General features: G+C 68.7%; 50 protein-coding genes and 1 pseudogene (2 of these 51 cut by a window edge). 22 read left to right on the top strand and 29 right to left on the bottom strand.

Annotated elements, in window-relative coordinates; translation table 11 throughout:
* The 5 genes in view from ABIE41_RS01440 to ABIE41_RS01420 are tightly spaced (each overlapping or abutting the next) and all read left to right on the top strand, a layout consistent with a single transcriptional unit that may run on beyond the window.
* Window positions 1-764, top strand: the 3' portion of a protein-coding gene (locus ABIE41_RS01440) for a class I SAM-dependent methyltransferase (protein ID WP_192643065.1). Its footprint begins 82 nt before the window's first position; the window shows 764 of its 846 coding nt (coding positions 83-846); its start codon lies beyond the left edge, outside the window; the stop codon is at window positions 762-764.
* Window positions 761-2,314, top strand: coding sequence for an ABC transporter substrate-binding protein (locus ABIE41_RS01435; protein ID WP_192643064.1), 1,554 nt, complete (start codon window positions 761-763; stop codon window positions 2,312-2,314). Before ABIE41_RS01440 ends, ABIE41_RS01435 begins: the two co-directional genes overlap by 4 nt.
* Window positions 2,311-3,303, top strand: coding sequence for an ABC transporter permease (locus tag ABIE41_RS01430; RefSeq protein ID WP_192643063.1), 993 nt, complete (start codon window positions 2,311-2,313; stop codon window positions 3,301-3,303). The genes ABIE41_RS01435 and ABIE41_RS01430 overlap by 4 nt, the downstream gene beginning before the upstream one ends.
* Window positions 3,300-4,136, top strand: a complete 837-nt coding sequence (locus tag ABIE41_RS01425; protein WP_192643062.1) for an ABC transporter permease — start codon at window positions 3,300-3,302, stop codon at window positions 4,134-4,136. Before ABIE41_RS01430 ends, ABIE41_RS01425 begins: the two co-directional genes overlap by 4 nt.
* Window positions 4,136-5,641, top strand: a complete 1,506-nt coding sequence (locus ABIE41_RS01420) for an ABC transporter ATP-binding protein (protein ID WP_192643061.1) — start codon at window positions 4,136-4,138, stop codon at window positions 5,639-5,641. The genes ABIE41_RS01425 and ABIE41_RS01420 overlap by 1 nt, the downstream gene beginning before the upstream one ends.
* Here ABIE41_RS01420 and ABIE41_RS01415 read toward each other — a convergent pair.
* The gene (locus ABIE41_RS01415; protein ID WP_069053748.1) at window positions 5,629-5,850 is read right to left on the bottom strand and encodes a hypothetical protein; all 222 of its coding nucleotides are present in this window, start codon (window positions 5,848-5,850) and stop codon (window positions 5,629-5,631) included. The genes ABIE41_RS01420 and ABIE41_RS01415 overlap by 13 nt on opposite strands.
* 25 nt (window positions 5,851-5,875) lie before the next feature.
* Window positions 5,876-7,114 (bottom strand): MFS transporter, encoded by a 1,239-nt coding sequence (locus ABIE41_RS01410; RefSeq protein WP_192643060.1) that lies wholly within the window; start codon window positions 7,112-7,114, stop codon window positions 5,876-5,878.
* A gap of 111 nt (window positions 7,115-7,225) precedes the next feature.
* On the opposite strand from ABIE41_RS01410, the gene ABIE41_RS01405 reads away from it, so the two are divergent.
* Window positions 7,226-7,465 (top strand): hypothetical protein, encoded by a 240-nt coding sequence (locus ABIE41_RS01405; RefSeq protein ID WP_192643059.1) that lies wholly within the window; start codon window positions 7,226-7,228, stop codon window positions 7,463-7,465.
* 160 nt (window positions 7,466-7,625) lie between these two features.
* On the opposite strand, the gene ABIE41_RS01400 is transcribed toward ABIE41_RS01405, so the two are convergent.
* The 3 genes from ABIE41_RS01400 to ABIE41_RS01390 are packed head-to-tail and all read right to left on the bottom strand — an operon-like array spanning window position 7,626 to window position 11,429.
* A complete protein-coding gene (locus tag ABIE41_RS01400) occupies window positions 7,626-9,875 on the bottom strand; it encodes a xanthine dehydrogenase family protein molybdopterin-binding subunit (RefSeq protein WP_192643058.1) in 2,250 nt (749 codons plus the stop codon).
* Between the two features lie 13 nt (window positions 9,876-9,888).
* Window positions 9,889-10,914, bottom strand: a complete 1,026-nt coding sequence (locus ABIE41_RS01395) for an FAD binding domain-containing protein (protein WP_192643057.1) — start codon at window positions 10,912-10,914, stop codon at window positions 9,889-9,891.
* Window positions 10,911-11,429: a (2Fe-2S)-binding protein gene (locus ABIE41_RS01390; protein ID WP_192643056.1), complete on the bottom strand. Its 519-nt coding sequence runs from the start codon at window positions 11,427-11,429 to the stop codon at window positions 10,911-10,913. Before ABIE41_RS01390 ends, ABIE41_RS01395 begins: the two co-directional genes overlap by 4 nt.
* A 227-nt stretch (window positions 11,430-11,656) precedes the next feature.
* On the opposite strand from ABIE41_RS01390, the gene ABIE41_RS01385 reads away from it, so the two are divergent.
* A complete protein-coding gene (locus tag ABIE41_RS01385) occupies window positions 11,657-12,748 on the top strand; it encodes an alpha/beta hydrolase (RefSeq protein WP_210320951.1) in 1,092 nt (363 codons plus the stop codon).
* 92 nt (window positions 12,749-12,840) lie between these two features.
* Window positions 12,841-13,533 (top strand): alpha/beta hydrolase family protein, encoded by a 693-nt coding sequence (locus ABIE41_RS01380; RefSeq protein ID WP_192643055.1) that lies wholly within the window; start codon window positions 12,841-12,843, stop codon window positions 13,531-13,533.
* 25 nt (window positions 13,534-13,558) lie between these two features.
* Here the strand turns inward: ABIE41_RS01380 and ABIE41_RS01375 are convergent, their stop codons facing one another.
* From ABIE41_RS01375 to ABIE41_RS01360, 4 genes are all read right to left on the bottom strand, one after another.
* Window positions 13,559-14,560: an NAD(P)H-quinone oxidoreductase gene (locus tag ABIE41_RS01375; RefSeq protein ID WP_192643054.1), complete on the bottom strand. Its 1,002-nt coding sequence runs from the start codon at window positions 14,558-14,560 to the stop codon at window positions 13,559-13,561.
* Window positions 14,561-14,652: 92 nt separating this feature from the next.
* On the bottom strand, window positions 14,653-16,047 hold the full coding sequence (locus ABIE41_RS01370) for a TRAP transporter large permease (RefSeq protein WP_210320974.1): 1,395 nt from the start codon (window positions 16,045-16,047) through the stop codon (window positions 14,653-14,655).
* A 5-nt stretch (window positions 16,048-16,052) separates the two neighbouring features.
* The gene (locus ABIE41_RS01365; RefSeq protein ID WP_192643053.1) at window positions 16,053-16,628 is read right to left on the bottom strand and encodes a TRAP transporter small permease; all 576 of its coding nucleotides are present in this window, start codon (window positions 16,626-16,628) and stop codon (window positions 16,053-16,055) included.
* Between the two features lie 19 nt (window positions 16,629-16,647).
* Window positions 16,648-17,622 carry a sialic acid TRAP transporter substrate-binding protein SiaP gene (locus ABIE41_RS01360; protein ID WP_192643708.1) on the bottom strand — a complete coding sequence of 325 codons (975 nt, stop codon included), beginning with the start codon at window positions 17,620-17,622 and terminating at the stop codon, window positions 16,648-16,650.
* Window positions 17,623-17,870: 248 nt separating this feature from the next.
* Between ABIE41_RS01360 and ABIE41_RS01355 the strand changes: the two genes are divergently transcribed.
* Window positions 17,871-18,668 (top strand): HpcH/HpaI aldolase family protein, encoded by a 798-nt coding sequence (locus ABIE41_RS01355; protein WP_192643052.1) that lies wholly within the window; start codon window positions 17,871-17,873, stop codon window positions 18,666-18,668.
* 22 nt (window positions 18,669-18,690) lie between these two features.
* Here ABIE41_RS01355 and ABIE41_RS01350 read toward each other — a convergent pair whose 3' ends face one another.
* Window positions 18,691-18,930, bottom strand: coding sequence for a hypothetical protein (locus ABIE41_RS01350; protein ID WP_192643051.1), 240 nt, complete (start codon window positions 18,928-18,930; stop codon window positions 18,691-18,693).
* 184 nt (window positions 18,931-19,114) lie between these two features.
* On the opposite strand from ABIE41_RS01350, the gene minC reads away from it, so the two are divergent.
* From minC to minE, 3 genes are read left to right on the top strand one after another with little or no spacing between them, the layout of a single operon-like run.
* Window positions 19,115-19,849 carry a septum site-determining protein MinC gene (gene minC, locus ABIE41_RS01345; protein ID WP_192643050.1) on the top strand — a complete coding sequence of 245 codons (735 nt, stop codon included), beginning with the start codon at window positions 19,115-19,117 and terminating at the stop codon, window positions 19,847-19,849.
* Between the two features lie 32 nt (window positions 19,850-19,881).
* Window positions 19,882-20,697 (top strand): septum site-determining protein MinD, encoded by an 816-nt coding sequence (gene minD, locus ABIE41_RS01340; RefSeq protein WP_192643049.1) that lies wholly within the window; start codon window positions 19,882-19,884, stop codon window positions 20,695-20,697.
* Window positions 20,694-20,957 carry a cell division topological specificity factor MinE gene (minE, locus tag ABIE41_RS01335; protein WP_192643048.1) on the top strand — a complete coding sequence of 88 codons (264 nt, stop codon included), beginning with the start codon at window positions 20,694-20,696 and terminating at the stop codon, window positions 20,955-20,957. The genes minD and minE overlap by 4 nt, the downstream gene beginning before the upstream one ends.
* A gap of 37 nt (window positions 20,958-20,994) precedes the next feature.
* Here the strand turns inward: minE and ABIE41_RS01330 are convergent, their stop codons facing one another.
* From ABIE41_RS01330 to ABIE41_RS01305, 6 genes and pseudogenes are all read right to left on the bottom strand, one after another.
* Window positions 20,995-22,233, bottom strand: a complete 1,239-nt coding sequence (locus ABIE41_RS01330) for an MFS transporter (RefSeq protein ID WP_192643047.1) — start codon at window positions 22,231-22,233, stop codon at window positions 20,995-20,997.
* Window positions 22,233-23,621 (bottom strand): NAD(P)-binding domain-containing protein, encoded by a 1,389-nt coding sequence (locus ABIE41_RS01325; RefSeq protein WP_192643046.1) that lies wholly within the window; start codon window positions 23,619-23,621, stop codon window positions 22,233-22,235. The genes ABIE41_RS01330 and ABIE41_RS01325 overlap by 1 nt, the downstream gene beginning before the upstream one ends.
* A 34-nt stretch (window positions 23,622-23,655) precedes the next feature.
* The gene (locus ABIE41_RS01320; RefSeq protein ID WP_465247072.1) at window positions 23,656-23,994 is read right to left on the bottom strand and encodes an ArsR/SmtB family transcription factor; all 339 of its coding nucleotides are present in this window, start codon (window positions 23,992-23,994) and stop codon (window positions 23,656-23,658) included.
* 63 nt (window positions 23,995-24,057) lie between these two features.
* The gene (locus tag ABIE41_RS01315) at window positions 24,058-24,978 is read right to left on the bottom strand and encodes an amidohydrolase family protein (protein WP_192643045.1); all 921 of its coding nucleotides are present in this window, start codon (window positions 24,976-24,978) and stop codon (window positions 24,058-24,060) included.
* Window positions 24,975-25,883 carry an NAD(P)-dependent oxidoreductase gene (locus ABIE41_RS01310; protein WP_354193346.1) on the bottom strand — a complete coding sequence of 303 codons (909 nt, stop codon included), beginning with the start codon at window positions 25,881-25,883 and terminating at the stop codon, window positions 24,975-24,977. The genes ABIE41_RS01315 and ABIE41_RS01310 overlap by 4 nt, the downstream gene beginning before the upstream one ends.
* Before the next feature lie 27 nt (window positions 25,884-25,910).
* Window positions 25,911-27,074 (bottom strand): annotated as a pseudogene (locus tag ABIE41_RS01305) (CaiB/BaiF CoA transferase family protein); the annotation flags it as partial.
* A gap of 420 nt (window positions 27,075-27,494) precedes the next feature.
* Here ABIE41_RS01305 and ABIE41_RS01300 point away from each other — a divergent pair.
* The 4 genes from ABIE41_RS01300 to ABIE41_RS01285 all read left to right on the top strand — a co-directional run bounded on the left by ABIE41_RS01300 (window position 27,495) and on the right by ABIE41_RS01285 (window position 31,442).
* Window positions 27,495-28,370, top strand: a complete 876-nt coding sequence (locus ABIE41_RS01300; protein ID WP_192643044.1) for a DUF6551 family protein — start codon at window positions 27,495-27,497, stop codon at window positions 28,368-28,370.
* Between the two features lie 81 nt (window positions 28,371-28,451).
* Complete coding sequence (locus ABIE41_RS01295; protein ID WP_192643043.1) at window positions 28,452-29,195, top strand: Crp/Fnr family transcriptional regulator; 744 nt, start codon at window positions 28,452-28,454, stop codon at window positions 29,193-29,195.
* Between the two features lie 107 nt (window positions 29,196-29,302).
* Window positions 29,303-29,632 carry a hypothetical protein gene (locus tag ABIE41_RS01290; RefSeq protein ID WP_192643042.1) on the top strand — a complete coding sequence of 110 codons (330 nt, stop codon included), beginning with the start codon at window positions 29,303-29,305 and terminating at the stop codon, window positions 29,630-29,632.
* Window positions 29,633-29,759: 127 nt separating this feature from the next.
* On the top strand, window positions 29,760-31,442 hold the full coding sequence (locus ABIE41_RS01285; RefSeq protein ID WP_192643041.1) for a sensor histidine kinase: 1,683 nt from the start codon (window positions 29,760-29,762) through the stop codon (window positions 31,440-31,442).
* A gap of 23 nt (window positions 31,443-31,465) precedes the next feature.
* Here ABIE41_RS01285 and ABIE41_RS01280 read toward each other — a convergent pair whose 3' ends face one another.
* The 3 genes from ABIE41_RS01280 to ABIE41_RS01270 form a co-directional block, all read right to left on the bottom strand.
* Window positions 31,466-31,930, bottom strand: coding sequence for a hypothetical protein (locus tag ABIE41_RS01280; protein ID WP_192643040.1), 465 nt, complete (start codon window positions 31,928-31,930; stop codon window positions 31,466-31,468).
* 40 nt (window positions 31,931-31,970) lie between these two features.
* A complete protein-coding gene (locus ABIE41_RS01275) occupies window positions 31,971-32,474 on the bottom strand; it encodes a YciE/YciF ferroxidase family protein (RefSeq protein WP_192643039.1) in 504 nt (167 codons plus the stop codon).
* 183 nt (window positions 32,475-32,657) lie between these two features.
* The gene (locus tag ABIE41_RS01270) at window positions 32,658-33,230 is read right to left on the bottom strand and encodes an NUDIX hydrolase (protein ID WP_354191576.1); all 573 of its coding nucleotides are present in this window, start codon (window positions 33,228-33,230) and stop codon (window positions 32,658-32,660) included.
* A gap of 89 nt (window positions 33,231-33,319) precedes the next feature.
* Here ABIE41_RS01270 and ABIE41_RS01265 point away from each other — a divergent pair, with 89 nt between their 5' ends.
* Complete coding sequence (locus ABIE41_RS01265; RefSeq protein WP_192643037.1) at window positions 33,320-34,492, top strand: zinc-dependent alcohol dehydrogenase; 1,173 nt, start codon at window positions 33,320-33,322, stop codon at window positions 34,490-34,492.
* Window positions 34,493-34,510: 18 nt separating this feature from the next.
* Here ABIE41_RS01265 and ABIE41_RS01260 read toward each other — a convergent pair whose 3' ends face one another.
* Together ABIE41_RS01260 and ABIE41_RS01255 are read right to left on the bottom strand one after the other, a co-directional pair.
* The gene (locus ABIE41_RS01260) at window positions 34,511-34,810 is read right to left on the bottom strand and encodes a SemiSWEET family sugar transporter (protein WP_192643036.1); all 300 of its coding nucleotides are present in this window, start codon (window positions 34,808-34,810) and stop codon (window positions 34,511-34,513) included.
* A complete protein-coding gene (locus tag ABIE41_RS01255; RefSeq protein ID WP_192643035.1) occupies window positions 34,807-35,667 on the bottom strand; it encodes an alpha/beta fold hydrolase in 861 nt (286 codons plus the stop codon). The genes ABIE41_RS01260 and ABIE41_RS01255 overlap by 4 nt, the downstream gene beginning before the upstream one ends.
* Before the next feature lie 388 nt (window positions 35,668-36,055).
* On the opposite strand from ABIE41_RS01255, the gene ABIE41_RS01250 reads away from it, so the two are divergent.
* Complete coding sequence (locus tag ABIE41_RS01250) at window positions 36,056-36,505, top strand: SDR family oxidoreductase (RefSeq protein ID WP_465247107.1); 450 nt, start codon at window positions 36,056-36,058, stop codon at window positions 36,503-36,505.
* Here the strand turns inward: ABIE41_RS01250 and ABIE41_RS01245 are convergent.
* The 3 genes from ABIE41_RS01245 to ABIE41_RS01235 form a co-directional block, all read right to left on the bottom strand.
* Window positions 36,472-37,032 carry a CinA family protein gene (locus tag ABIE41_RS01245; RefSeq protein WP_192643034.1) on the bottom strand — a complete coding sequence of 187 codons (561 nt, stop codon included), beginning with the start codon at window positions 37,030-37,032 and terminating at the stop codon, window positions 36,472-36,474. The genes ABIE41_RS01250 and ABIE41_RS01245 overlap by 34 nt on opposite strands.
* Complete coding sequence (locus ABIE41_RS01240; RefSeq protein ID WP_354191572.1) at window positions 37,022-37,681, bottom strand: DNA-3-methyladenine glycosylase; 660 nt, start codon at window positions 37,679-37,681, stop codon at window positions 37,022-37,024. Before ABIE41_RS01240 ends, ABIE41_RS01245 begins: the two co-directional genes overlap by 11 nt.
* A 75-nt stretch (window positions 37,682-37,756) precedes the next feature.
* The gene (locus tag ABIE41_RS01235) at window positions 37,757-38,026 is read right to left on the bottom strand and encodes a hypothetical protein (RefSeq protein ID WP_192643033.1); all 270 of its coding nucleotides are present in this window, start codon (window positions 38,024-38,026) and stop codon (window positions 37,757-37,759) included.
* Between the two features lie 500 nt (window positions 38,027-38,526).
* Between ABIE41_RS01235 and ABIE41_RS01230 the strand changes: the two genes are divergently transcribed.
* Genes ABIE41_RS01230 through glgB form a run of 3 tightly spaced genes read left to right on the top strand, consistent with a single transcriptional unit; the run spans window position 38,527 to window position 46,929 of the window.
* Window positions 38,527-41,457 carry an alpha-1,4-glucan--maltose-1-phosphate maltosyltransferase gene (locus tag ABIE41_RS01230; protein WP_354191570.1) on the top strand — a complete coding sequence of 977 codons (2,931 nt, stop codon included), beginning with the start codon at window positions 38,527-38,529 and terminating at the stop codon, window positions 41,455-41,457.
* Window positions 41,454-44,738 (top strand): maltose alpha-D-glucosyltransferase, encoded by a 3,285-nt coding sequence (gene treS / locus ABIE41_RS01225; RefSeq protein ID WP_192643032.1) that lies wholly within the window; start codon window positions 41,454-41,456, stop codon window positions 44,736-44,738. The genes ABIE41_RS01230 and treS overlap by 4 nt, the downstream gene beginning before the upstream one ends.
* On the top strand, window positions 44,731-46,929 hold the full coding sequence (glgB, locus tag ABIE41_RS01220) for a 1,4-alpha-glucan branching protein GlgB (protein WP_210320949.1): 2,199 nt from the start codon (window positions 44,731-44,733) through the stop codon (window positions 46,927-46,929). The genes treS and glgB overlap by 8 nt, the downstream gene beginning before the upstream one ends.
* Before the next feature lie 38 nt (window positions 46,930-46,967).
* Here glgB and treY read toward each other — a convergent pair whose 3' ends face one another.
* The 4 genes from treY to katG form a co-directional block, all read right to left on the bottom strand.
* Window positions 46,968-49,799, bottom strand: a complete 2,832-nt coding sequence (treY, locus tag ABIE41_RS01215) for a malto-oligosyltrehalose synthase (RefSeq protein ID WP_192643031.1) — start codon at window positions 49,797-49,799, stop codon at window positions 46,968-46,970.
* A complete protein-coding gene (treZ, locus tag ABIE41_RS01210; protein WP_192643030.1) occupies window positions 49,796-51,589 on the bottom strand; it encodes a malto-oligosyltrehalose trehalohydrolase in 1,794 nt (597 codons plus the stop codon). The genes treY and treZ overlap by 4 nt, the downstream gene beginning before the upstream one ends.
* Before the next feature lie 135 nt (window positions 51,590-51,724).
* Window positions 51,725-52,087 carry a thiol-disulfide oxidoreductase DCC family protein gene (locus tag ABIE41_RS01205; protein ID WP_192643029.1) on the bottom strand — a complete coding sequence of 121 codons (363 nt, stop codon included), beginning with the start codon at window positions 52,085-52,087 and terminating at the stop codon, window positions 51,725-51,727.
* Between the two features lie 164 nt (window positions 52,088-52,251).
* Window positions 52,252-54,423, bottom strand: coding sequence for a catalase/peroxidase HPI (katG, locus tag ABIE41_RS01200; protein WP_192643028.1), 2,172 nt, complete (start codon window positions 54,421-54,423; stop codon window positions 52,252-52,254).
* 126 nt (window positions 54,424-54,549) lie between these two features.
* Between katG and ABIE41_RS01195 the strand changes: the two genes are divergently transcribed.
* On the top strand, window positions 54,550-55,482 hold the full coding sequence (locus tag ABIE41_RS01195; protein ID WP_192643027.1) for a hydrogen peroxide-inducible genes activator: 933 nt from the start codon (window positions 54,550-54,552) through the stop codon (window positions 55,480-55,482).
* A gap of 17 nt (window positions 55,483-55,499) precedes the next feature.
* On the opposite strand, the gene ABIE41_RS01190 is transcribed toward ABIE41_RS01195, so the two are convergent.
* Window positions 55,500-55,535 carry the end of an FAD-binding domain-containing protein gene (locus ABIE41_RS01190; protein ID WP_192643026.1) on the bottom strand. Its footprint extends 1,188 nt past the window's final position, so 36 of the gene's 1,224 nt are visible here — the last part of the coding sequence; the start codon falls outside the window, past its right edge; the stop codon is at window positions 55,500-55,502.

Below are 55,535 nucleotides of genomic sequence, written 5' to 3'. Positions count from 1 at the left end.
CCTACTGGTCGCGGCGCGCCGAGACCTTCGATCTCTCCTATGCCCACAGGATCCGCTCCACCGGCGAGTTCGACGCCTGGGCGCGGCTGATCGCCAGCCATGCACCGCTGCGCCCGGGCGACCGCGTGCTCGAACTTGCCTCCGGCACCGGCGAGGTCACGCGCGTGCTGCTCGGTTTCGGCTGCAGCGTCGATGCGCTCGATCTCTGCGAGCCGATGATCGATCGCGCCAGGGCGAAGCATCGGGGCTCCGCAGTGCGCTTCCATCTCGGCGATGCCGAGAACACGATGATGCCCGACGCGCGCTACGATCTGGTGATCTGCCGCAACCTTGTCTGGACGCTGGTCGATCCGCAGGCCGCGCTGGCCGATTGGCTGCGCGTGCTGAAGCCCGGCGGCGCGCTGGTCGTCATCGATGGCGATTGGGTCAACTGTTCGCGGCGGACGAGGCTGCTGCAACGCCTGTCGGGCTGGGTCGACCGGCTCGTGGCCGCGCCGCGTCTCTGGGACGAGGCAGCGCATCAGCGGATCATGCGCGGGGTCTTCTTCCGTGACGGGCTCCGGGCGCCCGCCCTCGCCGCCATGGCTTCCGCCGCCGGCTTCGACGCGGTCCGCACCGGACCCTTGACCGGGATCAGGCGCCACCAGCTGGCCGCCGCCTCCTGGAGCGAGCGGCTGCGGCTGCTCGCGACCTACGATGACACCTTCATCCTTTCGGCCCGCAAGCCGACGCCCACCTCCAAAAGGCCCGGAGCCTCCGCATGATGTCCGCCCCCCTCGACCGTCGCGCCCTGCTCTCCGGCGCGCTTGCCGGTGCCGCAGCCCTTGCCGCCCGCCCCATCGCCGTGCGCGCCGCAGGACCGGCCGAGCTGCGCGTCGCACAGCCCTGGGAATTCAAGACGCTGGACCTCGGCGAGGCCGGCTTCACCTATGCCCGCGCCGGCATCACGGAAACGCTTGTCGCCTCGCTGCCGGACGGGCGCATCGCGCCGGGCCTGGCGCAGTCCTGGAGCATCAGCGACGACGGGCTGCACTGGCGCTTCCGTCTGCGCGACGCCGTGTTCCATGACGGGACCCGGCTCGATGCCGCGACCGCCAAGGCGTCGCTCGACCGGCTGCTGCCGCAATCGCTTTATCTGAAGCGCGTCGGCATCGCCGCTGTCGAAGCCGATGGGCTGGACCTCGTGCTGAAGCTCGACAGGCCCTTCGGCCCCCTCCTGTCCTATCTGGTCGACAACTCCGCCGCCGTCCTCGCCCCCGGCGCCTTCGACGGCGAAGGCCGCGTGCGGGCGCTGATCGGCACAGGTCCGTTCAAGGTTGGCGCGGCCGAGCTGCCCCGCAGCCTGGCCCTGGTCCGGCACGAGGCCTATTGGGGCGAGAAGGCGCGCGTCGCGGCTATTCGCTACGACGCGGTCGGCAATGGCGACACCCGCACCAACATCGCCATCGCCAAGGATGCCGACATCGTCTTCAACCTGGCGGCGCAGGGCGTCGGCCGCGCGGCCTCGGCCGGCATGACGATCGAGCGCGTGATCATTCCCCGCACCCATATCCTGATGCTGAATTGCGCCAAGCCGCAATTCGCCGAAGCTGCGGCGCGCCGTGCGCTCAGCATGGCGCTGGATCGCGAGGGCATCGCGGCGGGCATCATGCGCAACAAGGCGCTGGCGGCGACCCAGTACCTGCCGCCGACGCTCGCCGACTGGCACTTCGCCGACTTGGCTCCGCTCCGGCAGGACGTGGTCGCCGCCAACGCCCTGCTCGACGCCGCCGGTTGGCCGCGCGGCGCCGACGGCATCCGCGCCAAGGGCGGCGTGCGCTTCGCCGGCACGGTCCGCACCTTCGCCAACCGGCCGGAACTGCCGGTGATCGCCACGGCGATGCAGGCGCAGCTGCGCGCCATCGGCTTCGATCTCGCCATCAGTGTCGGCGAGGCGCAGGCGATCTACGAGGCCCAGAAGGACGGCTCGCTCGAACTGGGCCTCAGCTCGCGCAATACCGTCTTCGTGCCCGATCCCATCGGCACCATTGCGCTCGACTATGCCTCCGACGTGATCGCGCCGGGCTCGACGGGCACGACGAACTGGCGCCATGACGGTTTGCGGCAGGAGGTGGCACGCTATCTTGCCGAGGCGGACGAGAAGCGCCGCGCCACCGCCCGGCGCGCCATCGCCGGTATCATCCATCAGGAGCTGCCGATCATCCCCGTGACCTGGTACGACCAGATCGTCGCCGTTCATCCGCGGGTCTCCGGTTTCGTCACGGACCCGCTCGAGCAGCGCTACTTCTTCGACAGGGTTACGATCGCGTCGTGAGCGCATCCCGGACATCGCTCTGGCCCGGCGGCGCGGCGGGCACCGTCCTGCGCATCGTCGCCTCGCGTCTGGTGCAGGCGGTGCTGACGGCGCTCGTCCTCGCCAGTCTCTGCTTCGCCTTCGTCCAGGCGTTGCCGGGGGATGCGGCCCTGCGCATTGCTGCAGCGCGCAGCGGCGACGACCGGGTCACGGCGGAATCGGTCGCGCGGATCCGCGCGCAGGAGGGGCTGGATCGGTCTGTCCTGGCGCAATATGCGAGCTGGATCGGCCAGCTCGCGCGCGGCGATCTCGGTCACTCGCTGGTGTCGCGACAGCCGGTCTGGCAGGAGCTCGCCGACCATGGCCGCTATACGCTCGGGCTCGGCGCGCTCGGCTGGCTGCTCTCCTATGCCATCGCGTTGCCGCTCGGCATCGCCTGCGGTTTCAGGCCGGGTGGCTGGCTCGACCGGGGCACCAATGCGCTGGCGGTGGCGCTCGCCTCGATGCCGAGCTTCCTCGTCGGCATCGGCCTGATCTCGCTCTTTGCGCTGACCCTGCGCTGGCTGCCGCCGGCGGGTTTTCGCACCGGCGCGCATATGGTGCTGCCGGCACTGACGCTGGCGCTGGGGCTGGCCGCCTTCTCGGTGCGGATCATCCGCAATGCGGTGGTCGAGGTCCGCGGCGCCTTCTACATGACGTTTGCGCGCATCCGCGGCCGCAGCGCCGGCTCCGCCTTTCTGCATCATGGCGTGCGCAATGCGGCGATCCCCGTCGCGACCTTCGCCGCCCTGCAATTCGCCTATGTCGTTGACGGTTTCGTCGTGGTCGAGACGCTGTTCAACTATCCGGGCCTCGGCGACCTGCTCGTCAAGTCGCTGCTGGCGCGCGACGTGCCGATGATCATGGGCGCGGGCATGGTCGTCGGCCTGATGTATGCCGCGGTCAATCTCCTCGCCGATCTCGCCTGCATCGGGCTCGATCCGCGCCGTCTCGCGGGGCATAGCGCATGACGCTCGCCCTGACGCATCCGCCCACCCGCATCCGCCGTCCGTTGGTCGCCCCCCTGCTGCTGCTCGGCGGGCTCGCGGCGCTGGTGGTGATCGGCCCGCTCGTCATCCCACACGACCCCGCCGCGCAGGACCTCGTCCGCACGCTGGACGGACCGAGCGCGCATCACTGGTTCGGCACCGATCATCTCGGCCGCGACATCGCCGCCCGCCTCGTCCATGGCGGTATGCGCTCGCTGGGCATCGCCGGCGCCTGCGTCGGCTTTGCGACCGGCGTTGGCGTCGCGCTCGGGCTGGTGGCGGCCTATGCCGGCCGCGTCGCCGACATCGTCATCATGCGCCTGGCCGACCTGATGCTCGCCTTCCCCGGCATTCTGCTGGCGCTGCTGATCTCCGGCTTCCTCGGGGGCGGCGTCCTGCCCATGCTGATCGGCATCAAGCTCGCGCTCTGGCCGCAATTCGCGCGCATGGCCCGCGCCATCGCCATCGGCGAGCTGGCACAGCCCCATGTCGAGGCGGCGCGCCTAGCCGGCTTCCCGGCCCTCACGATTCTGCGCCGGCATGTCCTGCCGCCGGTGCTGCGCCAGACCATCACGCTGGCGACGCTGGGGCTCGGCGCCGCGATCATGTCGATCTCCTCGCTCGGCTTCCTCGGGCTGGGCCTGCAGCCGCCGACGCCCGAATGGGGCGCGATGATCAGCGAACTCCTGCCCTATCTCGCAGAGGCCCCGGTGCAGATGGCCGCGCCATGCCTGGCGATCTTCCTCGCCGTGCTCGGGGCGACGCTGCTCGGCCAGGCCCTCGCCGAGCCGCCCGCCATGCCGGAGGAGATGTGATGACCGCGCCCGCACTGGCCCTTTCGGGACTGACGATCCGGGACCGGAACGGCACCGCTCTGGTCTGCGATGTCGACCTGACGCTCGAGGCCGGCTCCGTGCTGCTCCTGATCGGCGAGACCGGCAGCGGCAAAAGTTTGATCGCCCAGGCCGTGATGGGCCTCCTGCCGGCCGGCTTCTCCGCCAGCGGCAGCATCGCCATCAACGGGCATGCACCGGTCGAGGCCAGCCAGGCCGGGCTCCTGCGGCTGCTCTGGTCGCGCGAGACGCTGTTGCTGCCGCAGGAGCCACGCGCCGCGCTCGACCCGACGATGCGGATCGCGCCGCAGCTCTGGGATGCCGGTGCGCGCGACGGCACGGCGCGGCATGGCGAGGCCGGTCACGGGCTGACGACGCAGGAGGCGCTGGCCGCGGTCGACCTGCCGCCGCGCGTCTCGCGCGCCTTTCCGGCCGAGCTGTCCGGCGGCATGGCCCAGCGTGTCCTCGTCGCCTCTGCGCTGGTCGGCCGCGCGCCGCTGGTCGTCGCCGACGAGCCGACCAAGGGGCTCGATGCCGCGCGCGTCGCCCAGTCGGCATCGCTGTTGGCCTCGCTCGGCGGCGCTGGGCGCGCGCTCCTCGTGATCACACATGACGTGGCGCTTGCGCGTGCGCTCGGCGGCCAGCTGGCGGTGCTCCGCGACGGACGCATCGTCGAGCAGGGTCCGGCGGAGACCGTCTTCGCGGCTCCGGACCATCCCTATACGCGCGCCTGGCTCGCTGCCGACCCCTCGACCTGGCGGCCCTGCCTGCGCTGCTGCGACCTCGAGGCGCCGGTGCTCTCCGCGCATGGGCTGTCCTTCGGCTTCAGCCGCGCGGAGCCTCTGTTCTCCGGTGTCGACGTTCATATCCCGCCCGGCGGAATTCTCGGCCTCACGGGGCGCAGCGGCTGCGGCAAGACCACGCTCGGCAACATCCTGCTCGGTCTGCAGCCGCCATTGGCCGGCGCGGTCAACTGGCAGGGCGTCGACCCCTATCGCGACCGCGCCGGCGCGCGCCGCCTACGCCAGCGCTACCAGAAGCTTCACCAGGATCCGGCGAGCGTCTTCCTGCCGGGACGCAGCTTCGCGCGCCAGTTTGCCGATCTCGCCGAAGTCGTGCCGGATCTGGTGCTCGACGACGCGCTGCCGCCGCTGCTGGAGCGGCTGCGGCTCGACCGCAAGCTGCTCGGACGGCGCACCGGCGAGGTCTCGGGAGGCGAGGCGCAGCGCCTGGCGCTGGCGCGCATCCTGCTGCTCAAGCCGGCGCTCATCGTCGCCGACGAGCCGACCTCGCGGCTCGATCCGCTGGTCCAGCGCGAGACCATCGCGCTGCTGGCGGAGATCGTCGCCAGCGAGAGCCTCGGTCTCGTCCTCATCAGCCACGACCGGGCGCTGCTGGCGGCGACCGCCGACGAGGTGCTCGATATCGGGGCGGGCGAGGGGACGACCACGCTGCCGGGCTTCGCCCGGGGCCTTCAGGGCGCCTGATCGTAGCCGAGATAGGCGCCGAGCTTCATCATCGCCGTGTAGATCTGGCGGCCCGTCGCATCGTCCATGATCAGTGGCCTACCGTCGACGACGAGATAGATCAGGTTCTCGTCCTGCCAGTCGCTCGAGCGGCCGAACTCGATCTCCAGCGGCGCGCTGCGATCGGTCTGGTCGATGACGACGCCGTCGTAATAGGGGGTGCTGGACACGGGCGGCTCCTCTGCGGCGGCGCGGCTAGCGCTTCGTCAGTTCGATCTCGGGAATGGTCGGCCCGGGTGAGACACGCTCGCCGTCGCGGATCAATGGCGAGGGTTTACGCGTGATCCGCAGCGCGATGTAGATCGCCACCAGCGCCGACAGGCTCATCAGATAGACCAGCATTCCCCGCGCGCCCAGCACCTGCATCAGCGCCGTCGCGACCACGGGTCCGATCGCCGCGCCCGTGCCCCACAGAAACAGTAGCTGGGCCGAAAGACCCACGGCCTGCTCGCGGCCGATCCGCAGATAGGCATGCGTCACCGCCACCGTGTAGAGCGGCACGCTGCAGGCGCCGATCAGCGCGAACAGGCCGAAGAGCCAGAGCCGCGCCTGAGTCGGCTCGGTGCTCTGGATCAGCAGCAGGCTCGCGGCCGTCACCGCGACGAGGCTGACCGCGCACAGCATGATCGGCCGGCTGGCCACGCGGTCGGCGAGCAGGCTCATCGGCCATTGCATCATCAGGGCGCCGAGTTGGATGCCTGCCGTCAGCAGGATCGTGTCGCGCTGGTCGAGCCCGGTGAGGATGCCATAGGCCGGGATCACGCTCGTCAGCGGGCCGCTGACCAGCCCGACATAGAGGCAGCCGACCACCGCGGCCGGCGCCTGCCGCCAGAGCGCCCGCAGCCCGACCGAGACGACCTCGCTCGACTCGGGCCCGCGCGCACGCGTCAGCGCAACCGGGATCAGCGCGACCGAGAATACCATGCTGGCGAGGAGGAACACGTCCTGCGACTGGATCGCGAGATAGCCGACACCGAGCTGCGAGCCGATCATCGCCACCCGGTTGAGCAACTGGTAGACGCCGAAGATGCGCCCACGCTTGGCACCGCTGGCCTGTCCGCTGATCCAGCTCTCGATGCAGATGCCATGGCCGGCTGCCGCCAGCCCCATGATCAGGCGCGGCGCGCCCCACCACGGTTCGGGGAGCAGCGCGAAGCTGAGCGTCGCGGCCGCCTGCAGCGCGGCGAAGACGGCGAAGGCGCGGATATGCCCGATGCGGCGCACGAGCGAGGGCATCGCGGAGCAGCCGACGAGAAATCCCACCGAATAGGCGGAGGCGACGAGGCCGATCAGGAGGGGCGGCTGGCCGGCCACCGCCATGCGCAGGGGCACGACCGTGTTCACGATCGTCCCGGCGAGCTGCAGCAGCAGGGCGCCGGAGACGATCGCCCCGAGAGCGGCGACGGAACCCGTTGGGGGCTTCTGCGTCGTCATGGGGCGGCGCCCGGGACCGGGCGACGAAACATGAGACTGACCTTGGGAGAGCGGGCTTGTGCGGCGCAGGCGGCACCATATCTCGCGCTCTCAACGATGAAGGCCACGCCTATGCAGACCACCGATTTCCGCTTTCCTGGGGTGCTGAACTCGCAGGAACTTCTCGTCGCCGAGGCGGTGCAGGCCCGCGCCTGGGCCGTTCTGGCCGGAAAGGGCCGCTTCCGCGACGACGACCAGGTCGCGAAGGCGAAGCTCGGTGGCATCGTTGTGCGGCTGATGTCGGACGGGTCGCAGTCGATCGGGGATCTGGCCAGCGCCGCGATCGACAGCTTCGAGCGGGGGGCGCTCTGAACCGGAGCGGCGGATCGGGCTGGCGGCATGCGCGGTCTCTTCGAGGCGATGGTCCGGCCGGCGCGTGAGGCTGTGCCGGTGCGAGTCGCCGGCATAACAGCACGATGATCGCGGCCGGGCCATGGCGCCGGGCGCAAGGCCCGGCGCCCTGTGAGGCGCGTTAGCCCGCGAGGATCTTGTCGATCGTGATGGGCAGGTTGCGGATGCGCTTGCCCGTCGCATGATGAACGGCGTTGGCGATCGCCGCAGCCGTGCCGACGATGCCGATTTCGCCGAGCCCCTTCACGCCGATCGGGCTCGTCTTGTCGTCCTCCTCCTCGACGAAGATCACCTCGATGTCGTGGATGTCGGCATTCACCGGCACATGGTACTCGGCCAGCGAGTGGTTCATCACGCGCCCGAGGCGGTGATCGGTCATCCCCTCCTCATGCAGCGCCATACCGACGCCCCAGACGACGCCGCCGAGGATCTGGCTGCGCGCCGTCTTGGGGTTGAGGATGCGCCCGGCCGCCACGGCGTTGACGATGCGGGTGACCCGCAGCACGCCGAGTTCCTCGTCGATCCGCACCTCGGCGAAGACCGCCGCATGGGTGTAGGAAGAATAGCTCTTCGGCAGCATCATCCCGATCAGGCCGGGACCGGCCGATTCCGTGGCCTCGATGCGGTCCTTGCCGCCAGCGGCCAGTGCCTGCGTCAGCGGGACAGCCCGCTCCGGATCGCCGAGCAGCCGGATGCCTTCGGGCGTGAAGGCTACGTCGCCGATGCCGGCCCCTGCGAGCGGCGAGCCCTCGATCTTCGCCGCCAGCCGCAGCAGATCTTTGCGCAGGCTCAGGCAGGCCGCCGAGACGGCGCTGCCGGCGGAGGCTGCCGTCCAGGAGCCGCCCTGCACCGGTGAATCGGGCAGGGTGGAATCGCCCAGCGAAACCTCGACCGCCTCCATCGGCAGCCCCAGCGCGTCGGCGGCGATCTGGGTGAGGATCGTGTAGGTGCCGGTGCCGATATCGGAGGTGGCGCAGGCGATGGCGAGGCGCCCATCGGCGGAGAGCGTCGCCCGCGCCGAGGTCTTCATCATGTTCGCTTCCCAGACGCCGCTGGCCATGCCCCAGCCGATCAGCTCGCCCCTGTCGCGCATCGAGCCCGGCCGCGGGTCGCGCCGGCTCCAGCCGAAGCGTTCGGCGCCCTGGCGGTAGCATTCGCGCAGCTCCTTCGAGGTGAAGGGCTTGTCGTCGTTCTCGTCCCGCTCGGCATAGTTGCGCAGGCGGAGCTCCACGGGGTCGATCCCGGTCGCGACCGCCAGCTCGTCCATCGCGCTTTCCAGCGCGAAGACGCCGAGCGGTGCGCCCGGCGCGCGCATGTCGCCGGGTGAATAGATGTCGAGCTTGGCCAATTCGTAGCGCAGATCGACATTCTCGGCCGGGTAGAGCAGACCCGACCAGTTCACCACCACCTCCTGGTGGTCCTCGAACTGCGAGGTCGCCGCGATCGCGTGATGCTGGATCGAGTGGAGCTTTCCGTCCTCGGCCGCTCCCAGCGAGACGAGGTTGATCGTCTCCGGCCGGTGGACATGGCCGAACATCTGCTGGCGCGTCAGCTCGACGCGCACGGAGCGTTCGAGCGCCAGCGACGCCATGACGGCGAGGAAGAGCTGGTGCTGCGGCCGCAGGCCCGAGCCGAAGCCGCCGCCGACGAAGGGCGCCACGACCCGCACATCGTCCTTCGACAGGCCGAAGACGCTGGCGACATAGGCCTGGCTGTTCTGCACGCCCTGCGTCTTGTCGTGAATGGTAAGCTTGCCATCCGCGCCGCGGATCACGGTCGTCGCATGCGGCTCCATCGGATTGTGGAATTCGCTCGCAATCGCATACTCGCCTGCGACGCGAACCGGGGCCGTACCGAAGGCACTGGCGGCATCGCCCCTCGGCTTGGGCGGCGGGGCGATCCCCATGCGCTTCTTGGGCGGCTCGTAGCTGTCATGCCGTGCGCGGCCGAGATTGGTCTCGTGCGGCGCGCGCTCGTAGTCGACGGCGACCAGCGAGGCGGCATGACGCGCGACGTCGAAGCTCTCCGCCACCACCAGCGCGATCGGCTGGCCGCTGTACTGGATCTCGTCGCTGTAGAGCGGCCGGAAGGGCGAGCCGGGCGGGCCGACCATATCCTGGTAGCTGAAGCTGAACCAGGCTGTCTTGGGCCGGTTGTCATGGGTGAACACCCGCACGACGCCGGGGACCGCTTCCGCGGCGCGGGTGTCGATCGAGCGAATCCGGCCGCGCGGGATCGCGCTTTCGACAATGTAGCCATGGGCGAGGTCGGGCGTCGTGAACTCGGCGGCATAGGTCGCCTGGCCCGTCACCTTTGCGGGGCCGTCGACGCGGCTGCGGGGCGCGCCGACATGGAGATCGTTCTTCAGCATGATCGTGAACCCTTCACGCGATGCGCTTGTCGGTCTGCGATTGCGGCGTGCCGGCGGCCGCCTGTCGCAGGCTGCGGAGGATGGCGCGGCGGGCGAGGTCGATCTTGAAGCCGTTGTGCTCGCGACCTTCAGCGCCCGCGAGCAGGCTCGTCGCTGCCGCGGCGAAGGCTGCCTCGTCGGCTCGGCCACCGACCAGAAGGGCTTCAGCCTCTTCGCGTCGCCATGGCTTGTGCGCCACGCCGCCCAGCGCCAGCCGGGCCGAAGCGATCTGCCCGTCGCGGATGTCGAGCGCGGCCGCCACCGAGACCAGCGCGAAGGCGTAGGAGAGCCGGTCGCGCAGCTTGAGATAGCTGTGATGGGCGGCATAGGCCTCCGCCTCGGCGGGAAGGATCACGGCTTCAACGATCTCGCCGGCCTGGAGCGTGTTGTCGCGCTCCGGTGCGTCTCCCGGCAGGCGGTGATAGTCGGCAAAGGGAATGCTGCGCGCGCCATTGGGCCCCTGGATGCGGACCTCCGCCCCGAGAGCCGCCAGGCCGACGCACATGTCGGAAGGATGTGTGGCGATGCAGTGCTCGCTTGCGCCCAGGATCGCGTGGATCCGGTTGACGCCACCGATCGCGCCGCAGCCGGTGCCCGGCTCGCGTTTGTTGCATGGCGTCTTGATGTCGTAGAAGTAGTAGCAGCGCGTCCGCTGGTTCAGGTTGCCGCCCGTGGTCGCGGCATTGCGCAGCTGCGGTGTCGCCCCGGCGAGGATGGCGCTGGCGAGCAGCGGGTAGCGCTCCGCAATGCGGGCGTCCTCGGCGACAACCGTGTTGGGCACGAGCGCCCCGATCCGCAGCCCGCCATCCTCGGTTTCCGCGATGCCGTTCAGCGCCTCGATCCGGGTGATGTCGACCAGCGCGGCCGGCGTCTCGACGCGGTATTTCATCAGATCGACGAGATTGGTGCCGCCCGCGACGATCCGGGCGTCGGGGCTGGCTGCGAGTGCGCGGACCGCGTCTTCGAGGCTGTCGGCGCGGTGATAGGAATACGGGTTCATTCCGCGGCCTCCCGCACCGGCTGGCGCTGCCGGCCTGCCACGTCCTCGATCGCATCGACGATGTTGGTGTAGGCGCCGCAGCGGCAGAGATTGCCGCTCATGAACTCGCGGATTTCCTCACGGCTGGTCGCGTGCCCCTCCTCGATCAGCGCCACCGCCGAGCAGATCTGCCCCGGCGTGCAATAGCCGCACTGGAAGGCGTCATGCTCGATGAACGCCTCCTGGAGCGGGTGCAGGCGGCCATCCGCGGCCAGCCCCTCGATCGTGGTGATCGACTTGCCGTCCTGCATCACGGCGAGCTGCAGGCAGCTGTTGATGCGCCGCCCGTCGATCAGCACGGTGCAGGCACCGCACTGGCCGTGATCGCAGCCCTTCTTCGTGCCGGTCAGTTCCAGATCGTGCCGCAGCAGATCGAGCAGCGAGGTGACGGGGGAGACCTCCAGCGAACGGCGCTCCCCGTTCAGCGTGATCTCGATGGGAACGGTCTGCGTCCCGACGATGGCATGGGCGGGCAAGGGCAACTCCTGTGTCGGCGGAATGTCGGGAAGGCGCAGCCATGGCGGGCGGGCATCGCCTTGCGATGCACCCGCACTTTGTCCCGCCACAACAGGCTGTGCCCGACGGTTGTTCCACCGCGGTTTCGTGAAGACGGCCGCGGTCCGGATCGGCCGCGGCGTCGTCGTTACGGAACCTCCGCAGGCCGCCCCGGTTGGGAGTGCAAACCTCTAACAAGGATCTCTCGATGCCGATCTCTTCCTTCGTGCCGGCGAAAACCGTCTGGCTTTCGCTGATGCTCGCGACCAGCGCTCTGACACCTGCCATGGCCCAGACCGCCGCGCCGCCGGCTGCGGCCATGCAGAGCCCGTCCAAGCCCGACGCCGACATGGCCGAGGTGCTCTCCGTGCTGGCCGGCCTCGGCGGCAAGCCGATCGAGAGTCTCGAGCCGGGCGATGCCCGCGACCAGCCGACACCGACCGACGCGGTGATGAAGATCATCAAGGATAAGAAGATCGAGGCCGATCCGCATGCCGGCCTGAAGGTCTCCAACAGCCGCTTCGCCGACATGGGCAATCTGCGGCTGCGCTGGTACGTGCCGGAGAATGCGACGAAGGATTCGAACCTCCCGATCATCGTCTTCTTCCGCGGTGGCGGCTGGGTGATCGCGAGCCTCGACGTCTACGACGCCACCCCCTCGGCACTGGCCCGCAAGACCGGTGCGGCGGTGGTCTCGGTCGACTACCCGATGGCGCCGGAAAACAAGTTCCCAGCCGCGCATGAGGAGGCGATCGAGGCCTATAAATACGTGCTCAAGAACGCGCAGGGCTGGGGCTACGATCCCAACCGTATCGCGCTGGTCGGCGAGAGCGCCGGCGGCAACCTCGCCATCAACACGGCCATTGCCGCCCGCGATCAGAACCTGACGAAGCCGCTGGCGATCGTCTCGGTCTATCCGGTGGCGACGACCAGCCTCGATACGCCCTCCAAGAAGGAGCAGGCCAACGCCAAGCCGCTAAACACGCCGATGATGGCGTGGTTCGTGAAGCATGTCGTCAAGAGCGAGGCTGATACGCAGGATCCGCGTCTCAACCTCGTCGCGGCCAATCTGAAGGGCCTGCCGCCGACCACGGTGATCAACGCCGAGATCGATCCGCTGAAGTCGGACGGTGACCTGATCGTCGCCAAGCTGAAGGAAGCGGGCGTCGAGACCACGCACCAGCTCTACACCGGCGTAACGCACGAGTTCTTCGGCATGGACGCGGTCGTCGCCAAGGCCCGCGAAGCGCAGGACTTCGCCGTCGCGCAGATCCGCAAGGGTTTCGAAGCCCGCAAGTGACGAACGGCGCGCGGCCCCGCCGCGCGCTGGCATTCCGACCGCCGCCGGCTCGCGCCGCGGCGGTCACCGTCTTTTTTGTCGATGGAGCCCTCATGGATCGCCGAACCGCCTTGCTCGGTCTCACCGGAGCCCTCGTTGCCGGGGCCCCGTCTCCGGCCTCGGCTCAGGCGCCCGTGACCATCGACCGTGTCGAGGGGGCTGGCCGCGGTCGCACGCCCGCCATCCTGCTGCTCCACGGCGCCGATGGCATCACGCGGCGCGCGCAATACCAGTTCGCCGCCAATGCGCTGGCGGGACAGGGCTACACTGTCCTGTTTCCGCATTACTTCGAGGTCACCGGCGAGCAGCGCGCCTCCTTTGGTGAGATCGGCCGCAAATATCCGGTCTGGCGCAGCGGGCTTGCCTCAGTGATCGAGAGCGTCCGCAAGGACCCAACCATCGATCCCTCGCGCCTCGCCATCGTCGGGATCTCGCTGGGCGGCGCGCTCGCCTTGTCGCTCGCCGCGCGCGACAGGCGCATCGGCGCCGTCGTCAGCTATTTTGGCTTCCTGCCGGAGGATCTTGACGAGGGCAAACCGCGTGCACCGACGCTGATCCTCCATGGCTCCGCCGACCGCATCGTTCCCGTCCGCAACGCAGAACGAATCGAGGCGCTGCTGCGCGGACGCGGCGTGCCGGTCGAGACGCAGATCTATCCGGGCGAGGGCCATGGCTTCAGCCAGACCGCCCAGCTCGACGCAGCGACCCGCAGCGTCGCCTTCCTGCGCCGGTATCTCGGCGCCTGAGCGGCGCCGAGTGTCGACCGACGGCTCAGCCGCCGACGGTCAGCATGATCTTGCCGAGATGGGCGCTCGATTCCATCAGCTCGTGGCCCTGCCGCGCCTGCTCCAGCGGGAAGGTCGCATGGATGATCGGCTTCACGGCGCCGGCCTCCAGCAGCGGCCAGGTTTCCTCACGGAGCTTCGCGGCGATCTCCGCCTTGAGCGCGACCGAGCGTGGCCGCAGCGTCGAGCCGGTCAGCGTCAGCCGGCGGATCATCATCGCGGTCAGGTCGAGCTCGGCCTTGGGGCCCTGCAGGAAAGCGATCTGCACCAGCCGCCCTTCGACCGCCAGCGCTGCAATGTTGCGCTGGATATAGGGCCCGCCGACCATGTCGAGGATGACATTGACGCCCTTGCCGTCGGTCAGCCGCTTGGCCTCGGCCAGGAAATCCTGCGCGCGATAATCGATCGCCTCGTCGGCCCCCAGCGACCGGCAAAAATCGCATTTCTCGGCTGAGCCGGCCGTCGCATAGACGGTCGCGCCCGCCTGCTTCGCCAGCTGGATTGCGGTCGAGCCGATGCCGCTTGAACCACCATGAACCAGGATGGTCTCGCCTGCCCGCAGCCGCCCGCGGGTGAAGACGTTGTCGTAGACGGTGAAATAGTTCTCCGGCAGGCCAGCTGCCTCCAGCAGCGAGAGCGGCTTCGGCACCGGCAGGCAGAGCGCCTCGTCGGCGACGGCATATTCGGCATAGCCGCCGCTGATCAGCAGCGCGCAGACGGCCTCGCCGATGCGGCTCTCGGCGACGCCCGCTCCGACGGCGACGATGTGGCCGGAGACTTCCAGCCCCGGCACCGTGGTCGCGCCGGGCGGCGGCGGATAGCCACCGGCCCGCTGCAGGCAGTCCGGCCGGTTGATGCCGGCGGCAGCCACCGCGATCAGGACCTGGCCCGGACCGGGTTGCGGCACGGGGGCCGTCTCGATCTCGATCACCTCCGGCCCGCCGGGCCCGGAAAAGCGCACCTGCTTCATCGTCTGCGGCAAAGCCATCGTCGTCTCCGTGGAGCGGCACCGGGAGGCGCCTTCGCCTCAACTTGTGGCGACGACGCGGGGCCTGTTCAAGGGCCAGGCCGCCCGGACGCCTACTGCAGCACGCGCGGCAGCCAGAGGCTGATCGCCGGGATATAGGTGATCAGCGCCAGGCTCAGCAGCAGCGGAACCAGCCAGGGCAGGATCGCCATCGTCGTCCGCTGGAAGCTGAGATTGGCGACGCGGGCGAGCACGAAGAGCACGAGCCCCATCGGCGGATGCAGCAGGCCGATCATCAGGTTCAGCACCATGACGAGCCCGAAATGCACCGGATCGATGCCGAGCTTGAGCACGATCGGCAGAAGGATCGGCGTCAGGATGGTGATCGCGGCGGTGGGCTCGAGGAAGCAGCCGACGAACAGCATCAGCGCATTCGCCAGAAGCAGGAACATCGCCGGGTCCGCGGTGAAGGCCAAGACCCAGCCGGCGATCATCTCCGTGGTGCGCGAAACCGCCAGAACCCAGCCGAAGACCGAGGCCGCCGAGACAATGAAGAGCACCGTTGCGGTCAGTTCCACGGTCTCCATGGAGGCCTTGATCACCATCCGGCCGCTGAGCGTGCGGTACCAGACGGTTCCGAGGAAGATCGCCCAGACGCAGGCCGCGATCGCACCCTCGGTGGCGGTGAACAGGCCCGACGTCATGCCGCCGATCAGCAGCACGGGCGTCATCAGCGGCAGCACGGCGGCGAAACGGAAGACGCGATCGGCCGCGAGCAGCAGGGCGAAGCCGGCAATGACCGCGATGCGCGGCGAGACGCCGGCCCCGACTGCGAGCCAGATCGCCAGCGGAAAGCCGGCCACGATCGCGAGCTCGCCCAGCACGCCGAGAATCCGCGGCCAGTGGAACGGCACGTCGCCGCCCCATTTGTTGCGGTGGGCGTAGAGGCTCACCGTCGCCATCATCAGCAGGGCCATGACCATGCCGGGCACGATGCCGGCGAGGAAGAGCTTCCCGATCGAGACATTCGCCATCATCCCGTAGACGACGAAGGGGAGCGAAGGCGGGATGATCGGCCCGAGCGTCGCGGAAGCCGCGGTGATGCCGACGGCGAATTCGACGTCGTAGCCATGCTCGCGCATCGCCTTGATCTCGATGGTGCCGAGACCGGCGGCGTCCGCCACGGCCGTGCCCGACATCCCCGAGAAGATCACCGAGCCGACGACGTTGACGTGGCCGAGCCCGCCGCGCATCCAGCCGACGAGGCCGAGCGCGAAATTGTAGATCCGGTTGGTGATGCCGGCCGAGTTCATCAGGTTGCCGGCCAGAATGAAGAAGGGCACCGCCAGCAGCGGGAACGAATCCAGCCCCGCGAACATGCGGTGGATGATGACGAAGTCGGGCGCGATACCGGTCGCGAGAATGTAGATCAGCGACGAGCCCGCCATCGCGATGGCGACGGGAATCCCTGAGCCCATCAGGGCGAGGAAGAGCAGCTTGAAGGACATCGCGCTCATGAAGACGCGCCCGCTGTCTCCGGACGTTCCAGCACGCTGTAGCCGTTCACCCAGTTGCGCCGCGCGACCTGGATTGCCCGCAGCGTCATCGCCGCGAAGCTCAGCATGACCACACCATAGACCCAACCGATCGCGATCGGCGCGACCGACATGGGCTGGCCGCCGATGCGGGAGATCAGCTGCCAGGTCAGCCAGACGGCGTAGCCGAAGAAGGCGACCCGCCCGAGATCGACCAGCGTCGAGAGCGGCCGCGTGATCCAGCGCGGCAGCCAGTGGTAGAAGAAATCGACATGGATATGGCTGTTCTTGCGCACCGAGCCGACGATGCCGATGAACACCGTGCAGACCAGCAGGTAGCGCGCGATCTCCTCGGTCCAGGCGGCGGAATCGTTGAGAGCATAGCGCGTGAAGAACTGGTGGAAGACGGTCGCCCCCAGCACGCAGAACACGCCGAAGCCGAGCCACTCCTCGATCGCATAGACCGAGAGGTCGATCGCTTCGTCCTGGACCTGGAATTCGCCCTTCTCGTTGAGGACGGCGGGTTGATCGTCGAGGCGGGCAGGCGTGGTCATGACTATGTCCGCGAATGGCTTATTTCAGCGCCACCAGCGCGTCGAAATCGGCCTGGACGAAGCCGAAATCCGCCGGCTTCGAACTCGCCAGCACGGCCTTCTGGAAGGCGGCCTTGTCGACCGTATGGATCGTGCTGGTGCCGGCCTTGACGATCTCCTGGCGCAGCTTGTCGTCCTCGTCGCGGATCAGGGTGGAGGCGTGCAGGCTGCCCTCCTGCATCGCCTGGACGAAGATCGCCTTGTCCGCGTCGGAGAGCTTCTTCCAGGTGCCGCCGCCGATCACCGTGTTGAGCACGTCGATGACGTGGCCGGTGAGCATGATGTGCTTCTGCACCTCGTGGAATTTCTTCGACCAGATCGTGTTGAAGGCGTTCTCCTGCGCATCGACCACGCCGCTCTGCAGGGCCGTGTAGACCTCGGCCAGGGCGATCGGCGTCGGATTGGCCGAGAGCGCCTTGGGGAAGGCCATATAGGCGGCGGCGTCGGGCACGCGGATCTTGAGGCCCTTCATGTCGGCCGGCGTCAGGATCGGCCGGCTGGACGTGACGTGCCGCTCGGCGGCATAGGTCAGCGCGACGATGCGGTTGCCGGTCGCCTTCTCGTAGCCATCGGCGAGGCGCTTGTAGAGGTCGCTCTTCGCATAGGCCTGGACATGGTCGAAATCGCGGAAGGCGAAGGGGAAATAGGTCACGCCGAGCGGCTTGGAGACCTGCGCCTGGAAGCTCGCGGCGCTGATGATGATGTCGACCGTGCCGAGCGAGAGGCCCTGGTTGAGATCGGATTCCTTGCCGAGCGTGGCGGAGGGATAGAGCTGGATCTTGTAGCGCCCGCCGGTGCGCTGCTCGATCAGCTCGGCCGCCTTGACGGCGCCCTTGTGATGCGGCTCGGCCGGCTCGTAGACATAGGCCCATTTCAGGGTGGTCTGAGCCTGCGCCGGCAGGGCGGCAAGGCTGAGCGCTGCCGCGGCGAAAGCCGCCAGCAGGTTGCGGGGCATCGAGGCCTTCGTGGTCACCGTCATTCCCGTTTCTCCCCCTGCTGCAGGCTTGCGTCGGCGCCCCACCTGGCCGCTCGCGTCCGGTGATCGGCACAGCAAACGACATGCCAGCCGAAAGCCGCCGTTCCCCACGATAGCGCCTCAAATGCATGCAGAAGACAAGTCCGACTGTTCGCAATCTGTGCACATTGTGCACGCAGTATGCGTGTGGTAGCCGGTCGCTGGGCGACGATTGGAGACAAGCTGCCATGCGAACCACCTTGCGCCGGATATTGGCCGAAGGCCGCACGCCGATCGGGCTCGCGGCCTGCGTCGTCCGCACGGTCGAGATCGTCACGGTCACGCGCAGTTGTGGCTTCGATTTCCTGCTGGTCGACATGGAGCATGGCCCGATCGCGATCGGCGATACCGCCTCGATCAGCGTCACCGCCTTCGAGGCCGGGCTGCCCTGCCTGGTGCGCGTCGGCGGACCCTACGCGCCCGACCTGGCGCGCGTGCTCGATTGCGGCGCCGAGGGGGTGGTGGTGCCCCATGTCGAGACGGCCGAGGAGGCGCGTCTGATCGTCGAGAAATGCCGCTTCCAGCCGCTGGGAAAACGCTCGCTGCCGAGCCCACTGGCGCGGCTCGGTTTCCAGGTGCCGCCGGCCGCGGAGATGACGCAGCGGATCGAGGCGGACACCTTCATCGTGGCCATGGTCGAGAGCGCCGGCGGCGTCGCTGAGGCCGGTGCGATCGCGGCCGTCCCCGGCATCGACGCTGTCATCATCGGCGCCAACGACCTCGCCGCCGATATGGGACATCTGGGAGCGGTCGACCATCCCGAGGTCTTGGCCGCCTTCGCCTCGGTCGCCGCGGCGACGCTCGCGCAGGGCAAGATCTTCGGCGTCATCGGCGTCGGTGCGGCGCTGCTGGAATCGCATGCGCTCGCGCTCGGCGCCCGGCTGATCGTCGCCACCAACGACATCAACCTCCTGATCGACCAGGGATCCGCCGTCGCGCAGACGCTGCGCGCGAGGACCGGACAGGCCGCTCCCGCCACCCGGTGATCGCCGCTGGGCCGCGCCCGCGCTAGTCTTCCGCGGGGGCGAGCCGGCAGGTCGAGCGCGTGAAGACCTCGATCTGCGACAGCGCGGCGTCGAGCGTCGCGAAGGGGCCGTGCTTCATCGAGCGCATGCTGTCGGCGACACGCTCGCCCGGGATGATTCGGTATTCGTCGGGCGCCGCAAGCTCGACGATCCCCATGCTGCGGCCGAGCAGATCGACCAGCACCCATTGGCTGGGGCCTTTCGGGGTCACGATGATGTCCATGGTCCTGGCTCCGCAGGCACCTCGCCCGGGCGCGACGATCGCACGTTTTGGGGCGCGACGCCTCATCCTTCGAACGACCCGCGGCGCGCCGGCCACACCCCCTGGGAAAGGCCTCCGGAGGCGCATCATTTACCAGCCGTTAACCATTGGCTGAATACACCAAAGACACCGAAAATTTACCAAGATGACCGCCGTGTTAACCAAACCCAGGCCGATCCGCCTCAAGGGGCGCTCCTATCTTGCCTTGACGCTGACCCCCGAGCTGCCGCTCGAGGACTGGCTGATCCGGCTCGACGAACTGGCTGCGCTCTCGGCCGGCTTCTTCCTGCGGCGGCCCGTCGTGCTCGACATCGAGGGGCTCGAGCTGGACCGGGCGGAGCTGCGCGACCTCGTCGGCAAGCTCTCCGGTCGCGGCGTTCGCATCATGGGGATCGAAGGCGCCCGTGCCTCGATGCTGGGCTCGGACCTGCCGCCGGCCATGTCGGGCGGGCGCTCGACCGCCGATGTCGAGCCGCCGGCCGCCGAGCCGCTGCCAGAGCCGGTGGCGCTGGAAAGCGTCGTGCACTCCGATCCGGCGCCGGGCAAGCCGGTGCCGTCGATCATCGTCACGCAGCCGGTGCGCTCCGGCCAGTCGCTGTTCTTCCCGGAAGGGGACGTCACCATCGTCGGCTCGGTCGCCTCGGGCGCCGAGATCGTCGCGGGCGGCTCGATCCATGTCTACGGCACGCTGCGGGGCAGGGCGCTCGCCGGCACCATGGGCAACGCGTCGGCGCGGATCTTCTGCAGCAGGCTCGAGGCGGAGCTGCTGGCGATCGACGGCTTCTACAAGACCGCCGAGGACATGGAGCCGGAATTGCGCGGCAAGGCCGTGCAGATCTGGCTCGAAGGCGAAACATTCAAGGTCGGGTCGATCGCCTGACCACGCGACATCGGGATAATCGGGAGAGGTCTATGGGCAAGGTCATCGTGGTCACCTCGGGCAAGGGAGGCGTCGGCAAGACGACCTCGTCGGCCGCGCTGGGAGCGGCGCTCGCCAAGGGTGGCGAAAAGGTCGTGGTGGTGGATTTCGACGTCGGGCTGCGCAATCTCGACCTCGTCATGGGGGCCGAGCGCCGGGTCGTCTATGACCTCGTCAACGTCATCCAGGGCGAGGCGAAGCTGACCCAGGCGCTGATCCGCGACAAGCGCGTCGAGACCCTGTACCTGCTGCCGGCCTCTCAGACCCGCGACAAGGACAACCTCACCGCCGAGGGTGTCGAGCAGGTCATCACGGCCCTGAAGAGCGTCTTCGACTGGGTGATCTGCGACAGCCCCGCCGGCATCGAGCGCGGCGCGACACTGGCCATGCGCCATGCCGACGTCGCCATCGTCGTCACCAATCCGGAGGTCTCCTCCGTCCGCGATTCCGACCGGATCATCGGCCTGCTCGATTCCAAGACGTTGCGCGCCGAGAATGGCGAGCATATGGAAAAGCACCTGCTGCTGACCCGCTACGACCCCGTCCGGGCCGAGCGCGGCGACATGCTCAAGGTCGACGACGTGCTGGAGATCCTCTCCATCCCGCTGCTCGGCATCATCCCCGAGAGCATGGACGTGCTGCGCGCCTCCAATCTCGGCTCGCCGGTCACGCTGGCGGATGACCGCAGCGCGCCCTCCATCGCCTATTTCGAAGCCGCCCGCCGGCTCCAGGGCGAGAACCTGCCGATCATGATCCCGGGCGAGAAGCGCGGCTTCTTCGGCAAGATCTTCGGAAGGAAGGCGGCATGAACCTGCGTCGTTTCTTCTCGCGCACCCAGTCGGCGCCTGCCGCCCGGGAGCGCCTCAAGGTCCTGCTCGCGCATGAGCGCGCCGCCGTCGGCGATTCCGATCTGGTGTCGAAGCTCAGGGACGAAATCCTGCGGGCGATCTCCAAGCACATGCAGATCGATGCCGACAAGGTCAGCGTCAAGATGGAGCGCGGCGCCCAGGTCTCGACGCTGGCCGTCGACATCGAGATCCCCTTCGACGTCGTCCGCAAGGCCGCCTGACAGAGAGCCATGAAGCTGGCCGGCATCGCGATGCCGGTCAGCCTGCTTCCCGTATCCGGTCCGCCATCCGGGCCAGCAGGAAGAGCGCCAGGGCAGCGGCGCCCGACACGGCAATCAGCAGAAGCGTGCTCGGCAGCAGCCCGGCCCGCTCGACCATGACAGCGAAGGCGACCGGCGCCGCCGCACGGATCGCCAGCCCCGGCGCCGAGAGCTTGCCCAGCATCGCGCCGTAGCCGGCCGGGCCGAAGAGCCGCAGCGGCACTGTGCCCCGCACGATCGAACTCAGCCCCATGCTGACGCCATAGGCGATGGCAAAGAGCCCGGCGAGCGTCGCTGTGGTGCCGCTGACCAGCAGCAGCGCAAATCCGATCGGCATCAGCGCCGCGGAAACCCAGGCGGTCGTCGTCGGCTCCAGATTGGTGCCGAAAAGCATCTCGACCAGCCGGCCGGTCACCTGCGAAGGGCCGACCATGGCGCCGATGCCGACGGCGAGCGCCGCGCTCAGCCCCAGGCCTTGCAGCATCGTCAGCATATGCACGGACATCGCCGAGGTGACGAAGCCCTGCAGGGAGAACGCCAGCGCCAGCAGCAGGAAGGCGCGGGTTCGCGCCGAGCCGGCGAGATAGGCTTCCGGTGCATCGTTCGGCCGGGCGGCCTGCGCAGTGACAGCTTTCGGTCCACCCCGCGCGGGTAGCAGCATCAGATGGAGCGGCAGGCACAGGACGAGATAGCCGAGTGCATAGATCTGGTAGATGGCCCGCCAATCGTAGTGGGCCAGCAGCGCGGTGCTCAGCGGCCAGAACAGGGTCGAGGCGAAGCCGCCGATCAGCGTGAGCTTGCTGATCGCGCGCCGCGCACCCGCCCCTTCCGCCTGCGTCAGTGCGGTGAAGGCCGCGTCGTAGAGCACCAGCGTCGCCACCGTCTCGACCGCGATCATGGCCGCGTAGAAGCTGACCGGGTCGCGCGCCTGCGACAGGCCATAGAGCGCGGCGGCGGCCAGCACGCTGCCCAGGCTCATCATCGCGCGCGTGCCGAAGCGGTCGATCAGCTGGCCGGAAAAGGGCGCGGCGAGCCCGCCTGCGAGCAGGCCGGCGGCGAAGGCGCCATAGGTCCATTCCGGCGCCCAGCCGAAGCTCTTGGTCATCTCGGGGGCGAGCACGGCGAAGGCGTAGTAGAGCGCACCATAGCCGGCGACCTGCGTGACGCCGAGCGCCACGATCAGACCGAGATGGCCACGCGCGGTGGAGGCCGCAGGCGGGGCAGAAAGCATCGTCATCAGGCGGTCGCAAGCTCCGGGATCTTCGTGGTTCCGCCGCAGCCGCAGCCGGGCTCGCCCGCCATCTTGGCGTCGTGATCCTGCGCGCAGCACGCGGTGCTGGCGGCCGGGGCCGGCCCGCCGCAGCAGCCCGATGCAACCGCCTTGCCACCACCCGGCGTCGCGCTGCAGACGCCCGTCTCCGGCAGTACGAGCTCGACCCGCCGCGCCGCCTCATGGTCGCCCGCGAGCGCCGCAACGATGGAGCGGACCTGCTCATGGCCGGTCGCGAGCAGGAAGGTTGGGGCCCGGCCATAGGCCTTCATCCCGGCGATGTAGAAGCCGGGTTCGGGATGGGCGAGTTCGGCCGCACCATGCGGGCGCACCGTGCCGCAGGAGTGCTCGTTGGGGTCGATCAACGGCGCCAGCACCGGCGGGCATTCCAGCGCCGGGTCGAGTGCGACCCGCAATTCCCTGAGCGGGCCGAGATCGGGCCGGAAGCCTGTGGCGACGATCAGCTCGTCGACCAGGACAGCGCGGCCGTCATCGGCAATCAGCCGCAGCCCGGCGGCATCGCTGTCGATCCGGTCGAGTCGGTAGCCGGTCTCCACGGCGAGGCGCCCGCTCTCGACGAGCTGCGCGAGGCGCAGACCGAGTTCGCCGCGCGCCGACAGCTGGTCGGCGGCTCCCCCGCCATAGGCTTTCGCAACATCGGCCCCGCGATAGAGCCAGGTGACCGCCGTCGGAGCGGGGGCGTCGGGAACAGCCGCGAGCGCGGTCAGCGTACCCACAGCGCTGTGCCCTCCGCCGAGCACGGCGACCCTGCGGCCGGCATAGCGTGCGCGATCGGCGCCGAGCACATCCGGCATGCCGTAGCGGATGCGTCCGGCGTTCTGCGCCTCACCGATGGCAGGGAGACCGCCCGAGCCGGCGGGATTGGGAGCGAACCAGGTCCCGGAGGTGTCGATCACGGCGTCCGCGAAGAGCGTCGTCTCCTCGCCGTCGGTGCCGCAGCGCAGCGCGAAGGGCGCGGTCTCGCGCCCGGCGGTGCGGACCTTGTCGAAGCCGCGGCGCGAGACGGCCAGGACCTCTATGCCGAGGCGGATGCGCTCGCGCAATGCGGGTACAGCCGCCAGCGGGGCGAGGTAGCGCGAAACGAGGTCGCCGCCGGTCGGATAGGCGTCGCCGTCCGGGCGCGTCCAGCCGGCCGCCTTCAGCAGCCGCTCGGCCGCCGCATCGACATTGAAGGCCCAGGGCGAGAACATCGGCACATGCGACCATTGCCGGACGGCATGGCCGATCGCAGGCCCCTTCTCCAGCACGACCGGATCAAGCCCGCGCTCGAGCGCATGGGCGGCGGCGGCGAGGCCCACCGGTCCCGCTCCGATGATGGCGATGGTCTGGCTCATATCCGTTCCCCCTGCCCAGTGGACGCCGGCGCAGTCAGGCGGCGCTGGCGTCGGATGTTCCACAGCACTCGTCGCGGCAGCATTCCGCCACGAGGAAGTCGACGAGGCCGCTCATCACCTCGAAATTCGCGCGGCAGACGAGGGTGCGGCCCTGCCGCTCCTGGCTCACCAGCCCGGCCACGATCAGCGTCTTCAGATGAAAGGAGAGCGTCGACTGGGCGATGCCGAGCCGGCTCTGGCAGTCCCCGACCGAGAGCCCGCCATGGCCGGCGCGGACGAGGGCGCGGTAGAGCGACAGCCGGGTCGGATTGCCCAGCGCCTCCAGGCGCGACGCTGCGATGATCGTTTCCATGCCGCGAGCATGATCGACCATCTCGCGACCGTCAATCGATATTTCCGGTTTTATCGAAATGAAGTGCTGCGGCGTTTGTGTCGATCAGAACCGGTAGATCCGCCGCGCATTGTCATGGAACAGGCGGTCGCGCTCCGCCTCGGTCATCGCAGCGGTGGCAGCGAGGAAGCCCGAGAAGATCGTGTCGAAATCCCCCACGAGCCCATCGACCGGAAAATTGCTGGCGAACATCGCCCGGTCGCTGCCGAAGATCGCGATCGCGTCGCGGATCACCGGCCCGTTGGCCTCGACGGTCCAGGGCCGGCCCGGCAGGCCAATCCCCGAGATCTTCAGCGCGACGTTGGGCTGCGCGGCTGCCTGCTCCAGCGCGCGACGCCAGGCGGCGAGCGCCTCCGGGCTGCGATCGGCCGGCAGGCCCGTATGGTTGACGATGATCTGCGTCGCCGGGAAATCCCTGGCGAGGTCGGCCGCCGCATCGAGGTGCCACCAGGGCGTCTGCAGATCATAGGACAGGCCGTGGCGCGCCAGCAGGGCATAGCCCTCGCGCCAGCGCGGATCGTCCATCGAACCCGGCGCGCCGCGGCGGGCGTCCGCCGGCTTGCCGACCGCGGCGGGCTTGTGCCGGACGCCGCGCACGATCGGCACGGCCGCATGGGACGCCAGCAGGGCGCCGGTCTCCGGCGCCGCGAAATCGCACCAGGCGACGATGACGGAGGGCACGCCCTCGCGGGCCGCGACCGCCGCGACCCAGGGGCTCTCCAGCGCAGCCTTGTCGCGCGCCCATTCGGCCTCGACATAAACCGAGCCGGTAACCGGCCAGTCCTTCGTGTCGGCGCGATAGTCGGCCGGCATGTAGGTCCGGCAGATTGCCGAATAGTCCCCATAGCGGAAGGGGACGCGCTCCTCCTTCAGCCAGGGCAGGTCGTTGGCCAGGTCCCAGATGTGGTGATGCGCGTCGATCACCGCGCGCGGGCGGGCGGGCAGGGGGCTCGGTCCGGGGCTCATGGCTGGCCCTTTCCACGCGTTGCGGCGTCGTGCTCGTAGAGCTTCACCACGGCCGCCGAATCCGACATCTCGTGGCCGAGCGCGACATAGTCCTTGTAGCGCTGCACGCCCTGCTCGATGACACCGAGATCGAGCCCCAGCCCCTGCGCGAAGGCGGAGACGGCCTTCAGATCCTTCAGCAATTGCCGCGCATAGCTGGAAGGTGGCTCGAAGGCGCGCTGCTGCATCTGCGGATAGAGCCGCTGCAGCAGGCTGCTGTCGGCATGGCCGCCGGCGAGGCATTGCGGCAGCCTGGCGGCGTCGATGCCCGCGGCCTCCGCCAGCATCAGCGCTTCCGCCATGAGAACATAGCCGGTGCCGACGATCGCCTGGTTGATGACCTTGGTCGTCTGGCCGGCCCCGACCGGCCCCATCAGGGTGACGTTGCCGGCCATCTCCGCGAGAAGCGGCTTGGCCGCCTCGAAATCATCGGGGTCGCCGCCGGCCATCACCGTCATCTGGCCCGTGCGGGCGAGTTGTGGCCCGCCCGAGACCGGCGCATCGACCCAGCCCGCACCCGTGAGCGCCTTCAACTTCGCCGCGACACGGCGCGTGCCCTCGGGATCGGCGGTCGAGAAATCGATGACGAGCTTCGGAGCCGAGGCCGCTGCGGCGATTCCGTCCGGCGACAGGACGCAGCGCTCGACGGCCTCCATATGCAGCACGCACAGCATGACGATGTCGCTCGCGGCCGCGACCGCCGCGGGAGACTCCGCTGCGACGGCGCCGTGCGGCAGGACCGTCGCCAGCCGCTCGGGCTCAAGGTTCCAGACAGTCACGCTGTGGCCGAGATCGAGCAGGCGACGCACCATCGCCTCGCCCATGATGCCAATGCCGATGAAGCCGATGCGCGGGCGCGCGGTCACCGCACCGGCCGCGAGGCCCGCGGCCTCCGGCGCGAGCAGGCCGCGCGCGACCAGCTCCTGCCGGATCTCGGGGCCGTGCTGGTCGAGCAGCGGCGGCGGCAGGCGCATCTGCTGCGGCGTGGCGCTGAGCTTCACCGGGAAGCCGAGCGCCTTGAAGGCCCCTTCCACCGGGTGCGGCACCATCTGCACCATCTCGCGCGCCACCGCCTGCTCGCTGACGACGGCCTGCGCATAGTCGAGGATCGGCGCGGCCGGCACGCCGGCCTCCAGCAGCCCGTCGATCCAGGCCTGGCGCGTGCGCGAGGCGAAGGTCGGCGCCATCGCGGCGATGAGCTCGAGGCGGTTGGCGATGCGCGCGGCGTTGGTCGCGAAGCGCGCATCCGCCTGCAGGTCCTCGCGGCCGAGCACCTTGAGCAGCTTCATCCAGAGGCCCTGATTGGCGGCGCCGATCACGAACCAGCCATCGGAAGCCGCCACCGCCTGATAGGGCGCCGACATCCGGTTGGCCGATCCGATCGGCTCCGGCGTCTTGCCCGTGCCCCAGAGTTCGGTCGTTTCCCAGACGGAGAGCGCGAGCGCGGCCTCGAACAGCGAGGCATCGACGAACTGGCCCTGGCCGGACACCTGCCGCCCGATCACCGCGCTCAGCACGGCATAGGTCGTGAACAGCCCGGCCCCGAGATCGGCGACGGGGATCGAATTCTTTGCCGGCTCCATGCCCGGCAGCCCGTTCGCGCTGAGCACGCCCGAGACCGCCTGGGCGATCAGATCAAAGCCCGGTCGTTGCGACCAGGGGCCCGTCTGGCCGAAGCCCGAAATGCTGGCGAAGATCAGGCGCGGATTGAGCGCCTTCAGCGTGTCGTAATCCATGCCGAGGCGCTTGGCGACGCCGGGGCGCGCATTCTCGATCAGGATGTCGGCGGTCTTGACCAGCGCGTAGAGAACAGCCCGGTCGGCCTCTGATTTCAGGTCGAGCGCGATGCTGCGCTTGTTGCGGTTCAGCGCCAGGAAGCCGGGGCTGTCGGCGCCTTTCAGGCGAAAGCCCATCGACTGACGCGTCGAATCGCCGGTGCCCGGCGGCTCGATCTTGATCACGTCCGCGCCCATGTCGGCCAGCAACATGCAGCAGAACGGCCCGGCCATGACCTGCGAAATATCGAGCACCCGGATGCCCGCGAGCGGCAAAGCCATTCCTCTTCCTCCCTGTCCGGGCCGTGTTCGCAAAACGCACGCGTCCGCGCCGGCCTCTTCGGTCATCCGCCTGTGCGGCGTGCCTGGCGCATCATTCCGTGTCGGCGGGCGAGAAGCCATGGCGCGGCGCGCGTATGCAGTATGCACGTTTGCTATGGCGATCGCGACGCCGGGCGGCCGCGGGGTCGATGGCGGAGAAGCGTGGCAGGCCGCAATTGCAGCCGGACGTATGGGCTCGTTCAAGGCATGCGCACCGCGAGCATTGCACGCACCAGAGCGGGCTTTGTTCCCTGCGGTGGGCGGGATGGGTGCCTGCGATCAGGATGAGCCGATCATGTCACACGTTAATGTCCGGCTTTGAACGGTAACTAATCTGCCGCCGACCGCAGGCTGAACAGACATGAACGGGAGCAGCGAGCGATGTCGGCTGAAATCAAACCGATCCGCGCCCTTGAAACGGCTGCGGAATGGCCGCGCGCCGGGATCGGCCCCCGCCCCTCGACGAGGGTGCTAAAGGCGGCGGAGCTCTGCGTCGACCCGGCCTATCAGCGCGACCTGTCTTCCAAATCGGTCCGCCTGATCCGCAAGCTCGTCGAGGAGTGGGACTGGCGGCGCTTCAAGGTCCCGGTGGTCACCCGCGTGGACGATCAGTGGCACGTCATCGACGGGCAGCACACCGCGATCGCTGCCGTTACCCATGGCGGCATTGAGGAACTCGAGGTGCTCGTCGTCGAGGCGGGTGACCGCAGCGACCGGGCCGGCGCCTTCATCGGCCACAACAGGGACCGGGTGCAGATCACCAACAGCCAGCTCTTCTTTGCGGCAGCGGCGGCCGGCGACGAGGATGTGCTGACCGCGCTGCAGATTTGCGAGCGGGCTGGCGCGTGTGTGCTGCGCAACCCGTCGCCTGGCCGGCCCTTCCGCCCCGGCGAGCTGATCGCGATCGCGGCGCTGATGCAGCTCGTGAAGCGGCGAACCGCCGTCAAGGCCCGCACCGTCATCGAGACGCTGGTGCGCATCCGCGCCGCGCCGATCACCGCCGACCTGATCAAGGCGGTCGACATAGTCCTGCATGACCGCAATTACGGCGAGGTCGATCCCGAGGAGATCGTCGCGGCCTTCGAGAAATATGGCGCCGTTCTCACCGCCAAGAGCGTCGAACTGGCGCTGGCCAAGGCGATCCCGCGGGCGAGGGCGATGGGCGTCGTGCTCTACCAGCACACCCGCAAGCGCAAGCCGGCGCGACCAGCGGATGGGGCGAACGGCCATGATGCGGCCGGCGCCCTGCTGGTCTGAGGCCATGCCGTCATCCGCCGGAGCCCGACCGCACGACGAGCCGCGATGCGGCAAGAGGCCGGCGCCCGGGCGTGGATTGTGATGGCCGCCATCGGCGATGACGGGCAGCCGCTGGCCCCTTTGCTGCGCAAGCTGATCGCGCTCGGCCCCGTGATGCAGGGCGAGGCCGCGGCCGTCGAGGCGCTGCCGCTGACGTTTCGCGAGTACCGGCCCGGGCAGGAGATCGTGCGCGAGCGCGACCGGCCAAACCAGGCCTGCATCCTGCTCAGCGGCCTGTGCTGCCGCTTCAAGATCGTCGGCGACGGGGCCCGCCAGATCAACTCCTTCCATATTCCAGGCGACATGCCCGATCTCCAGAGCCTGCTGCTTCACCAGATGGACCATGGCCTGTTGACGCTGACCCGCGTGAAGGTCGCGCTCGTGCCGCATCCGACCCTTCTCCAGCTCATCGCGGGCCACCCCCGGCTCGGCCTGCTGTTCTGGCGCGACACGCTGATCGACGGCTCGATCTTCCGGGAGTGGATGTGCAGCATCGGGCGCCGCTCCGCCCGCGCGCGGGTCGCCCATCTGATCTGCGAGCTGTTCCTGCGCTATCGCAATGTCGGGCTCGTCGAGGACAGGTCGATGCCCTTCCATCTGACGCAGACCCAGATCGGCGATGCGCTCGGGCTCTCGGTGGTGCATGTCAATCGGGTCGTGAAATCACTCCGGCGCGACGGGCTGATCAGCCTTGCCAGCCGCAGGCTGACGATTGGCGACTGGGCGGCACTGGTGGACATCGGCGATTTCGACGACGCCTATCTGCACCTGACCCCCGAGAGCTGAAGCCGGCGCAAAGCGCCTCCTCTCCATTAGCCTAGGTTAATGCGGCGATGGGTCGCTCCCGCGATAGTGGAACCTTGCTGGGGGCCGCACAGGGAAAGGAGCCGGCCATGGATATCGGCGAAACGAAGACCGTGATCCTGCCTTGCTACGCCGTCGCCGATTTCGACTGGCGCGATGGGGGCCGCGGCGCGTCCTCTGACTACGAGCGTTGGCGACAGGCCGCGCAGCGTACTGTGGCGAGCCATCTCGCGGCCGGATATGCCGTCGAACTGGTCTCCGTCCGGCGTCGCGAGTTCAAGGCGTGGCTCGTCCTCAACGCCATCGAGGACAGCCTTCAGGCCCGGCTCGACTATGTCCGGGCTTCAAGAACCGCACCGCGTCGCACCGTCCGGCTGAGGGTGCGCAGCGCGGCGGGCCCGCGGAAGCTGGCCTCGTGACCAGCGCCGCTTCTTTGGTCGATAAGTCTTTGCCGCCACAGGCGGCGGATGCGACGGTGCGGGCGGATATTCAGAGGGGGCAGGCGCAAGGCGGCGGGCTTGTGATGGGTTGGCCGGAGCGTGCACGGTGAAGAAGCGCCTCTTCCTGCTGGCGACGGCGGCTCTGGCTCCCGGCGTCGCCCTGCTGGCGATCAACGAACTGACCTATCGCGCGGAGCGGGAGCGCGAGGTTCATCGGTTGGCGCAGCAGGCGAGCCGCCAGGCTGCTTTCGAACTCGAGCGCATCATCGAGGGCATGGACGGATTGCTGATCGCGGTGGCGGCCAATGCGGCCGTCTCGCGGGACGATCCCGCCGGTTGCAGCCGGGCGCTCGCGGCCGTGGCGGCGTCCGTGCCGTCGATCCGGGTGATCTCCCTGATGTCGGTCGAAGGCAGCGTCATCTGCGACAGCATGGGCTCGCCCGCCGGCCAGGACCTGTCCGACCGCAGCTATCTGCGCGACGCCCTCCTCGCCGATCGCACGGTCGTGGGCGAATACACGCAGAGCCGCATCACCGGGACTCCCGTCCTGCCGCTCGCCCGCGCAGTCCGGGACGGAAAGGGCGAAGTCCGCGCCGTGCTTGCGACCGGGATCCGGCTCGACTGGCTCGGCGAGCGCCTGCGCGAACGCGGCGTCACCCCCTCGGGCGCGCTGACGGTGGCCGACCGCAACGGCGTCATTCTCGCGCGTCATCCCGCGCCGGAGCGGTTCGTCGGCACGCGGATTCCGGAGGCCTTCCAGCACCTTGTGCGCGCGCCGCAGCCCGGCAGCCTCGATCTGGTGAGCCAGGACGGCGAGGCCCGCATCGTCGGCTACCAGCCGATCGGCGCCGCCCCGCAGGCGCTCTATGTCAGTGCGGGGCTGGCGCGGTCCCAGGCCTTTGCCGCGCTCAACCGCTCGAGCCTGATGGGAGCGATCATCGTCGGCCTCGGCGCGGTGCTGGCCTTCGCCGCAGCCTGGTTCGTCGGCAACGCCTTCGTCCGCCGCCCGATCATGAAGATCAACGAGGTGCTGACCGCCTGGCGAAACGGCGAGAGCCACCGCCGTACCGGCATGCGGGTCAGCCAGGGCGAACTCGAAAGCGTCGGCCATGCCGTCGACGACATGCTCGACGAACTCACCCGTCGCGACGAGGCGGCCACCCGTGCGCGCGAGCAGCGGGATCTGCTGACCGGCGAACTCGGGCATCGCGTCAAGAATCTGCTGACGGTGCTGCAGGCGATCGCCCGGCAGACCTTTGGAACTTATGTCGATGCCGAGCGATCGCGGATCTTCTCCGATCGAGTGGTCGCCCTGTCCTCCGCGCTCGACGTTCTCCTGTCCGACGAGCAGCGCGAGAGTTCGATCGCCGAGGTGGTCGCGACGACTCTTCGCCCGCATGTCGACCGGATGAGCCGGATCAGGACCTCGGGGCCGCCGGTCAGGCTGGAGAGCAAGACGGCGCTGGCGCTCTCGATGATCGTGCACGAGCTCTCGACCAACGCGCTGAAATACGGCGCGCTGCGGGACGAGGTCGGGATGGTCACGATCGAATGGAATCGGGATGAGGACGGGCGCGTCGAGTTCGTCTGGCAGGAGGCTGGGGGACCACCGGTGGTGCCGCCGGAGCGGCAGGGTTTCGGCAGCCGGCTGATCCGCCATGCGCTGCCCGCGGAATGCGATCCTCACATCGAGATCGATTTCCGGCCCGAGGGGGTCGTCATGCAACTCTCCTTCGACACGGGTCGCAGTGGCCTCTCCGGCCAGCAGCAGGCCGCGGCCGCCGGGTGACGGTTGGCTGAGACGACGAGGCTTCAGCCCTCGTCCTTCCGCAGCGGACTAAGGAAGGCCGGCACGCCGCTGGTCGGCAGGAACTCTTCGTTCTTCTCGGCCTTGGGCGGCTTGGTCCGCATCTCATGTTCGGATCCGGACTGGGACGGCATGCTCTTGCTGGAGGGTTGAACGATCGTGCCCGCTTCGCTGTCGATCTCCATCGGCGCATCTGCGTCGTTGGTGCGCGCGGCGAAGACGTCGTCGGTGGCTGCGGCAGCCTGCGTCGCGGCATCCTGGGATTGCAGCAGCGTTGCGACCTCTGCGGCGGCCGCCCGCAGGAAAGGCGGCAACACGCCGTCTTCCTGCAGATACCGCTCGATGTCGCCACGCGGCCGTCGCGCCGCCATGGCGAGCGCCGCCAGCCAGTCCCGGCCCGGATGGCGGCGCTGCAAAGCGAGGGCGAGCGCCGGCCCGGTGGCGGGCAGATCCTGCGCGCTGTCGGTCATGGGCTCGTCTCCGCTGTCATTGGCTTTGGGCAGAGGCGGCTCAGGCCGCCTTCTGCGACTTGGTGTTGGCGCGGGTCTGGGCGAGCTTGCTGAGCAGCTCGTCGGTCTTCTTCTCTTCCGCCAGCGTCTCGTCGAGGAGCTTGGCGGCGTCCTTCATGCCGAGCTGCATCGCCAGCGCCTTGAGCGTGCCGTAGCGGGCGATTTCGTAGTGCTCGACCGCCTGTGCCGAGGCGATCAGGCCGGCGTCGAGCGCCTCGCTGCCGGCATACTCCTCCATCACCTCCTTGCCCTCCTCGAGGATGCCGACCATCGCCTCGCAGGTCTTGCCGCGGGCGGGTGTGTCGCAGAGCTCGAAGACCTGCTCGAGGCGTTCGATCTGGCGCTCCGTCTCGTCGCGATGCGTCTCGAAGGCCTTCTTCGATTCGGGGTCCTGGGCAGCCTTCGCCATTTTCGGCAGCGCCTTCAGGATCTGCTTCTCGGCGTAATAGGTGTCCTTGAGCTGGTCGATGAAAAGGTCGTGGAGGGTCTTGGTCTTCGTGGCCATAGGGGCGGCTCCTGCTGTGGGTGTGCGCAGTCAACCGGTGGTGTCCCGCATCGTTCCGGCCATGTCGGGGTGCGCCGCGAGCGTGATGCCTGCCGCGAATGCGGTCGGACCCAGTTGCGAGCCCGTTGCTCCGGGTCAAAGCTTTGACGATCCGTTCAGCCGTCCACGCAGGCGCCCGCGTGATCAATCCCCGGGTGGCGCGACGGCCGCGAGCTTGAACCGCCCCAGCGCCGCCAGACCGAGCAGCAGGCTGGTGACATGCAGCGATTGGCCGATCAGCCCGCTGGCCAACCCATCCAGCACGGTCTGCACGGGCAGCGCCTCGACCGTCAGCCCCTCTTCGCCGGCATCGAGGCGCAGCGGCCCCGCCGCCACGACGTCCCGCGCGATGCAGACATGGACGCGGTTGTTCTGGATTGCGGGGTTGGGATGCAGCGAGGAGACAAGCGTGACGGCGCCGGCCTCATGGCCGGTCTCTTCCGCCAACTCGCGCCGGGCCGCAGTCTCCACCGCCTCGTCGCCGTCGATGACGCCGCCCGGAAGTTCGAGAAAGCTCTCGCCCGCACCGTGCCGGTACTGCCGGACCAGCAGCACTTCGTCGCGTGCGTTCAGCGCGACCACATGCACCCAATCAGGATAGGTCAGCACATAATAGGGCGCGATCGCCTGTCCCGACGGCGTCACGCAGTCATCCGCGCGCAGGTCGATCCAGCGGTCCGTGATCACGCTGCGCGAGGACAAGACGGTCCATCTCATCGGTATCCGCTCCAGCATGGCCGCGCTGCGCGGAACGCCGGCTTCCTCCGCCCGTTGGCCTCCAGAGGACCACTCGTCGGGAGGTGACCATGAGGGCGTTGTGCTGGCACGGCAAGGGCGACATCCGTTGCGACACGGTGCCCGATCCCCAATTGCAGGACGACCGCGACGTCATCATCAAGGTCACCGCCTGCGCGATCTGCGGCTCGGATCTGCATCTCTATGACGGCTACATGCCGACCATGGAGAGCGGCGACATCCTCGGCCACGAGACCATGGGGGAGGTTGTCGAGGTCGGTCGCGCCGTCACCAACCTCAAGCCGGGCGATCGCATCGTCGTGCCCTTCAACATCGCCTGCGGTGACTGCTTCTTCTGCCGCAAGCAGCTCTTCTCGCTCTGCGACCGCTCCAACCCCAACGCCAAGATGGCCGCCGCAGCGATGGGCCATTCGCCTTCGGGCCTTTTCGGCTACTCGCACATGCTCGGCGGCTATGCCGGCGGCCAGGCGGAGTATCTGCGCGTTCCCTTCGCCGATGTCGGCCACATCAAGGTACCCGAGGGGATGGACGACGAGATGGCTCTGTTCCTCTCCGACATCTTCCCGACCGGCTACATGGCCGCTGAGAATGCCGAGATCGAGCCCGGCGATACCGTCGCCGTCTGGGGGTGCGGTCCCGTCGGCCAGTTCGCCATCCAGAGCGCCTGGATGCTGGGCGCCGGTCGCGTCATCGCGATCGACAATGTGCCCGAGCGCCTCGCCATGGCCCGGCACCACGGCCGGGCGGAGGTCATCGATTTCGACGCGGTGAAGGTCTACGACCGGCTGATGGAGATGACCGGTGGTCGCGGTCCCGATCGCTGCATCGACGCCGTCGGGACCGAAGCCCATGCGGGTGGCGCGCTCGATGCCGTGGTCGACAAGGTCAAGGCCTCGCTCTTTCTCGGCACCGACCGGCCGCATGTGATGCGCGAGGCGATCATGTGCTGTCGCAAGGGCGGCACGATCTCGGTGCCGGGCGTTTATATCGGCTTCCTCGACAAGATCCCCTTCGGCGCGCTGATGAACAAGGGTCTCAGCATCCGCACCGGCCAGACCCACACCCATCGCTATCTGGCGCCGCTGCTGGAGAAGGTGGTTTCCGGGGAGCTCGACCCGTCCTTCGTCATCACCCATCGCGCCACGCTCGAGGATGGGCCGGGGCTCTACGAGACCTTCCGTGACAAGAAGGACGGCTGCATCAAGGTCGTGATGAAGCCGTGAGCGTCCGGTCCCGGGTGCTCACTCGGCGGGAGGAGCGAGCGTCTGCGCCACGCTCTCCCGCTGTTGCCTCGGCATCAGCTTCATCGCGAGGATGAAGCTGGCCAGGACCAGGCAGATGCCGTTGGTCAGGATCAGCGGCCATTCGGCCTTGACGATGCCATAGACCAGCCAGAGCGCGAAGCCGCAGCAGGTGATCGCATAGGTCGGCGTCGAGAGCGCGGACACGTCCCGGGTCCGCAGCACCCGCCAGGCCTGGGGCACGAAGCTCACCGTCGAGCAGAGCGCGGCGCCATAGCCGATCAGGGAAACCCAGTTCACGAGCGGTCTCCACTGTTCTGCACCACCCGCAGATGCGGCGCGGCGGGGCGGGCAGGCGCCGGCGCCTGCTGCTGCAGCGCGTCGAGGAAGCCGTCCAGACGGGGCAGGAAGGCATCCCGTGCCTGGAAATGCGGGAAGGCTCCCGTATCGAAGGAAGTCAGCTCCCAGTTGGGGCGCGTCATCGTCCAGCCGGCCTCGCTGAAATCACTGAACGAGCCGCGAGTGCCGTGCGCCAGCCAGACCGGCAGCTCCAGCGCCTCGTAGACATCGCGGATGTCCGGCGAGAACAGCTTTCCGGAAGCGAAAGCAAAGGCGGCATAGGCCGCACCCGGCTGATGGGCGCTCTGCCAGGCATAGTCCACCAGCCCCGGATCGGGCGGGCCGTCGAAGGTCCGCCTCAGGAAGAAGCGCACGCTCGGACGGCTGACGAGCATGGCAAACAGCCCGCTTCGCCACAGGGGCAAGGTGAAAAAACGCTCCAGCCCGGTGCGGGGACGGGCTTCGGGCATGCCGCCTCGGCGGCGTTGGGCGCCGGTTTCGAAGCCGGTCGGCGTGACGAGGGCGAGACCGGCGAAGAGCCGCGGCTCCTGCAGCGCGGCGCGTGCCAGGAACTCGCCCGAGAGCGACAGGGCGAGTGCGGCGACCCGCTGCCCGCCGCAGATTTCCTGGGCGGTTCGTGCCGCAAGCAGGATCGCCTCTACATAGCGCGCGACCGTATAGACCTCCGGCCCGCGGCTCGAGAGGCCGAAGCCCGGCAAGTCGAGCGCAAAGACCCGGCGGCGCCCCTGCATCGCCTCGGCGATCGGCTTCACCTCATAGCTCGAGGCGGCGGCGTTGATGCTGTGGATCAGCAACAAGGGTGGGCCGTCTCCGGCTTCCAGCAAGACCAGACGTCCGTCGCCCCAGGGCAGCCTGTGGCACGAGGCCGGCATCGGTAGCGGCAGTGAGGTCGGCTCGCAAGAGGCCTCCGAGGGCTGCGGTCCATCGGGATGGCCGCTGCCGGAGCGCGCCCTTGCGGGGGTGGAGGGATCCGGCATGGAGAGGTTCCTCTGGCTTGCTGGCACATCAATGAACCGCGGGCGTAGTGGTTCCCGAACCGCCGGAACTGCCTCTGCCTTTGCCGGTTGGTCCAGGAACGACCCCTAAGGTCCTGCCAAAGAAAGGTCTCCCCATGACGGACGCGATCCCGCCGCAGAGGCAAGCCCGCCAACCCGGCAGCGAAGCGCAGATGTCGCCCCGTCCGTAATTCGAGCCGCGCTTTGGCGGCACCGGCCGTCTCAGGGACAAGATCGCGCTCATCACCGGCGGCGACAGCGGCATCGGGCGTGCTGTCGCGGTCGGCATGGCGCGATCGTCAACACCACCTCGGTCACGGCCTATAAGGGCAAGGACACGCTCATCGACTACGCGGCGACGCGCGGGGCCATCGTCGCCTTCACGCGTTCGCTGGCGCAGGCCCTGGCGGAGAAGGGTATCCGGGTCAACGCCGTCGCGCCGGGGCCGATCTGGACGCCGCTGATCCCGGCGTCCTTCGACGAGGAACAGGTGGCGCAGCACGGGTCGAGCGTCCCGATGGGCCGGCCCGGCCAGCCCAATGAGGTCGCGTCCTGCCATGTCTTCCTGGCGAGCGAAGAGGCCTCCTACATGTCGGGACAGGTACTTCACCCCAATGGCGGGACGATCGTCGGCTCCTGAGCAGCGGGCACGTCGGACAGCATCTCCGCGACGAGGGCGAGCGCCGACAGGATCGTCGCGCGGACCAGGATATCGGGCGCGGCTTCCGGCCAGTGCTCGCGGCGATGCCGGGTCAGGTCCTCCCGCGCACAGGCGATGTCGACCAGCCCGACGGGATTGCCGTCCTCGTCGCAGGACGGGCCGAGGACGCCCGTTACGGCGACGGCGATCTCGGCGCCCGAGCGCTCGCGGGCATTCGCCGCCATCAGCCGCGCCACCGTCTCGGTAACCGCACCGCCGCCGGAATTCAGCGTCTCCGTAGGCAGGCCGAGCATCCTGACCTTGGCATCCTTGCTGTAGCAGACGAACCCGCCCTGCAACGCCGATCCCGCGCCATTGCCGGCCGCGAGCGCACCGGCCAGCCGTCCGGCCGTGCAGGACTCCGCAGTAGCCAGCCGCCAACCCCTTTCCCGCAGCGCATCGAGCACGCGCTGGGAGGCGGCTTCGACGGCCTTTTCGCTCGTCTCGTGGGGCAGGTCATTCGGCATGACGCGCGCTCCCAGCTTGCGCAGGGGAGAGCCCTGCCTCGGCCGTGACCCTCGCCGTCACCATGGGTCTGCTGAGCCAGCGCGAGCCCGCGAGGCCGAAACGCCAGGGCCGGTCGCGCTCGCGGCTGATGCCGATCCGTGGCCCCTCAAGCAGGCCGGGTTCCTGCGGGCGCGTCAGAAGCGCGAAAGGCGCGGCGGTCGCGTCGCCGCCGTCATGCGAGAGGTCGATCGCAAGCGCCTGCGCCAGCCGCCCGGGGCCATCGGCGAGATGGTCGATCCGGCCGCGGCGCCGTTGCATCTGCTCCAGGCCGAAGCGGGGCTCGATCGCCCGGATCAGCACCGCTCCCGCATCCCGTGCGACGATGTTGAAGCACCAGTGCAGACCGTAGGAGCGGTAGACATAGACCGTCCCCGCCCCGGCGAACATCGAGCGGTTGCGCGGGGTCTGGCCCCTGAAGCTGTGCGAGGCAGCGTCATCGCGCTCATAGGCCTCCGTCTCCACGATGGGCCCGCCGACGCCCTGGCAAAGCAGCGTGACGCCGATCAGCCGCCGGGCCAGCGCGACGGCGGACCAATCCAGATCCTCCCGCTGCAGCCGCGCGTCCGGGGCATCGAGCGGCGAATGAGCAGGAGGCATCTCGGTATTCATGGCGTCGAAACCCGATGATGGCACAGACAGGCCGGCTCCCGGGGGCGCCGGCCTGTTCCATGGTCCATGAGGACGTCAGCGGGCCGACCAGACGCCGAACACGAAGCCCGCCGCCGCGGCCCAGCCGATAGCACGCAGGGGCCGGGCCTCGATCTCCTCGATCAGCATCTGCTGCCATTCGCCGGCGCGGTCCCCGACGGCACGGCCGAGTTCCTGTGTGTCGATACCGACCTGTGAAGCGGCGCGCTCCCGCTCGGGAGCTTGGTCGTCGCGCCTGTCGGCGAACACCCGCCGGTCGGCTCTGGAATCGTTGGACGCGTCCGTCGCGTTGAAGTCGTTTTGCATCTCGCTCTCCTGAGGCAGCGAGCCCGGGCAGGGGCCGGGCCTTCCTGACAGCAACGGCGCGGCGGGCATCCGGTTCACCCGTCGGTCGGCGTCATCCGTGCAGCGGGGCAGGAGCCCGGCGCAGCGCCTCGCGATGGAACCCTCTCGGCGCCGGGCCGTTGCTCATCACGATGAAGGATCTGACCAGCGATGCCCTGGCGGTGTCTGAACCAAGAGTTTCTCGTCCCATGGCGTCATCCCCTCAGGATAGTCGAAAGACTTGGCGCAACCCGCGCATCTATTATCTCCATCCGCGGCTCGCAGGCGCGCCGTCGGACTGGAAACATCATGTCGGAAACGCGCGCGACTTGGGATTCGACCATGTTCTTCTGGCATGGCCGTTTTCGGAAGGGCGCGATCTCTTTGCGACGACCGATCTCGATCGGATCGCAGGGAGCCCGACGGACGATGTCCTTGGCTCGCTGAGGGAATGCTGCCGCCGGGCCGGGATGACGTTGTGGATGGACCTCGCCCTCGGCCATGCCGAGGCTGATGGGGCCCTTGTGGCGCAACTGCCGGGCTGCTGGAGCGAGCCCCATCGCGCCGGGCTCGACCCGCGCACCGATCTCCGGCGCCCCGCCGTCAAGGCGGCCTTCGACCAGCCCGAGACGCGGCAGCGCCTGCTCGCCTTCTGGGGCGAGCAGGTCGAACGCTGGACGCATCTCGGCATCGAGGGACTGCGTTGCCATGACGGGCTGTCCGTCCCGCGCGATGTCTGGCGCGACCTCCTCGCTCCCATCCGGCAGAGCCATCCGGATGTCCTGATCTGGGGCTGGATGCCGGAGGCGACGGCTGCCGAGAGGGCCGCATCAGCCGAAATCTTCGATGCGGTCTCGGCCCCAATCGCGACAGGGCGCGGCGTCGCTGCGCTCGTCGAGGATCATCACAATCTGGGCGAGGGGCCGTTTCTCGTCGGCTGCCCGGAGGACCCTTTCTCGGCGCGCCGTCCGGCCGCCGCGCCCGTCGGTCCCCAGCGCATGCGCCAGGCGGCCGTCATGGCGTCGGCTCTGCTCGCCGACGGTTGGATGATGCCAATGGGGTTCGAGCTCGGGCTCGAAACGCTTTTCATCCACGCCCAGACGGAGGATCTGCAGCAGCGAGCTTCTAGTGACGGCGCGATGGCACAAGCCGTCCGCGCGGCCAATGAGGGCGCCGCGGCCCTGCCTGTGGGCACGGAGCGGTCGCTGCGGCTGCTCAGCAGCCCTGCTGCTTCTTCCGTCGTGCTCAGGCAGGCCGGCGATGCCGCCTGTCTCGCGCTCCTGAACGAGGACCCGGTCAATGCCGCCGCGCTCGACCTGCGTGCAAGTGCGGCCGGGCTTGGCATGGGTCCAGCCGGGGACGGCCGCATCGAGCTTCCCCCGGCCTGGGGCGTCGTGATCGGCCTGGAGGAGACGTCTCCCATCCGGGGCACCAGCGCCGATGCGCCACAGGACCGTGAGGAACTGGCTGCCACCCGCATCGCGATCGAAGCGGTCTCTCCCGCAGTCGAGGGCGGCTGCTTCGCCGTGAAGCGCAGCGCTGGCGAGCCCGTGCTGGTGACGGCTGACATCTTCAGCGATGGACATGAGGTTCTCGCCGCAGACCTGCTCTGGCGCGCCGAGGACGAGACCGGCTGGTCGCGCACGCCGATGGCGCTGCGGACGAACGATATCTGGGAGGGCGAGTTTCCGCTGCTGCGGGTCGGCCGCCATCTCTTCGCGATCGAGGCATGGTGGAGCGAGTTCGGCACCTTCCGCCGCGACCTCGCCAAGAAGCGCGATGCCGGCCTCGACATCGCGCTGGAGATCCGCGAGGGGCGCATCATCCTCGAACGCTTTGCGAAAGCCGCCGCTCCGGTCGATCGTGGCGTGATCGAAGCGCATCTCGGCCGGCTCGGCGCCTCACAGGCCGAGAATGCCGCGATCCTCCTCTCCGACGCGCTGGATGGCGCCATGACGCGCGCCGATCCGCGGCCGCACGCCACCGGCGCCGATCGCATCTATCCCGTCGATGCCGACCGCGAGGCCGCCGCATTTTCCAGCTGGTACGAGCTCTTCCCCCGCTCGATCACCGACGGTCCAGCGCGGCACGGCACCTTCCGCGATGTCCTCGGCCGCCTGCCCGCGGTGAAGGCGATGGGCTTCGACGTGCTCTATTTCCCGCCGATCCACCCGATCGGCAAGACCAACCGCAAGGGCCGCAACAACACCCTGACCCCGTCCGCGGACGATCCGGGCAGCCCCTACGCGATCGGCTCGCACGATGGTGGCCACGATGCGATCCACCCTGAACTCGGCAGCCGCGAGGATTTCCGCGCTCTGGTGAGAGCAGCCGCGGATCATGGGCTGGAGATCGCGCTCGATTTCGCGATCCAGTGCTCGCCGGATCATCCCTGGCTCGAGCAGCATCCCGGCTGGTTCCAGTGGCGGCCGGACGGCTCGATGCGTTACGCCGAGAATCCGCCCAAGAAGTACCAGGACATCGTCAACGTCGATTTCTACACCGGGGATGCCATTCCGGGGCTGTGGGTGGCGCTGCGCGACGTTGTGCAGGGCTGGGTCGACGAGGGCGTGCGGATCTTCCGCGTCGACAACCCCCACACCAAGCCCTTCCCCTTCTGGGAGTGGCTGATCGCCGACATCCGCTCGCGCGATCCCGGCGTCCTGTTCCTGGCGGAGGCCTTCACGCGTCCCAAGGTGATGTACCGGCTCGGCAAGGTCGGCTTCTCACAGTCCTACACCTACTTCACCTGGCGAAACACCAAGGCGGAGCTGACTGAATATCTGAGCGAGCTCAACGAGGCGCCGGCGCGCGACATCTTCCGCCCGCACTTCTTCGTCAACACGCCCGACATCAACCCGGTCTTCCTGCAGCGCTCGGGCCGCCCGGGCTTTCTGATCCGTGCTGCACTGGCGGCGACCCTGTCGGGCCTCTGGGGCGTCTATTCCGGCTTCGAACTCTGCGAGGCGGCCGCGATCCCCGGCAAGGAAGAATATCTCGACAGCGAGAAATACGAGATCAAGCCGCGCGACTGGCAGGCGCCCGGCAACATCGTCGCCGAGATCACGCGGCTCAACCAGATCCGCCGCAGCCTGCCGGCACTGCAGAGCCATCTCGGCCTAACCTTCTACAACGCCTCCGACGACAACATTCTCTACTTCGGCAAGCGGGCCAGCGCCGACGGCGACATCGTCCTCGTCGCCGTCAATCTCGACCCGTTCAACGCGCATGAGGCCGGCATCGAGGTGCCGCTCTGGGAATTCGGCTTGCCCGACGATGGCTCGATCGCCGTCGAGGACCTGATGCGCGGCCACCGCTTCCGCTGGCACGGCAAATCCCAGTCGATCCGCCTTGATCCGGGCGAGCTTCCCTTCTCGATCTGGCGCCTCAGCGCCCCGACAGGTTCCCTATGACATCCGCCGAAGGCATCGCCGAACCCGCCACCGATGCGCGCGATCCGCAATGGTACCGGGACGCGATCATCTACCAGCTCCACGTCAAGTCGTTCTTCGACACCAATGGCGACGGCATCGGGGATTTTCCCGGCCTGATCGCCAAGCTCGACTACATCGTCTCGCTGGGCGTGAACGTCATCTGGCTCTTGCCGTTCTACCCTTCGCCGCGGCTCGACGACGGCTACGACATCTCGGAATACAAGGCCGTCCATCCCGATTACGGCACCATCGCCGATGTGAAGCGCTTCATCCGGGCGGCGCATGAGCGCGGCCTGCGCGTCATCACCGAACTCGTCATCAACCACACCTCGGACCAGCATCCCTGGTTCCAGCGCGCACGGCTGGCCAAGCCGGGCTCGCCGCATCGGAACTATTACGTCTGGTCGGACAACGACCAGCTCTATTCCGGCACGCGGATCATCTTCCTCGACACCGAGCGCTCGAACTGGACCTGGGACGCCACGGCGGGCGCCTATTTCTGGCACCGCTTCTATTCGCACCAGCCGGATCTCAACTTCGACAATCCGACCGTCATCAAGGCGGTACTCGGCGTGATGCGCTTCTGGCTCGATCTCGGCGTCGACGGCCTCCGGCTCGACGCCGTGCCCTATCTGATCGAGCGCGACGGCACCTCGAACGAGAACCTGCCCGAGACGCACGCCGTGCTGAAGACGATCCGCGCGGAGCTCGATGCCTCGTTCCCCGACCGGATGCTGCTCGCCGAGGCCAATATGTGGCCGGAGGATACTCAGGCCTATTTCGGCGAGGGCGACGAATGCCACATGGCGTTCCACTTCCCGCTGATGCCGCGCATGTACATGGCGATCGCGCAGGAAGATCGCTTCCCGATCACTGACATCATGCGCCAGACCCCCGACATTCCCGAGGGCTGCCAATGGGCGATCTTCCTGCGCAACCATGACGAGCTGACGCTCGAAATGGTGACCGACAAGGAGCGCGACTATCTCTGGAATTTCTACGCCACCGACAAGCGCGCCCGCATCAATCTCGGCATCCGCCGCCGCCTCGCCCCGCTGCTTGAGCGCGATCGCCGCCGCATCGAGCTGATGAACAGCCTGCTTCTCTCCATGCCCGGCACGCCGGTGATCTATTACGGCGACGAGCTCGGCATGGGCGACAACATCTTCCTCGGAGACCGCGACGGCGTCCGCACGCCGATGCAGTGGTCGCCGGACCGCAATGGCGGTTTCTCCCGCGCCGATCCGGCGAGCCTCGTCCTGCCGCCGGTGATGGACCCGCTCTACGGCTTCGAGGCCGTCAATGTCGAAGCCCAGACGCGCGACCCCCATTCCCTGCTGAACTGGACGCGCCGCGTGCTGGCGGTGCGCAAGGAGCACCAGGCCTTCGGCCGCGGCAGCCTGCGCTTCCTCTATCCGAAGAATCGCAAGGCCTTCGCCTATCTGCGCGAGCATGACGGCGAGACCATCCTCTGCGTCGCCAACCTCTCACGTTCGGCCCAGGCCTTCGAGCTCGACCTCTCCGAATTCGCCGGCCGCCACCCGGTGGAGATGCTGGGCAATGCGGTGTTCCCGGCCATCGGCCAGCTCACCTATCTGCTGACCCTGCCGCCCTACGGCTTCTACTGGTTCATCCTGGCTCAGGACGCGCAGGTGCCCTCCTGGCACGCCCAGACCCCTGAGCCGATGCCCGACTACACCACCTTCGTCCTGCGCGGCGGGCCCGACGAGATGATCACGCCGCAATCGCGCCGTGAGTTCGAGACGGCGATCTTGCCGCCCTATCTTCTCAAGCGGCGCTGGTTCGCCGCCAAGGACCAGAAGCTCGGTGAGACCCGCGTCGCCTTCACGGCTCGCATCGGCAGCGGCCGCGAGGCCGCGATCATGGCGGTCGAGGCCAGCCATGGCGGCGGCACCGAGCGCTATCAGTTGCCGCTCGGCATTGGCTGGGACGACGAGATCACGCAGGCACTGCCGCAGCAGATGGCGCTCGCCCGGGTTCGCCGCGGCCGCCGCACCGGCTTCCTGACGGACGCCTTCTCGCTGCCGGGCTTCATCCACGAACTGCTGGCGCTGCTCAAGGCGGGCGGCTCCGTGAAGAGCACGGTCGGGGAGGTGCAGTTCCGCCCCACCGCGGCCTTCGGAGACGTGCAGGTCCAGCCTGAGGATCCGGTGCGCTGGCTCTCGGCCGAGCAGTCCAATTCCTCCGTCATCATCGACCATAAGGTCATGCTGAAGCTGTTCCGGCGGCTGGCACCGGGGCGCCACCCCGAGGCCGAGATGTCGCGCCTGCTCACCGAGCGCGGCTTCCGTAATGCGCCCGCCCTGCTCGGCGAGATCGTCCACGTCCCCGACGAGGGCGAGGAGGAGGTCATGGCGGTCGTCCAGGCTTTCATTCCGGGCGAGGGCGACGCCTGGGAATGGACCGCTGCCTATCTCGGGCGTGTCCTCGACGAAATGCTGCGCGAGGACGTCGATCTCGCCAACCAGCTTGCGATCTACGAAGCTTTCTCGCGCAGCCTCGGCCAGCGACTCGGCGAGATGCATGCCGTCCTGGCGCAGCCCAGCACGGAGGAGGCTTTCGCGCCCGTTGCCGCCGATGCCGAGCAGGTCGAGCGCTGGCGCCGGCGCATCCGTGGTCGCGTCGAGACGGCCTGTGACAACCTGGCGAAGGCGGGGGCCAACCTGCCGCCCGACGAGCAGGCCATGGCAGAGAGCATCGTATCGCGCCGCGCCGCCATCCTCGATCTGGTCGACCGACTCTGCCGGGAAGGCGAGGGCAGCCTGCTCCACCGGGTCCATGGCGATTTCCACCTCGGCCAAGTTCTTGTCGCCAGCGGCGACGTCATGATCATCGACTTCGAGGGCGAGCCGGCCCAGCCGCTGGCCGAGCGGCGTGCCAAGGACAGCGGCTGGCGCGACGTCGCCGGCATCCTGCGCTCGCTCGACTACGCCATTGCAGCCGGGGCCCGCACCGTCGCCGCGGCCGGCCAGACCGCGCGCTACGAGGTCCTCGCCGAAGCGTTCGGAGCCGCCATGCCAGCTGCGCTGCTCGCGGGTTATCGCGAGGCCGTCGCCGCTGCACCGACAGGCGATGGGGGCGCTGAGAGCGAAGGGCTGCTCGACCTCTTCATGCTCGAAAAGGCCGCCTATGAGGTCAATTACGAAGTCAGCAACCGGCCCGACTGGCTGTCCGTGCCGCTGCGCGGCCTGACGGCCCTGCTCGCGCGGCTGCTGCCTGAAGGAGATCGGCATGACTGAGGCCGCTGTCGAACGCGTGCAACCGCTGCCCATGGAAACGGCCACTGCGCTGGCCCAGGGACGCTGGGGTGTTCCTTCGGCCATCCTCGGCCCGCATCAGGGCCCAGCCGGCCGCTATCTGCGCGTCTTCGTGCCGGGTGCGGAGGCCGTGACGGTGCGGCAGGACGGCCGCGATGATGTCCGTCTGCGCCCTGCCGAGCCCGAGGGTCTCTTCGTCGGCGATCTCGCCGACGGCCTCTATCGCCTCGCCATCCGCTGGCCGGGCGGCGAGCAGCTCACCGAGGACCCTTACGCCTTCGGGCCGCTGCTCGGCGATCTCGACCTGCACCTGATCGGCGAAGGCCGCCATCTCGAACTGGCGCGGGCGCTGGGTGCCAATGCCTGCTCCGCCGAGGGCGTGCCAGGCGTGCGCTTTGCCGTCTGGGCGCCGAATGCCCGCCGCGTTTCCGTGGTCGGCACGTTCAACAGCTGGGACGGCCGGCGCCACCCGATGAACCGGCGTGGCGGCGGTGGTGTCTGGGAGCTGTTCATTCCGCGGCTCTCCAGCGGCGAACTTTACAAATACGAGATCGTCGACCGCGACGGCCATCTGCTGCCGCAGAAGGCCGATCCGCTGGCGCGCGCCGCCGAACTGCCCCCCGGCACGGCCTCCATCGTCCCGCGACCGCCCTCGCATGTCTGGGGTGATCAGGCCTGGATGGCGGCACGTGCCGAGCGGCAGGCCGCCGATGCACCGATCTCGATCTATGAGCTTCACCCCGGTTCCTGGGTGCGCGGGCCCAATGGCGACATGCTGGATTGGCGCAACCTTGCCGACCGGCTGGTGCCTTACGTCAAGGCGATGGGCTTCACCCATATCGAGCTGATGCCGGTGGCCGAGCATCCCTTCACCGGCTCCTGGGGCTACCAGCCGCTCGGCCTCTTCGCGCCGACACGCCGCTTCGGCGAGCCGGAGGATTTCGCGCTCTTCGTCGAGGCCTGTCATCGCGAGGAGATCGGCGTGATCGTCGACTGGGTGCCGGCCCATTTTCCAGCCGACGCCCATGGGCTCGCCCGCTTCGATGGCACGGCGCTCTATGAACACGAGGATCCGCGCGAGGGCTTCCACAAGGACTGGAACACCCTGATCTACAATTTCGGGCGCCGTGAGGTGTCCAACTTCCTGATCGCCAGCGCCCTTCACTGGCTCGAGTATTTCCATGTCGACGGACTGCGCGTCGATGCCGTGGCCTCGATGCTCTATCGCGACTATAGCCGCCAGCCGGGCGAGTGGGTCCCCAACGCTCAGGGCGGGCGCGAGAACCTCGAGGCGGTCGCTTTCCTGCGCGAGCTCAACACCCTCGTCGCGCAGCGCCAGCCGGGCGCGATCATGATCGCCGAGGAATCGACCGCATGGCCGGGCGTGACGCGGCCCACCGCCGAGGGCGGCCTCGGCTTCGCCTACAAATGGAACATGGGCTGGATGCACGACACGCTGCACTACCTGCAGCGCGATCCGCTCTATCGCCGCCATCACCATGACGAGATGACCTTCGGGCTGGTCTATGCCTTCTCCGAGCAGTTCATGCTGCCGCTCTCCCACGACGAAGTCGTCCACGGGAAGGGCTCGCTGCTGGAGAAGATGCCGGGCGACCTCTGGCAGAAATTCGCCGGCTTGCGCGCCTATTTCGCTTTCATGTGGACCCATCCCGGCAAGAAGCTGCTCTTCATGGGCGGCGAGATCGCCCAGCGCCGCGAGTGGAATCACGACGGCGAGATCGATTGGGATCTGCTCGAGGATCCGCTCCATCGCGGCATGCAGGCGCTGGTGGGTGATCTCAACCGGCTTTATGCGGCCTGGCCGGCCCTGCATGCCAGCGACGGCGAGCCAAGCGGCTTCCGCTGGCTCGTGCAGGACGATCGCGAGAACAGCGTCTTCGCCTTTCTTCGCCAGGCACCTGGCGAGAAGCCGGTGGTCACCGTCGTCAACCTGACGCCCGTGACCCGCTGGAACTATCGCATCGGCGTGCCCCGCGCCGGGGGGTGGCGCGAGGTGTTCAACAGCGATGCGGGCGCCTATGGCGGCTCGGGCGTCGGCAATGGCGGCTGGGTCGAGGCCCGGGCCGAGAGCCTGGGAGCCGACCCGGCCTTCGTCGAGATCGCGCTGCCGCCGCTCGGCGCGCTCGTTTTCGTTCCGGATGGCGACGCGTAGCGCGACGGGCGCCCGCCAACAGGCGGGCGCCGATCCCGTCAGCGCTTTCGCAGCACCGCGACCGGCAAGACCGCCAGCACCTCGGCCATCGCCAATCCCGCGTCACCGGCCGAGATCCGGCGGCCTGTCAGCACATCCTCCCACTCGCCCGTGGCTGGCACCGTGACGTCTTCCCAATGAGGCCCGAGCGGTAGCGCAGCGGCGTCTTCGCCACCCGCAATCCGGCTCGCCAGCACCATCAGCGCCCCGGCCCCGTCGCGGCGCACGAAGCCGACGAGATCGCCCGCGCGCGCTCCCTCAAGCTCCAGCGGCTCGTAGTCGCCCTCCGCATAGAGACGGGGCGAGGCGGCACGGTCCGCGAGCAGCGCCGCGACGACGCGCTGCTTGATCCGCCCGTCCGGCCAGGCGGCGAGCAGGGCGGCCGCATGTGCGTCGTCCGCCAGCGCACGCGCCCTCGCGTCGTAATCGACCGGGCGGCGGTTGTCGGGATCGACCAGCGAGAGATCCCAGAACTCGGTGCCCTGGTAGAAGTCCGGCACGCCCGGCAGTGTCAGCTTTAGAACCGTCCGGCTCAAACCGCGCACCATGCCGCGCTGCGCGATCTCGCGCGCCAGCGGCCGGTAGGTCTCGAGGAAGGGGCTGCCCTGCGCCAAAGCCGAGGCGATCAGATCCTTGGCCGCCTGTTCATAGGCCTCCTGCGGGTTGACCCAGCTCGTCCGGCGCTTGGCTTCGCGCAGCGCCTTCTCGACCCAGGCCTGCATCCGCTCGCGAAAGGCGTCGAGCGCCGCCTCATCGTCGGATTCCAGCAGCTCGACAGGCCATGACGCCAGCAATTGCTGGAGAACGAACTGCCGGTCATTCGCATCCGGCCTGGCCCGGTCGGGCGCCAGTTCCAGGCTGAGCGCGCGCCAGCGCCGGCTCGCCTCCGCCCAGCGCTGCGGCATCTCCGTCAGGGACAGGAGGCGGGCACGCCCGTCTTCGCCGCGCTTGGTGTCGTGAGTGGCGGTGGCGATCATCGCATGCGGCCAGGAGCGGCGACGCGCCACGTTGGCCGCGTGGAAATCCTCGGCAGAGACGCCGTGATGGCTCGGCTCGCCGCCGACCTCGTTGAGAGCGAGCAGCGGGCCGAAGCGGTAGAACAGCGTATCCTCCAGGCTCTTGGCGGTAACCGGGCCGCTGAGCTGCTGGAAACGGCGGCGGAAGCGCTCCAGATGCTCGGCCGGGGGCGGGGCGGTCATCGCCTCCCCGGCCTCGCCGAGCAGGAGTGCGGCGACGAACCGGTGCAGGGACGTATCCGGCATCGGCGTGCCGGCGATGGCGGCTGCCACCGTCTCCTCGATCAGCGTCCGGTCCTCGGGCGATGGCTCGCTGGCGATGTAGCTGCGATAGACCGGCAGGCGCTCGATGATCTCCGTCAGCACCTGGCGCATGGCGTGGATCGTGTAGTCGCGGCTGCGCCGGTCGGCATGGGCGAGCCGGGCGAGATCCGACACCAGCACTTCCAGCTCACTGGCGAAGCTGGCATGCAGCGTCTCGCGCTTCGCCCGTCGCAGCAACTCCTCGAAGTCGTCGTGCTGGCCGGTGATCTCGCGATAGCTCTCTTCGATCGCCGCCGCTCCGGTGCGGTCGAGCAGGATGCCATCGATCAAGTTGAGCACCTCGTAGCCTGTGGTGCCCGACATCGGCCAGGGCCGCAGCGTCTCGCCATGGCCGAGGATCTTCTCGACGAGGATGTAGAAGCCGGGCCCGGCCTGCGCCTGCAGCGCCCGGACATAACCCTCCGGATCGGCAAGGCCGTCGATATGGTCGATGCGCAGACCCTGGATTCGGCCGGCCCGCACCAGATCGAGGATCAGCGCATGGGTCCGTTCGAAGACGGCCGGCTCTTCGACGCGCACCCCCGCCAGCGTGTTGATGTCGAAGAAGCGGCGATAATTGATGTCGCTCGCCGCGACGCGCCAGTTGGCCAGCCTGTAGCTCTGCATCTCGAGGATGCGGTGCAGGGTGTCGAAGCTTTCCCTTATGCCCTTGACACCGTTGACGAGATCGAGCGCCCTCTCGGTCGCCTCCGTCAGCTCCGGCGAATCCGCGAAGACCCGCTCCAGCCGCTCCTTGAGCGCCTCGCACTCGGCGACGAGTCCGTCCGCCCCCGCGCCGGCAGGGTTCTCCGACAGCGTCCGCAGTCGCGACGAGATCGCCAGCAGTTCCCGATAGTCCGGCCTCGCATGATCGGCGACCAGCACGAGAACGCGGTCGAGCAGGATCGGATAGCTCGGTGGGCTGATCGGGAAGCGGTGCTCGAAATGCCAGATGCTGAAGCCGCCCACGGTTTCGTCGCGCTTCAGCGTCAGCTCGCCCTCTTCCAGCGCGTCCCCATAGCGCTTGCCGAGGAAGGGCAGCACCAGCTTGCCGTTGGCGCCCAGCCGCTCCCAGTCGATGTCGAAGGCGATGGCGTGGGGCGAGAGCTGCCCCCATTCGATGACCGACAGCCACCAGGCGTTGTCCGCGCCACCGATGCCCATATGGTTGGGCACGATGTCGAGGATCAGACCGAGATCGTGCTGCTTCAGCGCGTCAGAGAGCCGCGCGAAGCCCTCCTCGCCGCCCAGTTCCGGATTGATCCGGGTGTGGTCGACGATGTCGTAGCCATGGGTCGAGCCCGGCCGCGCCGTTTGCACCGGCGAGGCATAGACATGGCTGATTCCCAGCAGTGCGAGATAAGGCAGGATCGCGACCGCGTCGTCGAAGGTGAAGCCGGCATGGAACTGCAGGCGATACGCCGCCCTTGGCGGGGGCGCCGCCAGGGCCGTGACTTCGGCCGCTTCGCTGATCGGGTTGTGAGTCAGGGCACTCTCCTGATGCGGGTTCATGAACGGGCCACCAGGAAGGCGCCCGTCCAGGGCTGAAGGCGGATTTCGGCTCCGGGTTCGATACCGGGGCTGGCCCAGATCAGGCTCGACGAGCCAGGACCCTCCACGACCGCTTCGCTGTCGCCGAAATGAGCCACGAAGCGCAGCGTCCCGCGTTCGAAATCCCAGCGGATGTCGAGCGTGTCCGGCGCGGGGCGTTGGCACGTCGCACCGTGAAACCGTAACTTCGTCACCGGCACGACCTGCTCCTGCCTCAGCCGCAGCAGGGCCTGGGTTTCCGCCAACACAGCAGCATGGGGAGGGCGCTCGATCTCCGCCCAGTCCAGGCGCGAGCGGGCGAAGGTTTGCGGGTCGGTCGGGTCGGGCACCTCTTCCGCCGCAAAGCCGCCGAAACCGCCGAATTCCCGCCGCCGCCCGTCCCTGACGGCACGCGACAGCTCCGGATCGGCGAAATCGACGAAATACTGGAACGGCGCCGAAGCCTGCCACTCCTCACCCATGAACAGCATCGGAATCTGCGGGGAGAGCAGCAGGCCGGCGCGTGCCAGCGCGAGTTTCGCCGGCTCGGTCAGCGCGCCGATACGCTCGCCCTGAGCCCGGTTGCCGACCTGGTCGTGGTTCTGCAGGAAGTTGACGAAAGCCGAGGGCGGCAGATGGGCGGAAGGCTCACCACGGACCGCACCCTCATGCGCCGAGAACTCGCCCTGATAGGCGAATCCCTCGGCGAGGCAGCGGCCGAGATGCCGGGCCGGATCGTCGTAATCGGCATAATAGCCGTCGCTCTCGCCGGTGAGCAGCCGGTGCCAGGCGTGGTGGGTGTCGTCGGTCCACTGCGCATTGTGCAGGTTCGGGCGCCCGGTCTCGTCACGTTCGAGCCAGCGCGCCTCGTTGGCGGCGTTTTCGAGAACGAGGTGGATCTCGCGCCCGGGCAGCCCTTCGCGGACGCGCTCGGCCAGTTCGCCGATGACGTGCCGGCTGCTGTCGTCGGCGATGGCGTGGACGGCATCGAAGCGCAGGCCGTCGAAATTATACTCCTCCAGCCAGTAGAGCGCGTTTTGGACGAAGTAGTCGCGCACCACGGCGGCGGCCTCGCCGTCGAAATTGATGCCGGCGCCCCAGGCCGTCTCGTGCCGTTCGGTGAAGAAGGAGGCAGCATAGTTGGGCAGATAGTTTCCGGACGGGCCGAAGTGATTGTAGACCACGTCGAGGAAGACCATGATCCCACGGCGATGCGCCTCGTCGACCAGACGCTTCAGCTCCTCGGGCGTGCCATAGGCATGGTCGGGGGCGTAATGCAGCACTCCGTCATAGCCCCAGCCGCGGTCGCCCGGAAAATCCGCCACCGGCAGCAGTTCCAGCGCGGTGATGCCGAGATCGCGCAGATGGTCGAGCTTTGCCGTCAGCGCCACGAAGGTGCCTTCCGGCGTCGCCGTGCCGACATGGGCCTCGTAGAGGACCGTCTCCTCCCAGGGGCGCCCGCGCCATTCGCCGTCGCTCCAGGCGAAGGCGCCGGGATCGATCACCTGGCTCGGCCCCTCGATGTCATCTGGCTGGAAGCGCGAGGCGGGATCGGGAATCGAAAGCCCGCCCTCGATGCGGAAGCGATAGAGTGATCCCGGGCGCGCCTGGGGATCGAGCAGGCGGTGCCAGCCCTCGGCCGCCGCGGTCATCGGCCGCTCGGACCCGTCGATCAGCAAGGTGACCTCGCGCACCGACGGCGCCCAGAGCGAGAATTCGACTCCCCCATCGGTGATCCGGGCCCCGAAGGGCATGGTGTGGGCGCGGTGCATGCGGAGGAATCCTGTCAGGCTGGAGGAGCCCTTTCGGCTCCGACCAGACCAACACGGCATCGCAGGCCGGGTTCCGCGCCCGGCGTCTCCCGCTACAGCTTTGGGATGCTCCCCGCGCGCGGACGCGGCTGTCGCTCAGGCCTTCGCCTCGCGGGCGCCGGCCCAGCGCTGCAGCGTCGGGCGATGGCGCAGGAAGCGCACATAGAGCCATTCCAGGACAGACCCGACATGGCGGTTGCGTGCTGCGAGGCCCAGCGGACGCAGCAACGGGATCGCGCGCCACATCGCGGCGAAGGCGGCGGCGCCGGAGAGCAGCACGCCGTGTTCCTGCGCATGAAAGCGCGCGAGCAGGGCGCCCCGGTCGATCGGGCACTCGGTCTCGTCGGCGGCGACGTCGAGGAAGGTGATGCGGCCGGCGCGGTCGAGCCGCTTCATCGCCGCGATCTCGCGGCGGCAGAGCGGACATCCGCCATCGAACCAGACGATCAGAGCTGTCATGCCCCCGATATCGGCCCGCTGCGCGGCAGCCGCAAGCGCGCGAAGCGCCCCTGGGCGCCGATGCCGCAGCCAGATGGGGGGAGAGCGGCTGTCCACCAAAGAAAATCCCCGCGCCGGGGAGGCGCGGGGACAGTGTGGCCGCGGCGGCGGAACCGCCGACGGGCTCAGTTCAGGTCGAAGCGGCCGGCGTTCATTACCTTGGCCCAGGCGGCCACGAAGTCCTTCACGAACTTCTCCTGGCCGTCATCCTGGGCATAGACCTCGGCATAGGCGCGCAGGATCGAGTTCGAGCCAAAGACGAGGTCGACGCGCGTCGCCGTCCACTTCACCGCGCCGCTCTTGCGGTCGACGAGGTGATAGAGGTTCTTGCCGACCGGCTCCCAGCGATAGGCCATGTCCGTCAGCCCGACGAAGAAGTCGGTCGTCAGCGCGCCGACGCGGTCGCTGAAGAGGCCGTGCTTCGTTCCGCCATGGTTGACGCCGAGCGCGCGCAGACCGCCGACGAGGACCGTCATCTCCTGAGCCGTCAGGCCGAGCAGCTGGGCCCGGTCGAGCAGCATTTCCTCGGGGCTGACGGTGTAGTCCTTCTTCAGCCAGTTGCGGAAGCCGTCGGCAAGCGGCTCCAGCGCCTTGAAGGAATCCGCGTCGGTCTGCTCGGCGGTGGCATCGCCGCGACCGGCCGCGAAGGGCACCGCCACGTCGAAGCCGGCCGCCTTGGCAGCCTGCTCGACCGCATGGCTGCCCGCCAGCACGATCACGTCGGCGACGCTCGCCCCGGTCTCAGAGGCGATGCCTTCCAGCACGCTCAGCACGCGCGCCAGCCGCGCCGGCTCGTTGCCCTCCCAGTCGCGCTGCGGGGCGAGGCGGATGCGGGCGCCGTCGGTGCCGCCGCGCATGTCGGAGCCGCGATAGGTGCGGGCGCTGTCCCAGGCGGTCGCGATCATGTCGGTCGCGGAGAGGCCGCAGGCCGCGATCTTCGCCTTCACCGCCGCGACGTCGTAGTCGCGCCGGCCGGCGGGAACCGGATCCTGCCAGATCAGGTCCTCGGCCGGGACGTCGGGCCCGTAGTAGCGGACCTTCGGCCCCATGTCGCGATGGGTCAGCTTGAACCAGGCCCGTGCGAAGGTCTCCGAGAAATAGGCGTGGTCGCGGTGGAAGCGCTCGCAGATGGCGCGGTAGGCCGGGTCCATCTTCATCGCCATGTCGGCGTCCGTCATGATCGGCATGACGCGGATCGAGGGATCCTCGACATCGACCGGCATGTCCTCCTCGCGGAGTTTGATCGGCATCCACTGGAAGGCGCCGGCGGGCGACTTCTTGAGCTCCCACTCATAGCCGAAGAGCAGGTCGAAATAGCCGTTGTCCCACTGCGTCGGATGCGTGGTCCAGGCGCCCTCGATACCCGAGGTCACCGTGTTGCGGCCGACAGAGCGGGTCTCGTGGTTCATCCAGCCCAGGCCCTGCTCGGCGAGGTCGGCGCCCTCAGGCACGGGGCCGAGCTTCGCGGCGTCGCCATTGCCATGGGTCTTGCCGACGGTGTGGCCGCCGGCGGTCAGCGCCGCGGTTTCCTCGTCGTCCATCGCCATGCGGGCGAAGGTCTCGCGCACATGCGCCGCCGTGCGCAGCGGATCGGGCACGCCGTTGACGCCCTCGGGGTTCACATAGATCAGCCCCATCTGAACCGCGGCGAGCGGGTTCTCCATGGTGGAGGCGTCCATGATGTCTTCGTAGCGGCCGTCGGAGGGCGCCAGCCACTCCTTCTCCGCGCCCCAGTAGATGTCCTTTTCCGGGTGCCAGATGTCCTCGCGACCGAAGCCGAAGCCGAAGGTCTTCAGCCCCATCGACTCATAGGCGATGTTGCCGGCGAGGATCAGCAGGTCGGCCCAGCTGACCTGGTTGCCGTACTTCTTCTTGATCGGCCAGAGCAGGCGGCGGGCCTTGTCGAGATTGGCGTTGTCCGGCCACGAGTTGAGCGGCGCGAAGCGCTGGTTGCCGGTGCCGCCGCCGCCGCGCCCGTCCGCCAGGCGGTAGGAGCCGGCCGCGTGCCAGGCCATGCGGATGAACAGGCCGCCATAATGGCCCCAATCCGCCGGCCACCACTCCTGGCTGTCGGTCATCAGCGCATGCAGGTCGCGCTTCAGCGCGGCGACGTCGAGCGTCTTCAGCGCCTCGCGATAGCTGAAGCCCTTCAGCGGATTGGTCTTGCTGTCGTGCTGGTGGAGGATGTCGAGGTTGAGCGCGTTCGGCCACCAGTTCATGGCCATGCCGTCCGCCCGCGTATTCGCGCCGTGCATCACCGGGCATTTGCCCTTCGGCGCCGTGTTCAATCCGTCCATTGCAAATCTCCCCACTCGGTACCGTCATCCGCGAGCCGTCGCGGACCGGTCAGCTGGGGTGGGACCTAGCATGCGAACGTGATAAAATTAATTTTGAATTTGTAATTGGCATGATGAGAAAAACCTATGGCGTCACTCTCCATCCGCCATCTGCGCTATTTCGATGCGCTCGCCCGCCAGGGCCATTTCGGCCGCGCCGCCGAACATTGCGCCATTTCGCAGCCGGCCCTCTCGCTGCAGATCAAGGATCTCGAGGACAGTCTGGGCGTCACCCTCGTCGAGCGCAGCGCCAAGCAGATCCGGCTGACCGCGCTGGGCGAGGAATTCGCCCTGCGGGGACGTGACATCCTGCGGGCGATCGACGAACTCGCCGATCTCGCCCGCGCCTCGCGCGGCCCCCTGGCCGGGCGGCTGCGCCTGGGCATCATCCCCACGGTCGCGCCCTATCTGCTGCCGAGGCTGATCAAGGGCCTCGTCGCCCGCTATCCCGAGATCGAACTCAATCCCCGTGAAGCGCTGACGCGGCTCTTGCTGGAGGATCTGGTGGGCGGGCGGCTCGATGCCGCGATCGTCGCCCTGCCGGCCTCCGAGCCGTCCCTCGTCGAGACGGCCCTGTTCGAGGAGGAGTTCGTGCTGGTGCGCTCGCGCGACGACGCAGGACGGCCCGTGCCGAGCACGACGATGCTGCGCGAGATGCGCCTGCTGCTGCTGGAGGAGGGGCACTGCTTCCGCGACCAGGCGCTCGAGGTCTGCAACATCGGCGCGCGCGCCCCGCGGACCCTGATGGAGGGCAGTTCGCTCTCGACTCTGGTCCAGATGGTGGGGGCGGGCATCGGCGTGACGCTGATCCCTGAAATGGCTGTGGCGGTCGAGATCCGCAGCGCCGCCGTGTCCGTGGCCAGGCTGGAGGCCCCGCGCCCGACGCGCACCATCGGCATGGTCTGGCGCAAGACCAGCCCGCTCGCACGCCAGCTGGCAGAGATCGCGGCCATGGTGGGCGAGGCCGGTCGCGCCGCCATGCATGATGCCGGAGCTGCCTTCCGGCCGCCCGGCGGCTGAGGCCGCGGTTGTCGCGGTCAGTCGCCTCCGACGCGGCCGAGGATGGCCGGGAT

Origin of the sequence: Bosea sp. OAE506, from assembly GCF_040546595.1 — a bacterium.
Taxonomy (GTDB): Bacteria; Pseudomonadota; Alphaproteobacteria; order Rhizobiales; family Beijerinckiaceae; genus Allobosea.
Note: the sequence above shows the minus strand (reverse complement) of the source record. Positions and strands in the feature narration are given on the sequence as shown.

Excerpts from the sequence above, each read along its gene's own strand:
- ABIE41_RS01385 (WP_210320951.1), top strand. The coding sequence starts at position 11,657 with ATGCCGATCTCTTCCTTCGTGCCGGCGAAAACCGTCTGGCTTTCGCTG.
- minE (WP_192643048.1), top strand. The coding sequence starts at position 20,694 with ATGAACCTGCGTCGTTTCTTCTCGCGCACCCAGTCGGCGCCTGCCGCC.
- ABIE41_RS01195 (WP_192643027.1), top strand. The coding sequence starts at position 54,550 with ATGGCGTCACTCTCCATCCGCCATCTGCGCTATTTCGATGCGCTCGCC.
- ABIE41_RS01300 (WP_192643044.1), top strand. The coding sequence starts at position 27,495 with ATGTCGGCTGAAATCAAACCGATCCGCGCCCTTGAAACGGCTGCGGAA.
- treY (WP_192643031.1), bottom strand. The coding sequence starts at position 49,799 with ATGAACCCGCATCAGGAGAGTGCCCTGACTCACAACCCGATCAGCGAA.
- ABIE41_RS01375 (WP_192643054.1), bottom strand. The coding sequence starts at position 14,560 with ATGGCTTTGCCGCAGACGATGAAGCAGGTGCGCTTTTCCGGGCCCGGC.
- glgB (WP_210320949.1), top strand. The coding sequence starts at position 44,731 with ATGACTGAGGCCGCTGTCGAACGCGTGCAACCGCTGCCCATGGAAACG.
- ABIE41_RS01270 (WP_354191576.1), bottom strand. The coding sequence starts at position 33,230 with ATGAGATGGACCGTCTTGTCCTCGCGCAGCGTGATCACGGACCGCTGG.
- ABIE41_RS01405 (WP_192643059.1), top strand. The coding sequence starts at position 7,226 with ATGCAGACCACCGATTTCCGCTTTCCTGGGGTGCTGAACTCGCAGGAA.
- treS (WP_192643032.1), top strand. The coding sequence starts at position 41,454 with ATGACATCCGCCGAAGGCATCGCCGAACCCGCCACCGATGCGCGCGAT.
- ABIE41_RS01295 (WP_192643043.1), top strand. The coding sequence starts at position 28,452 with ATGGCCGCCATCGGCGATGACGGGCAGCCGCTGGCCCCTTTGCTGCGC.
- ABIE41_RS01205 (WP_192643029.1), bottom strand. The coding sequence starts at position 52,087 with ATGACAGCTCTGATCGTCTGGTTCGATGGCGGATGTCCGCTCTGCCGC.
- katG (WP_192643028.1), bottom strand. The coding sequence starts at position 54,423 with ATGGACGGATTGAACACGGCGCCGAAGGGCAAATGCCCGGTGATGCAC.
- minC (WP_192643050.1), top strand. The coding sequence starts at position 19,115 with ATGACCGCCGTGTTAACCAAACCCAGGCCGATCCGCCTCAAGGGGCGC.
- ABIE41_RS01315 (WP_192643045.1), bottom strand. The coding sequence starts at position 24,978 with ATGAGCCCCGGACCGAGCCCCCTGCCCGCCCGCCCGCGCGCGGTGATC.
- ABIE41_RS01265 (WP_192643037.1), top strand. The coding sequence starts at position 33,320 with ATGAGGGCGTTGTGCTGGCACGGCAAGGGCGACATCCGTTGCGACACG.
- ABIE41_RS01290 (WP_192643042.1), top strand. The coding sequence starts at position 29,303 with ATGGATATCGGCGAAACGAAGACCGTGATCCTGCCTTGCTACGCCGTC.
- ABIE41_RS01425 (WP_192643062.1), top strand. The coding sequence starts at position 3,300 with ATGACGCTCGCCCTGACGCATCCGCCCACCCGCATCCGCCGTCCGTTG.
- ABIE41_RS01365 (WP_192643053.1), bottom strand. The coding sequence starts at position 16,628 with ATGACCACGCCTGCCCGCCTCGACGATCAACCCGCCGTCCTCAACGAG.
- ABIE41_RS01280 (WP_192643040.1), bottom strand. The coding sequence starts at position 31,930 with ATGACCGACAGCGCGCAGGATCTGCCCGCCACCGGGCCGGCGCTCGCC.
- ABIE41_RS01230 (WP_354191570.1), top strand. The coding sequence starts at position 38,527 with ATGGACCTCGCCCTCGGCCATGCCGAGGCTGATGGGGCCCTTGTGGCG.
- ABIE41_RS01370 (WP_210320974.1), bottom strand. The coding sequence starts at position 16,047 with ATGTCCTTCAAGCTGCTCTTCCTCGCCCTGATGGGCTCAGGGATTCCC.
- ABIE41_RS01350 (WP_192643051.1), bottom strand. The coding sequence starts at position 18,930 with ATGGACATCATCGTGACCCCGAAAGGCCCCAGCCAATGGGTGCTGGTC.
- ABIE41_RS01320 (WP_465247072.1), bottom strand. The coding sequence starts at position 23,994 with ATGGTCGATCATGCTCGCGGCATGGAAACGATCATCGCAGCGTCGCGC.
- minD (WP_192643049.1), top strand. The coding sequence starts at position 19,882 with ATGGGCAAGGTCATCGTGGTCACCTCGGGCAAGGGAGGCGTCGGCAAG.
- ABIE41_RS01240 (WP_354191572.1), bottom strand. The coding sequence starts at position 37,681 with ATGAATACCGAGATGCCTCCTGCTCATTCGCCGCTCGATGCCCCGGAC.
- ABIE41_RS01275 (WP_192643039.1), bottom strand. The coding sequence starts at position 32,474 with ATGGCCACGAAGACCAAGACCCTCCACGACCTTTTCATCGACCAGCTC.
- ABIE41_RS01380 (WP_192643055.1), top strand. The coding sequence starts at position 12,841 with ATGGATCGCCGAACCGCCTTGCTCGGTCTCACCGGAGCCCTCGTTGCC.
- ABIE41_RS01435 (WP_192643064.1), top strand. The coding sequence starts at position 761 with ATGATGTCCGCCCCCCTCGACCGTCGCGCCCTGCTCTCCGGCGCGCTT.
- treZ (WP_192643030.1), bottom strand. The coding sequence starts at position 51,589 with ATGCACCGCGCCCACACCATGCCCTTCGGGGCCCGGATCACCGATGGG.
- ABIE41_RS01395 (WP_192643057.1), bottom strand. The coding sequence starts at position 10,914 with ATGAACCCGTATTCCTATCACCGCGCCGACAGCCTCGAAGACGCGGTC.
- ABIE41_RS01360 (WP_192643708.1), bottom strand. The coding sequence starts at position 17,622 with ATGCCCCGCAACCTGCTGGCGGCTTTCGCCGCGGCAGCGCTCAGCCTT.
- ABIE41_RS01325 (WP_192643046.1), bottom strand. The coding sequence starts at position 23,621 with ATGAGCCAGACCATCGCCATCATCGGAGCGGGACCGGTGGGCCTCGCC.
- ABIE41_RS01330 (WP_192643047.1), bottom strand. The coding sequence starts at position 22,233 with ATGACGATGCTTTCTGCCCCGCCTGCGGCCTCCACCGCGCGTGGCCAT.
- ABIE41_RS01410 (WP_192643060.1), bottom strand. The coding sequence starts at position 7,114 with ATGACGACGCAGAAGCCCCCAACGGGTTCCGTCGCCGCTCTCGGGGCG.
- ABIE41_RS01400 (WP_192643058.1), bottom strand. The coding sequence starts at position 9,875 with ATGCTGAAGAACGATCTCCATGTCGGCGCGCCCCGCAGCCGCGTCGAC.
- ABIE41_RS01235 (WP_192643033.1), bottom strand. The coding sequence starts at position 38,026 with ATGCAAAACGACTTCAACGCGACGGACGCGTCCAACGATTCCAGAGCC.
- ABIE41_RS01420 (WP_192643061.1), top strand. The coding sequence starts at position 4,136 with ATGACCGCGCCCGCACTGGCCCTTTCGGGACTGACGATCCGGGACCGG.
- ABIE41_RS01245 (WP_192643034.1), bottom strand. The coding sequence starts at position 37,032 with ATGCCGAATGACCTGCCCCACGAGACGAGCGAAAAGGCCGTCGAAGCC.
- ABIE41_RS01355 (WP_192643052.1), top strand. The coding sequence starts at position 17,871 with ATGCGAACCACCTTGCGCCGGATATTGGCCGAAGGCCGCACGCCGATC.